Genomic DNA, 57671 nt, shown 5'->3' on the forward strand with positions numbered 1-57671 from the left:
CGAGACTTCTCCACCGTTGGGCGTGTAGCGCAAGGCGTTGTCCATCAGGTTGGCGATCAGTTCGCGCAGCAGTGTAGGGTCGCCGACGATGGAGACCGGTTCGCGCGCGATGCCGAGGTCTATCGAGCGTGCATCGGCTTTCTCCAGCCATTCCTCGACCATGTCGTCGATCAGGTGGGCGAAATCGACCGTCGATGCATTGACCATCAACTGCGCACCGGCCTCCGCGCGCGCCAGCGCGAGCAACTGGTTGGCAAGGCGCGTCACGCGCTGAACGGAGTGTTTCAGTCGCGCCAGTGCGGCGGCGTCCGCCGGGTGCGACTCAAGCAACTCGATCTGCATCTGCAGCCCGGCGAGCGGGGTGCGCAGTTGATGAGCGGCGTCCTGCAGAAACTGTCGCTGCCCGGTATTCACCGCGCGCAGGCGATCGAACAGGGCGTTGAGTGCGCGGACGACTTCGCGAATCTCGAGCGGCACGCTCTCGGGCGACAGGGGCGAAAGATCGGCACCGGTGCGCCCGCGCAGTTCATCTTCGAGCCGCTTCAATGGGGCCAGGCTGGACGGAATGCCGAGGCGCACGGCCAGCGTCGCCGCAGCCAGCAGCATGACTGCAGCCGATCCGAAGCCAAGCAGCAGGCGCTCCAGTGCCTGCTGGCGCTTGTTCAGCGTCTCGCCAACGGTAATGTAGATGGTGTGGTGACCAAGGGTCTGCTGCAGGCGGACTGCACGAATCGGCGTGTCGCGATAGTGGCTGTCGAAGAACTGCGGCGCGGCCAGGTGGTGAGCGGGCAGGCTCTCGACGTTCGGCTGCAGCTCCGCGGCTCCTGTGCCGTTGCGTGAGCGCTCACTTCCGAGTGAGGGCAGGTCCGCATCACCACCCAGGATGCTTCCCGTTCCGGTTCTGACGCGAAAGTAGATGTCGTCGATGGTGTCCGTCCGCAGAACCTGCTCGGCGCCGCCCGTGAGGTCGAGCGCGATCTGCCCATCCCGCAGCAGGACATGGTTTGCCGCCCCATGTGCGAGGTTGATCAGGTTCTGGTCGTAGGCGGTACCGACCACGCTCTTTGCGATGCCGTAGCTGATGCCACCGGCCGTGATCAGCAGCAGGAAGGTGGGGCCGGCAAAATTCTGCAGCAGGCGCCGGTAAAGGCTGATCTGCATGGCCTAGTGGCCGGGGCCAAGTTCCAGCCTGTAGCCGAAGCCGCGCACCGTGCGGATCAGCAGGCCCGCAGGCTCAAGGCGGGGGCGCAGGCGCGAGATGTACACCTCGACTGCATTGCCGCTGGCGTCTGCCTGCAGGTGGTCCTTGGGCACGGTGCGCCCGTCGGCTGCCGCAAGCGCTTCAAGCAGCGTCCATTCGCGCGCGGTGAGGTTCAGCGGTTCGCCGTTCAGCGCAGCCAGTCTGCCGTCAAGGTCGAGCGTCAGAGGGCCAAAGGCAATCGACTGCGTCGTCGCATACTTGCCTCGCCGCAGTACAGCCCGCATCCGCGCTGTGAGCTCTGCAAGCTGGAATGGCTTGGCCAGATAGTCGTCGGCACCAAGGTCGAGGCCGTAGATGCGGTCGTCGAGCGCGTCGCGTGCGGTAATCAGCATCACCGGAACCGCCTGCTGGCGGCTGCGAATGCGTCGCACCAGCTCATAGCCGCCAAGCCCGGGAAGGCCGACGTCAACCAGCGCGAAATCAACGGACTCTGCCTGCAGCAGCTGATCCGCACGCATCCCGTCGCTCTCCTGCATGACGGTATCTCCCTGGCCGCGCAGAAAACTGGCGATGCCGTCTGACAGCTCGGGGTCGTCTTCGACCAGTAGTACGCGCATGATTGTCTCAAGATGAGTCGGTCACGGTCTAACGCAGCACCAGCACGCTGTGCTGACACGGCGCGCAGGCCTCTGGAGAAGGAACAAGTGAATTTGAATGCGATTTTGCATTGACGCCGGAAAATCTTCCGCTATAATGCGCTCCTCGTTGGCCAGTTAGCTCAGTTGGTAGAGCAGCGGATTGAAAATCCGCGTGTCCGTGGTTCGATTCCGCGACTGGCCACCAAAGCATTGCAAGCAAGAACGCCGATCCACTGGGTCGGCGTTCTTGCGTTCACGACTGGGAAGTCCGCGTGGCAGTTTCTTGAACGGCAGCGTCTCGCTCCGGAATCCAGCACTTCGACATTCACAGCTTCTCAAGCCCATCCCTCACCAACGCCGCACGTTGGTGGATAGCGTCGCGTGCCACCTCATCGAACTTCCCCAACTGCCGATAAACCATCCCCAGCCGATGATTGGTCTCGAGCACTGCCCGATTTCGCTCAAAAAAGTCCCAATACAAGACGTTGAACGGGCAGGCCCTCTCTCCGCTTCGTGCGCTGCGGTCGTAGGCGCAGCCTTTGCAGTAGTCGCTCATGCGGTCGATATAGGCGGCACTTGATACATACGGTTTCGTCGCAAGGCCACCGCCGTCTGCGTACTGGCTCATGCCCAGGGTGTTGGGCAGTTCCACCCACTCGAAGGCGTCGATGTAGATGCCGAGGTACCAGCGGTGCACGGCCACCGGATCGAGGCCGGCGAGGAGGGCGAAGTTGCCGATTACCATCAGGCGCTGGATGTGGTGGGCGTAGGCGTGTTCCAGCGACTGGTTGATGCTGTGGGCGAGGCAGCGCATTCGCGTCTCGCCGGTCCAGAACCACGATGGAAGCGGGCGGTCGTGTCCGAAAAAGTTATGGCTGACGTAGTCAGGCATGTTCGCCCAATACACGCCGCGCACGTATTCGCGCCAGCCGAGGATCTGGCGAATGAAGCCTTCTGCCGCAGGCAGTGGCACTTTGCCTTCGAGGTGGGCGGTTTCGGCGCGCTGCACGACCTCGCGCGGGTTGAGCATCTTGGTGTTGAGTGCGAATGAGAGCAAAGAGTGGAACAGACGCCACGCGCGGTAGGTAAGCGCATCCTGGAAGTCGCCAAAGTGGGGCAGGCCGTCGCGGATGAAATCATCCAGTTGCTGCAGGGCTTCCGCACTGTTCAGCGGCCAGGTGAAACGGTCTGCCGAGGGGTTTCCGAAGTGGCCGACGCCCGCATCGACGATGGTCTGCCACAGGGCGGTGTGATCGTGGCGTGGCCGGCGGTCGGTCGGTTCTGCAGGGTAGCCGGGCCAGGGTTTGCGGTTGTCCTGGTCGAAGTTCCACTTGCCACCGAGCGGCTTGTTGCCGGTCATCAACACCTGGTGCCGGCTGCGCATCTGGCGGTAGAAATGCTCCATCAGCCACTGCTTGCGCTGTGCAAAGATGTCTGCGGCCTCGTTGCGGGCGGTGTAGAAGTGTTCGCTATCGACCATGCCGCCCTTGAGTGCAGACTGCTTCAGGTAGTCGGCGAGTTGGCGGTCGAGACGCCATTCGTCAGGCGCCTGATATTCGAAGCGGTTGATGCCATGCTCTTTGACCAGCATGTCGAGATTGGCGCGTAATGACTGAAGGTTGCCAGGGGTGTCGATGGCCAGATAGACGACCCGGTGTCCTGCCTCGGACAAGGTGCTGGCGAAGTCTCGCATGGCAGCAAAGATGCCGATGATCTTCTGCGCATGGTGCAGGACGTAGTCGGTTTCCTGACGGATTTCCATCAGGACGTAGACCACATCGGGAGCGGTGGTGGCGAACCAGCTGTGCCCAGGGTTGAGCTGGTCGCCGAGAATGAGGCGCAGCGTTGTCATGGTGCACTCCAGCGTGCGCGGTAGTTCCCGTCGGGATCGTGTTCCGCAGCCTGTTTGTCGGGGTTGAAGCGGCGCCCCCCGCGCGGGTCGGTGCCGTAGCCAGCGATATACAGCCAGTTGCCCTGGTTGCTGCAGATGTCGAAGTCGATGAGGCAGGATTCGAACCAGGCGGCACCTGCGCGCCAGTCACAGCCGAGTTCATGGATGAGATAGCTGGCGACGATCTGGCGCATGCGATTCGAGATATAGCCCGTTGCTGCAAGCTCCCGCATTCCGGCGTCGATCAGGGCGTGACCTGTCTGGCCGCAGCGCCAGCGTTCGAAGGCGCTTGTGTCATGCGGCGGGGACGCATTCCCCTTGAGCCCGCTGGCGCGGAACAGACGGCGGCCGTATTTGCGCTGAAGCAGGCGAAAGTAGTCGCGCCACAGCAGTTCGAACCACAGCCAGTAGCTGCTCTCGCTCGCACCGTGTTTGGCTTCGAAAGTCACGAGATGCGCATGGATCTGCGGTGCGGAGAGCGCGCCGACTGCCAGCCACGGAGAGAACTTGCTGGAGTCGTCGATGCCGGCAAGCTTGTTGCGGGTCGACTTGTAGCTGTGCGGCAACCGACGTGCCATGTAGCTTCGAAGATGCGCGATGGCTGCGGACTCGCTGCCGTGAAATTCCGGGCGGGTGCAGGGAAAGGCGGAGCGTGGATCTGGCGTCACTGACCGGATGCTTGTGTTCGACCGGTAGGGCATCAAACCCGTTGGCAAGGGTGGGAGTCGATCGCGTCCCGGCAGGGGGCGCCGAGGTCTGATAGCCGCTTTTTCGACCGCACGCCTGAATTCGGTGAACACATCGGGCAGGTCCTTGCGCACGAAGGGCAGCGTGCCGGGCTCGAGCAGGGTGGATTGCCAGGCCTCATCGACCATGATGTCTGACTGGCGCAAGGCTGCGACCTCGTCCTCTTCTTCGGGCGCTGCGATGGTTTCGCAGACGATTCTTTCTGCACCGAGCGATCGCGCCAGCGCTGGCAGGGCTTCAGCGCAAGGGCCGGTCAGTTCGATCAGGTGGCTCCCCGCCGCAGTGATTGCCTCTGAGAGGCCGGCAACGGCTGTGGAGACGAAGTGGCGCCGGTGCAGGCCAATTCGCGGGAAACCCCAGCGCGTCGTCTGCTCGGTCGCATGGCAGTAGACCGGAACGAGTTCGCAGCGGCTCTGCTCAGCGAGACAGCACGCCTTTTCGAACGCGGGGTTGTCATGCAGTCGCAGATCGTTTCGGAACCAGTAGATGATGGCAGTCATGCGTCAGCCTTGCGCTGCCTGCTGCTGCAGCGGACGGAGCAGTACTTGACCTCTTCCCAGCAGCGCGCCCACTTCTTGCGCCAGGTGAAGGGACGACCGCAGCACGCGCAGATCCTGGTCGGTAAATCGGATTTCTTGAGCATGGATTGCAACAGCAAGGATGGCGTCGAACTCGGTCAGCCGGTGTGTGCGCAGAGCGACGATTATCCTTGTTTGTCCTGGACAAAACTTATTGATGTTCATAGTATCAGAACGCCTGAGCTGAAATTATGATTGATGTTCAATATTTGTCGTGGACGTATGTCAGCGGCCGAGTGTGAGCTTCAAGCCCTGTTGTGGAGAGCGTCTGATGAATTTGCTTCCTGATTCCCGGCCGCATGCGGTTGCATGGCTGGGTTATGGCGGCCTGTTGCCATTCGTGATGCTGACGGCGCTGCTTGCTGTCGATGTTGATGGGGGCGCGTTCTTCCGTGAAGCCCTGATTGGGTACGGCGCGGTGATCCTCAGCTTTGTCGGCGCCTTGCATTGGGGCTTCGCAATGGTCCTGCCAACGCTTACCGCTCCGCAACGCACGGAGGCTTTTGTCTGGAGCACGGTGCCCGCGCTGCTGGCGTGGCCGGCAACCTGGCTGGCCGGCAGCGTTGCCGTACCCGTCCTGGTTTGCGGATTCATCGCCCATTACGTGCAGGATCTTCGCCTTGCACGGCGCGCGGAGTTGCCGGCCTGGTATCTGCCTTTGCGTCTGCAGCTGAGTGTCGTGGCGTGTGCGTGTCCTTCCGTCAGCCTGCTGCTTGGTCAGGTGGAACGCTGACGGCAGCCCCGCGCCAGAATTCTGGCGCGGGGCTGTGCGCTGTTAGGCCAGGTTGCGCAACTCCCTCAGTGTGACCGACAGCATCGGCATGTCGATGACGGTCGAGCTCTTGATGTCGGCAAAGAGCAGACGGCTGCGTTCGATCTGGGTGCAGCGCTGGTTCTCCCATGCGGCGACCAGGGCCTCCGGGTCGTCCAGATCGGGCGACAGGCGCAAGACGTTTCCGGCGAGGTGTCTCGCCTGCGCGGAGAGGTCGTCCCGCAGTGCGGTTCGCGCCAAGCCTTGCCAGTGCGTCTCGGCGGGCAGGGCGGAAATCTGTTTGCCCAGCCAGTGCAGGTCGAAGCGACCGCCGAGCGCGAAGTACACGCTGGCGACGATCTGCTGAGCGCGCCCGGTTTCTGCTGCCACTTCCACCAGATCGAGTGCCGAGTAGAGCTCGCCGAGCCCCGCAACCCGTTGCGCGAGTGACTCGGGTACGCCTTGTTCGATGTAACTGCCGGCCATCTGGTCAAGCTCTGCGCGGTAAGCGGGGGTGACGACCTCGTGCAGGGTGTGGGCGAGTTCGGTCGCGCCGGGGCGGAAGCGCTCGAGCGTGACCGAGAGGTCGCGGGTGAGTTCGGGATGGCGCAGGAACCACAGCGTGCCGCGCAGTACGAGACGGCTGGAGTCGATGATCATGGCCGTCTGCACCGCGTCCGCCACCTGGTTGTCGAGCGCTTCGATTTCCTCCCACAGCGAGACCAGGTGGAACACCTCCCGCGTTGCCAGATAGGCGCGAACAATGTCAGGGGCGGTCGCGCCGGTTTCTTCCTGCAGGCGGCTTACGAATGTGGCGCCGACGCGGTTGATCATGCTGTTGATGACGTGCGTGGCAATGATCTCGCGCTGCAGCGGGTGACGCTGAATGTGATCGGCGTAGCGCTCACACAGTGCTTTCGGGAAGTAGCGCATCAGCGCCTGCGAGATGAAGGGGTCCTCCGGCAGATCCGACGCAAGCACCGCGTCGTAGAGCTCGATCTTGCTGTAGGCCAGCAGCACTGCGAGCTCGGGTGAGGTCAGGCCGGTATGCGCAATCTTGCGTTCGGCAATTTCCTCGTCGAAGGGCAGGAACTCCAGTTTGCGGTTGAGGCGGCCAGCGTTGCCCAGCTTGCGCATGTAACGCGCCTGCTCGTCGAGCAGCTCGACGCCGCGGGTTCTTGCGACAGACAGGTTCTGCGTCTGGAAATAGTTGTCGCGCAGGACCAGTTCGGCCACTTCATCGGTCATCTCGAGCAGCAGCTTGTTGCGCTGCTTCTCGGTGAGCTCGCCTTCGGCCATCACTGCGTTGAGCAGGATCTTGATATTGACCTCATGGTCCGAGCAATCTACGCCACCCGAGTTGTCGATGGCGTCGGTGCAGATTCGGCCACCTTTCAGTGCGAATTCGATACGGCCGAGCTGGGTGGCCCCCAGATTGCCGCCTTCGCCGACGACCTTGCACTGCAGTTCGTTGCCATTGACGCGGATTGCATCGTTGGCACGGTCACCTACCGAGGCGTCGGTTTCGCTGCTGGCCTTGATGTAGGTGCCAATGCCGCCGTTGTAGAGCAGGTCGGCCGGCGCCTTGAGGATGCAACGCATCAGTTCGGAGGGCGGCAGGAACTCGGCGTCGGTGCCGAGGATTTCGCGCATCTGCGGGGTCAGGGCAATCGACTTTACGCTCCGGGGCCAGATTCCGCCGCCTGCGGAGATCAGTTTGGCGTCGTAGTCCTCCCACGATGAACGCGGCAGGGCGAAGAGGCGGGCGCGTTCGTTCCAGCTGGTCTCCGGATCGGGGTTCGGGTCGATGAAGATATGGCGGTGGTCGAAGGCGGCAAGCAGCTTGATCTGTTTCGACAGCAGCATGCCGTTGCCGAACACGTCGCCCGACATGTCGCCGACACCCACCACCGTGAACGCTTCCTCCTGGGTGTTGATGCCCATCTCGCGGAAGTGGCGCTTGACCGATTCCCAGGCACCGCGGGCGGTGATGCCCATCTTCTTGTGGTCATAGCCGACCGATCCGCCTGAGGCGAAGGCGTCACCGAGCCAGAAGCCATACTCGTTCGCGACGCCATTGGCGATGTCGGAGAAGGTTGCGGTGCCCTTGTCGGCTGCGACCACCAGGTAGGGGTCGTCCTCGTCATGGCGGACCACGTTCTCGGGCGGTACCACCTTGCCCTGCACGAGGTTGTCGGTGAGATCGAGCAAGCCGGACAGGAAGATGCGATAGCAGGCGATGCCTTCGGCCTGCAAGGCTTCGCGACCACCGCTCGTGGGCGCGTTCTTGACGACGAAGCCGCCTTTGGATCCCACGGGCACGATCACCGCATTCTTGACGATCTGCGCTTTCACCAGACCGAGGATCTCGGTACGGAAGTCTTCCATCCGGTCAGACCAGCGCAGCCCGCCACGTGCGACCTTGCCGCCGCGCAGGTGCACCCCCTCGACCCGCGGCGAGTAGACGAAAATCTCGAACATCGGCTTGGGCTGAGGCAGGTTGGGGATCTGCGAGGGGTCGAGCTTGAATGAAAGGTAGGGCTTGGGCGCGCCGTCCTTGCCGGGCTGGTAGAAGTTGGTGCGCAGCGTGGCCTGGATCATGGCCAGGAACTGGCGCAGGATGCGGTCCTCGTCGAGGTTGGCAACGCTGTCGAGCGTGGCGTTGATCTCCTCCACGATGCGCTCGCAGCGGGCGCTGCGTTCGCGCTCACCGGCGGGGTCGAAGCGCGCGCGGAACAGGCTGGCCAGTTGCGCGGTGAGCGCCGGGTAGTTGGCCAGGGTCTGCTCCATGTAGGTCTGGCTGAAAGTGAAGGCCGCCTGTTTCATGTGCTTGGCGTAGGCGCGCAACATGCTGATTTCGCGCCAGTCGAGGCCAGCCAGCAGGGTCAGGCGGTTGAAGTCGTCGTTCTCGATCGCACCCTGCCAGGCGCGCCGGAACACGGCGTGAAACAGCGGTCGCAGTTGTTCCAGATTCAGTTTGTCGACGCCGGCAAAGGTCATGCCGAAGTCGTGCATCCACACCAGAGAGCCGTCCTGCCGCTCGATGCGGTAGGGGCGCTCTTCGACCACCTTGACCCCGGTGCGCTCAAGCATCGGCAGGCTCAGCGAGAGCGGGACCGGCGTATCTGCGTAGAACAGCTTGAAGTGGAGGCGGCCCGCAGGCGCCTCAAGCGGCACGTAAAGATTCATGGCCAGGCCGTCGCTGGCCTCGATCGACTCCATGAGTTCGATGTCGTGCACCGCGTTGCGCGCAGCGTAGTCCTCGCGGTAGCCGGCGGGGAATGCGTTGAGGTAGCGCCGGCACAGCGACATGCCGTGCTCTTCACCGTGATGTTCGAGCAAGGCCTGCTGCAGACCGTCTTCCCAGCGCCGCGCCACACTGACCAGGCGGGCTTCGACTTCGCGTACGTCAAACGGCGGAATCGTCGAGTCCTTGGTGCGGACGGTAATCAGCACGCGGGCCAGGGCGGATTCGGAGAAGTGCACCTCGAATTCGGATGCAACGCCGCCAAAGGACTCCATGAGCACCGCCTGCATGCGCTTGCGCTGCTCGGTGTTGTAGTTTTCCCGCGGGACGTAGATCAGGCAGGAAACGAAGCGGGCAAAGGCATCGCAGCGCACGAACAGGCGGATGCGCTGACGTTCGCCGAGACGGAGAATGCCGGTCGCGGTGTTGAACAACTCGTCGGTCGAACTCTGAAACAGCTCATCGCGCGGATACTGCTCGAGAATTGTTGCCAGCGCCTTGCCGGCGTGGCTGCCGGGCAGCAGGCCCGCCTGCGCGATCACCGTCTGCAGTTTGCGCCGCAGCAGCGGGATGCGTTTGGGGTTGGTGTTGTAGGCGGTGGAGGTGAGCAGGCCGATGATGCGGCGCTCGCCGGTGACGTGTCCCTCGGCATCGAAAGTCTTGACGCTGACGTGGTCGAGATAGCCCTGACGGTGGATGGTCGAGCGTGTATTCGACTTGGTGATGGTCAGCAGGGTGGGGAGGTGGGCCTGCGCCTTGAGCTGCGGCGGCAGGGCCGCGAATGACTGGGATTGCAGGTTGTCGCCCGATTCACGCAGCAGACCGATGCCGGAGCCGCTGCGAATGCGCAACTCGTTGTCACCGCCCTCGCTGATCAGATCGTAGTCGCGACAGCCGAGCAGCACGAAGTTGTCGTCCGCCATCCACTCCAGAAAGGCCCGGGCTTCGGCGATGTCTTCCGGGGTTTCCGGGGCGGTGGTGGTGGCCGTTTCGGCAATCACGTCATCGAGACGCTGCTTCATGGCCGGCCAGTCGGCAACCGCAGCGTTCACATCCTGCAAAACGCGGGTGATGCCGGTCCGGATCGCGTCAAGCTCGTCCGGGTTGGTGCGGCGATCGACTTCGACATGGATGATCGACTCGTAGTGCGCGCCGTCCTCATCGGCGGCATCCGCAACCTTGACGAGCAGCCCCTGTGCATCGCGAATCACCGGAATGACCGGGTGAATGATCAGGTGCAGGGTGAGTCCCTGCCGATTGACCTCGATGCCGATCGAATCGACGAGGAAAGGCATGTCCTTGCCGACCATTTCGATGACGGTGTGGGTGGACTCCCATCCGTGCTCGTCGATGCGGGGGTTGTACACCCGCAGTTTCAGGCCGTCGTCGTGCTGGCGCGCAAACTGCCAGTGGCTCAGTACCGCGCCGTACAGATCGGCGACGTCGCGCTCGGCGAGGTCATCGATATCGACCTGGCTGAAGTACTTGCGAACGAATGGTTCCGCTGCTTCTGCCTGCTCTGCGGGCAGTTTCGCGTGGATCATTGCCACCACGTCTTCGATCTGGCTGTTGCTGGCTGCATCGGTGGGTGCGGGCATCACGACGGTCTCCTCGTTGTTTTGACATGCCTGGATGGCCTCCGGCGTGGTGCAGTCAGCGTGCACCTGATGTTCTTTTCGTGGCCGGCAGGCTCATTTATTCAATGAGCCTACCCCACTCTGGCGAGGGGGGGAAGTTGGTGTTTGCGCTATAATCGGCCGTACAGAGCACGGCTGGCGCTGCGCGTCGGTGAGTGTGATTTCGCTTGAGGCTGGAATGAGCGGGCCACCATGGGTGCTGGCCCGTTTTCTTTTGGCGTTACCGGAAGCGCTTGATTTAGCGCATTCTTGGCTGCATTTTCGGTTTGATATAATTTGCCCTGACGCTTGGCCCCACTTCCTGAATGCAACTCTACGCTCTCGGCCTGAATCACCATACCGCACCGCTCGCGATCCGTGAGCGCGTGGCGTTTCAGCCTGAGCGGCTCGATCAGGCGCTGCATGACCTGACGCAGGGGTCGGCAGTGCGCGAGGCGGCGATTCTGTCCACCTGCAATCGCACCGAGTTGTATTTTGCCGCCGAGCAACCGCAGCACGCTGCCGACTGGCTTGCCGATTTCCATCGGCTGCCGCTTACCGAGGTTGCCCCCTATCTGTATTCGCACCCCGAGCGCGATGCCATCAGGCATGTATTCAGGGTGGCGAGCGGGCTCGATTCCATGGTGATCGGCGAGCCCCAGATCCTGGGACAGGTCAAGGACGCCGTCCGGCGCGCAGAGCAGGCCGGCACCATGGGCACCTTGCTCCACAAGCTGTTCCAGAGCACCTTCGCCGTCGCCAAGGAAGTGCGCTCGACGACGGCAATCGGGGCCAACACGGTGTCGATGGCCGCCGCGGCGGTCAACCTCACCGAACGCATTTTCGGTCAGGTCTCCGATCAGCACGTGCTGTTCATTGGTGCGGGCGAGATGGTCGAACTCTGTGCGGCCCACTTTGCCGGCGCAAACCCCAAGTCGATGACGGTTGCCAATCGCACCGAAGAGCGCGCACTTGCGGTCGCGGGGCGGTTCGGCGCGGACACCATGCGTATCGACCGGATCGGCGAGATGCTGCCGCGCTTCGACGTCGTTGTGTCCTGTACGGCCTCGCCCTTGCCGATCGTCGGTCTGGGCATGGCCGAACGTGCGGTCAAGGCGCGCCGTCATCGCCCGATGGTGATGGTCGATCTTGCCGTGCCGCGCGACATCGAGCCGGAGATCGCCGGGCTGGATGATGTCTTCCTCTACACGGTCGATGACCTTGCGCAAGTGGTTGACGCCGGCATGGAGTCGCGGCAGCAGGCCGTGATCGAGGCCGAGGGCATCATCGATACGCGTGTCGATGGATTTCTGCACTGGATGCAGGTCCGCGATGCAGTACCGACCATTCGTGCCTTGCGTCAGCACGCGGAGGGTGTTCGCGAAGCCGAGGTCGAGCGCGCACTCCGTCTGCTCGCTCGCGGCGACGACCCGCAGCAGGTGCTTGAGGCGCTGTCGCATGGTCTCACCAACAAGTTGATGCACGGCCCCACGCGCTTCCTGAATCAGTCGGAAGGCGAGCAGCATGTCGAGGCCGGGCGCATCGTGCAGCGACTCTTCAATCTTCCGTCTCACCACTAGCCGAAGGTCGGCCGCCACGGACGCCGAGGCGTCCGGGTGCATCTCGTTGATTCAATGAAGCAGAGCATTCGCGACAAGCTGGAACATCTCACCGGGCGTCTGGAAGAGCTCGATCGCGAGCTCTCGTCGGAGGAGGGCGCGCGCGACATGAACGCGTTCCGTGATCTGTCGCGGGAGCGTGCCGAGATCGAACCGGTGGTGGCGCTGTACCATTCCTGGCGCCAGGCCGAAGCCGACTGCGAAACCGCGCGTGAGATGCTCGACGACCCCGAGATGCGTGAGCTGGGCCGAATGGAGCTGGAGTCCGGCGAGACGCGGATTGCCGAACTCGAGGATGCGCTCCAGCTTGCGCTGCTGCCGCGCGACCCGAACGACGAGCGCAACCTCTTTCTGGAGATCCGCGCCGGTACGGGCGGCGACGAGGCCGCACTGTTTGCCGGCGATCTGCTGCGCATGTACACCCGCTTCGCCGAGCGCCAGCGCTGGAAGGTCGAGATCGTGTCGGCGAACGAATCAGATCTCGGTGGCTACCGCGAGGTCATTGCGCGGGTGGTGGGCAGCGGTGCCTACTCGAAGCTGAAGTTCGAGTCGGGCGGGCACCGGGTGCAGCGTATCCCGGTCACCGAGACCCAGGGCCGCATTCACACCTCGGCGTGTACGGTGGCGGTCATGCCGGAGGCGGACGAACTCGACGCCATCGAGATCAATCCTGCCGATCTGCGCATCGACACCTTCCGTGCCTCCGGCGCGGGCGGCCAGCACATCAACAAGACCGACTCCGCCGTGCGCATTACCCACGTACCCACCGGGCTGGTCGTGGAGTGTCAGGACGACCGGTCGCAGCACCGCAACAAGGCGCAGGCCATGGCGGTGCTGGCGGCGCGGCTCAATGATGCCCAGTTGCGCGCCCGCCAGGCCTCCGAGGCGGCAACCCGGAAAAGTCTGGTTGGCAGCGGTGACCGTTCGGAGCGCATCCGCACCTACAACTTTCCGCAGGGCAGGGTGACCGATCATCGCATCAACCTGACGCTCTACCGGCTCGATGCCGTCATGGAGGGCGATCTGGACGAACTGATCGACGCGCTGGTGCTCGAGCATCAGGCGGACCTGCTTGCTGCGCTGGCGGACGATTGAACATGAGCGCGATGGCCGACATCGCAGGAGCCCTCGGCTGGGCAAAGCAGCGCATCGACCTGATGGAGGCGCGCGTGCTGTTGCGCCACGTGCTGCAGTGCCCGGCGTCGCGCCTGATCGCGTGGCCCGAAACCACGCTTGAGTCCGCAGACTGGGCCCGTTACCGCGAGCTGGTCGAGCGCCGCGTAGCCGGCGAGCCCGTGGCCTACCTTACCGGCGAGCGCGAATTCTACGGGCGCGAATTCATGGTCACCCCTGCCGTGCTGATTCCGCGCCCGGATACCGAACTGCTGGTCGAACTGGCCGTGGCGCACGTTTCGGGCATGCAGCGTGCGCGCTTGCTCGATCTGGGTACGGGGTCGGGCGCACTTGCCGTCACGCTTGCGCTCGAACTCGAAGGCGCGGATGTCACCGCAATCGACCGCTCGCGCGAGGCGCTGTGGGTGGCGATGGCCAATGCCGCACGTCTGGGGGCGAGCGTGTCCTTCGTGCAGAGCGACTGGTTTGCCGGGCTGGGCGAGGAGCGCTTTCAGCTCATCGTCGCCAATCCACCCTATATCGCATCGGCCGATGAGCATCTGGAGCAGGGCGACCTGCGTTTCGAGCCCCGCACCGCGCTTGCCGCCGGGCCTGCGGGTCTCGATGATCTGGCAGAAATCGTCGCCCGCGCACCGGCTCATCTGGAGGCAGAGGGCTGGCTCTTCCTTGAGCACGGCTACGATCAGGCGTCGGCCGTGCGCGGTCTGCTGGCCGATGCGGGTTTTGCCGCGATTGCCTCGTGGAAGGATCTTGCAGGTATCGAACGGGTATCAGGCGGGCGCTGGCTTGGCCGCGTCTGACGTCGTTGTTGTCTGAGTCATTGACGGTCGGCAGACGCAGGCCTAAAATTTACCCGACTATTTAACTCAACTTTTACAGGTACGAAAAATGGACACTCAGGACGTCATCCGCGAACAGGTCACCACCAACCCCGTCGTGCTCTACATGAAGGGTACGCCGCAGTTCCCGCAGTGCGGTTTTTCGTCGACCGCGGTGCAGATTCTCAGCGCCTGTGGCGTGAAGAACCTCCATACGGTGAACGTGCTCGCAGACGAAGCCATCCGCCAGGGCATCAAGCAGTTCGCCAACTGGCCGACCATTCCGCAGCTTTACGTTAACGGCGAGTTCGTCGGCGGATCGGACATCATGCGCGAGATGTACCAGAGCGGCGAGATGCAGCAGATGCTGAAGGATGCCGGGATCGTCTAAGGCTGAACCTGAGCGTCTTCAGCAGCGGAGTGTGCGCGGATTGCCCTGTCAGCCATGCCCTTCGCTGCTGTTGCCCATCATTCGCATGATCGCCTTGCGGCTCAGGTGGTAGGTCAGAAGGTGGGGCGGCATGCGCAGCCAGTGCGACCGCACGAACAGCAACCACAGCGCAAATCCTGAATTCGTATTCTGGGCGCGGGGATGATGAGCACGCAGTGCGCGCTCGTAGAGACTGTCCAGCAACCGCAGCCTGGCTTGCGAGGGGGCGCAGTTCTTTCGAAGCAGTTCCAGGGCTCGCGTTGCGACCGAAGTGCCAAAGACCCGTTGGTTGTATCGGAGCGCGAGATAAAGCGGCCAGGCAAGATCAAGTTCTCTGGCGCGCTCGGCGAGTCCCGATTCGTCGAGTCCGGTTTCAATCGCTGTTTCAAGAAGAAGGTGGAAGTCGTGAAGGTCACGAAGGCCTTTTTCGAACTCGCCTTCGTGAAACAGATGTGTGGCGCAATGTATGAGCGAGTCGGCCTCGCTCAAAACGAATGCGTTGCTTAGTCCCTCAAGAGGCCTAGCGTGACTGAACAGCTTCCCGGCGTTCAGTTGTGAGCGAGAAGTGGGCGGCAGAATTGTGTGGTGCACGTCGAGTACGACGCCACGGGTCCGGTGGATCATCGCGGGAAGCTCGTGCATCCACTGGCGATAGTAGCGCTGATCGTACTGCGAATGATGTGCGTTGCTCCAGCCGCCAAGCTTCAGCATCAGTTCGACATCAGCGATGTGCTTGCGGGGAACCATGATGTCGATGTCCCCGAGCAAGCGTCCATGCCTGACGGGCTGGCCGGACAGGACGTAAGCGCTGCCTTTCAGGAAAACGACCGGGCAGTCTGTCTTTGCCACCGCTCGAAGAACTTCGTGAGCTTCCAGGTGAACGGCTTCATGCTGCGCGTCTGCAAGTGCCTCGTGGGCGAGCAGGAAGTCGGATATCACCTCGGGGAGTGCAGGTCCAAGTTCGTGTGTCCGCATGAGCCAAGCCAGGCGCGCGAGCAATTGCGCAGAGCGGGCGCTGGCAATGAGTTGGTCCCATTCCGTGAGACTCAGCTTGAGGCTGCGTGAGGGCTCCAGTAGAACTTCTTCAAGCATTCTGCTCATTGTCCGACCGGATAAGTGATCCAAGATGGCTGATGGCTTGGTCAAGGTCCGAGTACTCCAGATCGGCCGCTTGGCAAAATTTGAACAAGCGGTCCATTACGCCGAAATGTTTGCGTGGGAGTTCGGTGAAGTTGACCACGTGCTCAGAGAGTCTTGCCAAGGCGCGTGCTCTTGGAATTGCCTCGAAACTCAGGTCTTTTCCGGAAGCGTACTTCGGAAAAATCACGCTCGTTGCCGAAGCGGTGCGCTTCATCGAATGCACGCTTTCAGTCGGTGGTCGGAATAGTGACACCGAACCCTTGCTTGTATCGAGGACGGGAGGGGAGCTCCAGGCGTCCGGCCAGCGGGCGCGAATAATGTCGATCGAGGCGTTCTTGAGACTGATCGGGCGCGGAATGGGATGGATCTGTAGCGTATCGGGGTGAATCAGCGCGAATTCATCGGAAAGAAGGCGCCAGCCTGCTGCGACAAGCGCGGCACAGAGGGTGCTCTTCCCTGCGCCCGGGATTCCGGGCAGCACGATTGCCCGATCGTCCAGTGCGATAACGGCAGCGTGGACGATCAGGAAGTTTGGGACCCTGGTCGCGATCGTCCAGTTCATGCCCCACTCAATGAGCGGAAGTGCGTGCGCTTCGGGTAGGGGGACAAATGGCTCGTGGCCATCGCTGATGAAGCGGGCTTGCGGTTTGAACAGGCTTGTCGGCCATGGTCTGCGGCCGACTTCTACATCGAGGTGAGCAAAGCCATCTTCGAGGGTGGAGGGGAATTCACCGTAGAGGCTTAGCAGTTGCCGGGCAACCTGACGGTTACGCACGCGAACTCTCGCGAGCAAGGGGCCAAGGTCGAGAATCAGACCTGGTCCGCCAAGCGCTGCGATGGTTCTCGATTCGTCGATATTAGCGAGTTTGTCGAACGGTGTCGGGGTGCTCAATGAAACCTGCCCTTGCTAGATCTTCATATAGCAGCAGCTCGGGTGCGTTTGCACTGTTCTGCATGCGACAGTATTCCATTTCGTCAACGACGATGATCTTGCCTGTACCCAAGTCAAGCAGCGCACGTTCGCCGTCGTGCACCGCCGATGAAACAACTGACGACTTCAAGGTGACTCGGGTGGGCGGAGCGCACCTGTCATGCTGGAGGGGGGGCACTTTGCCTACCGTTCTATTTCAACCGGCCTCATAGGTCGATTCAAGGTAGTCCTTGATGTCCTCTCCGTCAAAGCCCGGTGTCCCGATCTTGGAAAACAATACCGTCAGGTCGGCTGTGGTAAGCGGATAACCCGAGAAAAAGCGCGTATTGAAATAGGCTGCACAGAACGCGCGATCGACGTTGATGCCACTTCCGAAGTTCTGTCCCTCATTCTTGAGGATGTGCCCGAAGGTCTGGCTGCTGCCACCCGCGAAAACCGTGGAAAACGATGCGTTGTATACGGCCTTGACCGCGTCGCACATGCCTGAAAAGTTGTTGTTCAAGGCAGTGGAGCAGCTTCCATTGGCCTTGACTGAATTCTTCCAGAAGCCGGGCGATCTCCCCAGCGCACAAGTGAAGGTATCCGGCCTGCCAGGGCTTCCACTATTGAGCTTTCCAGACATCCAGTTTGAATATTTCTGGCAGCTGATGGACGCAAGTGCGCTTCCCGACGCGAGGGAACTCATGATGATGCCTGCCCCTGCCGCGCGTTTTAGTGCCGAACGACGGCTCAAGCTGCCGGGCTGCTCAGGTGAGTCTTCAGAGTGCAGATCAGGTTCGTTATTCATGGCGTGCTCCGGAATTTTTCTGCTGCGCATGACGCATTTTAACAGGCGGTGCTGCGCGCTGTTTGCGGCAAAATGCACGTTTCCACGATTAGAAGCAAATTTGATGCCTTGATGCTGTGCGGTTTTGATTCAAAATGCGCCGACGCGCATTGGCATGGCGCCATGCCAGTCTTCGTTCGCGTACAACGCCCTGTATTCCTTGACCTTTCCCACGATGAATTGCAGCGCCGGGTTTGAGCGGGAAAAGCGAATCTCCATTGCACCCCGAGCCGGGCCAAGCGTGGAGGATGTATCTCTTAGGCGATAGTGTAAAAAACACCGACAGATTCGAACTGATGGAAGGCGCTGCTGGCCAGCGGCATCCACGGATTCAAAGGTTCGCAATCCTCGCACTCATCAGCGACAGCCGTGTAGACAGCACTTCCAGAAATGCCTTGTAGAAATGCATGCGGCAGGTGTCGGATGCGCGCTGCAGTGCGCGCGCGCGCATGGTGATGACTTCGACCTCGGTGGCGGCTTCGATTGACGCCGAGCGGATGCCGCCGCCAGCCGAGAACAGTGCCATCTCGCCGAAGCACTCGCCGGCGCTGAGTACATTCAGCAATTTGCCCCGTTTCTTGACTCGTGCTTCGCCTTCGGCAAGAAAGCAGAAGTGATCGCCCGCTTCACCTTCCTTCATGATCATGGTGCCGGGTTGCAGGTGGCTCCATTGCGTCAGCGTGATGATCTCCCACAGTTCCGCATCGGCGAACTCGCGAAAGAAGGCAATGCTGCGCAAGGTCTGGAATTTTTCGGCTTCGGGGAGCGTCTTCCGGTCCAGCGCGATACTGCGGTTGCGAAACGCCAGTGCCAGATCGTGCGAGAACTCGGCCCAGGTCTGGTAGCGGCGGTCGAGTTCCTTTTCCATCGCGCGACGCACGATGGCGTCGAGTGCCTCGGGGATCTCGGGTCGCAGTTCGATCGGAGGCTGTGGGGTGTCGTTGGCGATGCGGTAGATCAGGCTGTAGTTGTTGTCGGCCTCGAAAGGCAGGCGGCCGGTCAGCATCTGGTACATCACCACGCCGAGCGAATAGATGTCGGTGCGATGATCCAGCGGCATCTCGCGCACCTGCTGCGGCGACATGTAGGCCGGCGAGCCGATGCCCGCGATCTGGGTGGTCTCGCTTGCCTTTTGCAGGGCCGCGCCGAAGTCCGAGATGCGGATGTCGCTGCCGTCGGGCTTGCACAGCAGGATGTTGGCGGGCTTGATGTCGCGATGGGTGACGCCCTGGTGGAAGGCGTAATCGAGCGCCCGGCTGCACTTGAAGATGATCTCGATCAGGCGCTCGAATGGCGGCAGGCTGTCGGGGCGCACCAGCGCCTCGAGCGTTCCGCCCGGCACGAACTCCATCACCACATAGGCGTCGTTATCGTCGATGACTGCATCGTAGATCTGGGCGATGTGCGGGTGGGTGAGTTTGCCGGCGAGGGCCGCCTCGTTGAGCATGAGCTGACGATAGAGGCGGCCGCGGTCGCGGTCGCTGACGAGCTCCGGATACAGCTGCTTGAGTGCGACTTCACGCTGGTGGAAGGCGTCCCATGCCAGATAGACGGCACTGGTCGCCCCTTCGCCAAGAAGGCTGCGAATCTCGTACTTTCCGATCCGCTCCACCTGCATGATCCCTCAGCCCAGCTGCTTGCGCGCGCGCAAAATGGCTGCCCGAACCTGATCGGGTGCGGTGCCGCCCACGTGATTGCGGGATGCGAGTGAGCCTTCGATGGTGAGTACCGCGAAGATTTCCGGGCCTGCGCGCTCGGCCGCACCGGGCACTTCGGCCATGGCTGCGCGCAACTCGTCCAGGGTGAACTGGGGCAGGTCGCAGCCGCGTTGCTCGGCAGCGCGTACCGCCAGCGCAACGGCTTCATGCGCGTCGCGGAAGGGCAGGCCCTGCTTGACGAGATAGTCGGCGAGGTCGGTCGCGGTGGCAAAGCCCTGCGACAGTGCGCCGCGCATGTTGTCTGCCTTCACCTTGATGCCGGTGATCATGTCGGCGTAGATGCGCAGCGTGTCGATGACGGTGTCGGCGGTGTCGTACAGCGGCTCCTTGTCTTCCTGATTGTCCTTGTTGTAGGCCAGCGGCTGGCCTTTCATCAGGGTCAGCAGTGCAATCAGGTTGCCGTTGGTGCGGCCGGTCTTGCCGCGCACGAGTTCGGGGACGTCGGGGTTTTTCTTCTGCGGCATGATGCTCGAGCCGGTGCAGAAGCGGTCGGCGAGGTCGATGAAGCCGACGCGCGGGCTCATCCACAGAATGAGTTCTTCGGACAGGCGCGACAGATGCGTCATCAGCAGTGCGGCTGCGGCACAGAACTCGATGGCGAAGTCGCGATCGCTGACGGCGTCGAGCGAGTTGTAGCAGACCTCGTCGAAGCCGAGTTCGGCGGCCACGAATTCGCGGTCGATCGGGTAGCTGGTGCCGGCCAGCGCGGCCGAGCCCAGCGGCAGGCGGTTGACGCGTTTGCGGCAGTCGGCGAAGCGCTCGGCGTCGCGCCGGCTCATCTCGTAATAGGCCATCAGGTGATGACCGAAGGTAACCGGCTGCGCCACCTGCAGGTGAGTGAAGCCGGGCATCGGCGTATCCGCGTGCTGTTCGGCGATGTCGAGCAGGTTGCGCTGGAAGTCGCCGATCAGTTCAAGCGTCTGGTCGATTGCATCGCGCAACCACAGGCGGATGTCGGTCGCGACCTGGTCGTTGCGGCTGCGGCCGGTGTGCAGGCGCTTGCCAGCGTCGCCGACGAGCGCGGTGAGGCGCTTCTCGATGTTCAGGTGGACGTCTTCGTCGTCAAGGCTCCAGACGAACTCGCCGCGCTCGATTTCGCCCGCAATCTGGGCCATGCCGCGCTCGATGTCCGCAAAATCGCTGGCACCGATAATGCCTTGGCGGGCGAGCATCTTCGCGTGGGCGAGCGAGCCGCGGATGTCCTGCGCGGCCATGCGCTGGTCGAAAGTAACCGATGCGGTGTAGCGCTTGACCAGGTCCGATACCGGTTCGGAAAAGCGACCCGACCATGCTTTGGCGGGCTGAGATGAGGTAGCGTCTGTCATGATGTCTGATACTTTGAGAGTGCGGGCTGAGGTGCGGTCGGCGTCGTTCGCGGTGGGCGATCGTTTTCGCCGGCCTGTGCTAGACCGACAGTATAGAGGAACGGAGCACGCTGTTTCGTCCCCAGGGTGCGGCGCTAAGGGCGTAACGACGCCTGCAGGCGCGATAACTGCCTCCGGCTGACGGGAACGGGTTCGCCCACTTCGTCCATCTCGAGCCAGTGGTGTCCGACCGCATCGCGCTCGATCGAGCGCACGGCTGCACGGGAGATCAGCCAGGCACGGTGAGCGCGCAGGAAACCTGCGGGCTCGAAGCGGGTTTCGAGTTCCTTCAGGCTGTCATCGACGAAGAACCGGCCCTGACGGGTGAACGCGGTCACGCCCTTGTCTTCAGCCCGGAAGGCCAGGATTTCGTCCGCAGGGACCAGGCGCGAGCGTCGTCCTGCAAGAACTGAAAGCATGGGCAAAGGTGCGCCCTGGTTTGTGGTCTGGGTGGCGCGCGTAGGGCGTTGCACCGTATGCAGCACATCGATCAATTGCGCTGCGCTGACGGGCTTGAGCAGGTATCCCGCGGCCCGTGCAGAGAACGCATCGAGCGCGAATTCGCGGTGCGCGGTGAGGAAGATCACTGCCGGCGGATTGGCGAGTTCCGCCAGCCAGTGCCCCAGCGAGATGCCATCTTCGCCCTGCATTTCGATGTCGAGGATGACAACATGAGGCACGTGCTTGCGGATGTGCTCGCGCAGGCTCTCCGCGCCATCGGCCTCGCCGGTGATTCGGATGTCGGCTTGATTCGCCAGGAGCCGCCGCAGTCGTGCGCGCGCCAGTCGTTCGTCGTCGACGATCAGGACTTCAAGTGTCTTCATGATCTCCGTTCCGCGATGGGCAGGGTGAGGCGGGCAAAGAAGCGCCCATCCTGGCTCCCGGTCTGCAGCGATGCACGCGTGCCATATAACGCATCGATCCGCGTCCGGGTGCTGTTGAGCCCGATCCCGTTCCCCTCCGCGAGGTGAGCGCCTGGCGCAGCAGATGCAACATCGTTGCCGATGGCGACGACGAGGGTGTCAGCGCCGGTCTCAATGGAAATGCTGATGTCGCCGCCCTCAGCGCGCTGGCACACGCCGTGGCGGACAGCATTCTCGACCAGGGTCTGCAGGCAGAGTGCGGGTACTTCGATCTCGGGAAGATGCTCAGGCAGCGTCCAGGTCACGCGCAGGCGCTCGTCCAGGCGCATGGACTCGAGTGCGAGGTAATCGCGAACCACCTCAAGCTCTCGATCGATGGGTACTGAGGCACCGGTTTCGAGGCTGGCTCGCAGCATCCGCGCGAGGGCTTCGATCATTTCCTCCGCGCGCGATGCATCGGTTGCAACGAGTTCGGTGATGCCGTTGAGGCTGTTGAACAGGAAGTGAGGGCGCATTCGCGCGCTCCATGCTTCCAGTTCGGCGGCGGACGACCGCGTTCGCCAGTGGCGAAGACGGGATGCCTGCCAGCTCACCAGCCCGAGCGAAAGCGTGAGAATTCCCCCGATCATTCCGACATCCTGCAGGAAGGCCCACTGGCTTTCCTCCACGATGTCCAGCGGCCGCATCAGAGCATGGGTGACACTTCCGACCACCAGCGACCATACAAACAGCATGGCCAGGGCGGCGGCAGCCTTGAAGCGGGCTTTGAGCTGCAAAGGGCGCAAAAACGCACATACAAGGAAGTACCAGGGGAGTACGATCCACAGGCCGAAAAAACCAAAGAGACCAAAGCGTTCCCAGCGATTGCCCGGCGCGCCCGGCGCGACGGCGAGCAGTGCGGCGACGGCCATGCCCAAGGCAATGCAGACGAGCAGTCCCTCCACGCGGCAACCGGCCTGCCAGGCGCCTGCATCCCGCTTATCCTGAAAAAACGACCGTCCGTCCATCAGTGCTTGTCTCCGCCGTTCGGCATGCGCTAACGTAAATTCACGCGTAATGGTAAGTCCAAGTGCAATGCCAGAAAATTCAAACTTGATGTCAGGGCAGTATCTTCTTCGCCGGCTCCGCCGCGCGAAGGGATTTTCGTTGATCGAACTGATGGTCACGCTCGCTGTGCTCGCGATCCTGATCGGTGTCGGTGTGCCAAGCTTCCAGGGCATGATCGCCAACAGCCGCATCGCGGCTGCGTCCAGCGACGTCGTATCGGGCATGTATGCCGCCAAGAACGAAGCCATCAAGCGGAATGCGTCCATTCGCTTCTGTATCAATCCCACAACGGGCGCATGGCGGGTGGCGGACCTCGCCGGAACGGACCTCAGGGTCGGCGAGCTTCACACCGCCGTTGGTATCAACACGACTGGACTCGATACTTCTTCCGTTGCGAACAATGCTTGTGTGCGTTTCAAGGCAGACGGTTTGTCGTATGGCGTAACGAATCTGATCACTGCGGGCACGGTCACGCTTAGCCTGGCGGGGACTGCCAACAAGGTCGTCAATGTTCGAGTGGGGGTGATTCATGCCGGCTGACAGGCGTAACCGCCAGATATTCAAGAATGCTCAGGGGGGATTCACCCTGATCGAGGTGCTCGTTTCCGTTCTCGTGTTGTCGATCGGCCTGCTCGGCATGGCGGCGCTGCAGATCAACGCGATGAAGAACAACCAGAGCAGCTTCCAGCGTACCCAGGCAATCATGCTCAGCTACTTCATGCTCGATTCGATGAGGACCAACCGCACGGATGCGCTCAACGGCAACTACAACATGGCGAAGACCTGCGCAGTGCCAGCCGTCGGCGGATCCCTGGTGTCCAACGATCGTCACTTCTGGGTACAGGCGCTCAAGGACAACATCGCGAACGACAATGGCACCTGTGGTGAGATCGCCTGTGCCGGCACCACCTGCACCGTGCGCATCTACTGGGACGACGGTCGCGGTACAGGCGGCTCTTCGACGCAAATGTTCCAAACCTCAACGCGGCTGTGATGACGATGTCGAGAAATCTACCCAACTCCCAGGCCGGTCTGACGCTGGTCGAGCTGATGATTGCAATGACGCTCGGCCTGTTCTTGCTGCTTGGCCTGACCAATGTGTTCCTGGCGCAGCGGCAGTCGTTCAGAGTCAATGAGAACCTCTCCCAGATGCAGAACAACACCCGGGTGGCGTTCGAACTGATGGCACGGGAGATTCGCGAGGCCGGTGGGAATCCCTGCGGTACAACGCAGGTGGCCAATGTCGTGAACGGCGCCAGCACCTCGTCCTGGCTTGACTGGGATACCGGCGGAATTCTGGGTTACGAAAGCAACGTTGCGCTTCCCGGCAAGGCGTTCGGTACGACAACCGGAGCAAGGGTTGCGGGGACCGATGCCGTTACGATCCGTACCGGGTCGATGAACAACAACATTGTCATTACCGAACACGATACGGCCTCGGCACAGTTCAAGGTCAATACGACAGCGCATGGCATCGCCGATGGTGACATGCTGATGGTGTGTGACTACAAGCAGGCCGCCATTTTTCAGGTGACAAGTGCCTCTGCGACGAACGTGACCATCGTGCACAACACCGGGACCGGAGTACCGGGAAACTGCAGCAAAGGGCTGGGCTTCCCGACCGATTGCAGTTCGGTGACAGGGAATCAGTACGATTTTTCCAATAATGGCTTTCTGACAAAGTTCAGGTCGACTGCCTGGTATGTTGGCAACAATGCCCAGGGGGGGCGTTCGCTGTTCCGCATCGTCAATGGCGCAACGGGGGCGCCTGAGGAGATCGCTCAAGGGGTCACGGACATGCAGTTGCAGTATCTGACAAGGACGGGCACGAATCCGGCCGGTTCCTATGTCGATGCATCTGCCGTGACATCGTGGGACAACCCCCCCGCGGCGACTCAGGTTGTTGCGGTGAGAGTCGTTCTCGATCTCGAGTCCCGTGATGCGGTGGGTACCGATGCGGCCACGCTCAAGCGGCAAATGATGCATGTGGTCAGCCTTAGACATCGGGAGATCGTGGAATGAAAACGGCAATGACGCAGAGGGTTCAGCGCGGAGCCGCGCTGATCGTTTCCCTCATCCTGCTGATTGTGCTGACCTTGCTCGGCTTGTCCAGTATTCGGACGGTTGCTCAGGAAGAGCGCATGACGGCCAATACCTTTGATCGCAGTCTCGGTTTCCAGGGCGCTGAGGCTGCTCTGCGTGTCGGTGAGGCGGTTGCTCAGTTGCAGGCGGATGCTGCGCCGGCCAACCCGGGATTCGACAGCGCCGGTTTGTACTCGGACAGCGACAGCTCCTGTGGCGTGTCCCCGTGTCAGGGGGGGCTGTGCTCGCAGCCGGACAAGGATTGTGGTGTCCGCTGGCTCGACAGTGCGTTTGCGGGCTGGGTCAACGCAGGCGGGCTCAGTCTGGGCGCGCTTGCCGAAACGCCACAGTATTTCGTCGAATATCTTGGTGGCAACTTCCCCTGCAATATCGATGATCCGACCAGTGGTGCGCAGAACTGCAAGCGTTACCGCGTGACTGCTCGCAGCAATAGTGGCGGCGATCGCGCAAACGTCATCCTGCAGTCGATCTATGCGGCCGAATGAGAGGTGCACAATGAAAACCAATGCTGACAACCGTTCGACCCCGGCGCTGCGCATGCGCAGCGTCCTGGCTGCCGCAATGCTGGCTGGCGGTCTTGGCGTCTCGCTGACTGGTGCTGCGGCGCCAACAATTCCGGAGACGCCGCTGGTCGCGACCCAATCGGCGGTGCCATTGAGCATGATGGTCGTCGGCCGGGACCACACGCTGTTCTACGAAGCCTATAACGACGCCAGCGACATTGACAGTGACGGCACGCTGGATACCCGGTTCAAGCCAATCATCACGTATTACGGCTTGTTTGACTCGACGCTGTGCTACTCGCATTCGAGCGGCGCCACCAACTCCGACCTCTTTACCCCCGCAGCGACGGCCGGCACTTTGGGGAAATGCTCCGGTGGGAAGTGGTCGGGCAACTGGCTGAACTATGCCACGACCAGCCGTATCGATGCCTTGCGCAAGGTTTTCTACGGCGGCTATCGCGATGTCGATACCACTGCAAAAACCGTGCTGCGTCGGGCCTATGTGCCGCAGGATGCGCACTCGTGGGCCAAGGAATATACGAGCTCAAGTGTTGACGGCTACGATATCAGCGACTACACGCCACTCTCCAAACCGAGCAGCGGCAAGCGTCATTTCTTTGGCAACCTGACCGCGACGGCGGGAGTGAATTGCGCGACGCTTTCCAATTGCAGTGACAAGCCGCCCTTGCTCCGAGTCGTGCAGAACAGTACTCGCAGGGTCTGGGAGTGGGCGTCTACCGAGCGTCCGGTGTTGAGAGACAACGATCACGGTGGCGCCTCGCGCACCGACTATACGGTGCGGGTCGAGGTCTGTACTTCGACCTATAACAGTGGGTGCAAGTCCTATCCGAATGGGAGTCTGAAGCCGATCGGCCTGCTGCATGAGTATGGCGAGAACGAGGCCATGCTCTTCGGCCTGATTTCCGGCAGCTACAACAAGAGCATGTCGGGCGGGGTGCTGCGCAAGGTGGTGTCGTCATTCAAGAACGAGGTCGATACCTCCACCGGCCAATTCACGACATCGGCAACAATCGTCAATGCGCTCAACAGTCTGCGCATTCGGGATTTCAACAACAGCCGTACCGACAATGCCTACCGTGGTGGCTGGGTGACGACCCGGGCGATGAAGGAGGGCGAGTTCGTCGACTGGGGTAATCCGACCGGTGAGATGATGTATGAAGCCTTGCGGTATTTTGCCGGGAAGAAATCGGCCACCTCGGATTTCTCGACTTCCGGCAGTTATGACGCTGATATTGGTCTGTCTGCTGCCACTTGGGATGACCCCTACCAGAGCAGCAGTGCTGCAGCTGCGCAGTGGTGTGCGCGTCCGAACATGCTCGTGGTTTCGGGTATCAACCCCTCTTTTGACTCCGATCAGTTGCCGGGGACCAGTTTTGGCTCGTTTTCGGGTGACATGAGCGGAATGAACGTGTCGGATATCGCCAATTCGATCACCGCGGGCGAGTCGGGAATTGCCGGTAGCCGCTACATCGGCCAGGTCGGCACGAATTATGATGGTGCGCCGACTGCGAAGACCGTCACGACGCTGGGCAATATCCGTGGCCTGGCACCCGAGGAGCCGACCAAGCAGGGCAGCTTCTATTCTGCCTCGGTTGCCCATTTCGGCAAGGTCAACAGTGTGCGCAGTGACCTCAAGGGTACCCAGACGGTAGATACCTATGCCGTAGTGCTGAGCTCGCCCTTGCCGCGCATCGAAGCGAAAACATCTTCAGGCAGCAGGATCACCGTTGTTCCCTTCGCAAAGTCCGTGGGCGGATCAAGCATCTCCAACAGCAAGGGCAGCTTTCAGCCGACGAACCAGATTGTCGACTTTTACGTCGATACCATTGCGAACTCGTCGGGGGCATCGGGTGCCGATTACGACGCGTCCATCAATAGTGGCCGCTATTACGCAAAGTTCCGCATCAACTTCGAAGACGTCGAGCAGGGCGCAGACCATGACATGGATGCGATTGTCGTCTACGAGATTTCGGCGGAGGCCAACGGTGAGTTGAGGGTCAAGTTGACTCCCGAGTATCAGGCCGGCGGCATACAGCACAGCATGGGCTATGTCATTTCGGGGACAAGCAAGGACGGTGTTTACCTTGTCGTCCAGGATGAAAACACTAACCGCTATTACCACCTGAACGTACCGCCGGGGATGGACCCGGGCGACTGTGATGTTACCAATCCGCCTGCCGCTTGCAACAAGCTTCCCTACACCGGCAACGGCACCAGCGACCGCACTTTCACGCCGGGGTCTTCAAGCGCGAGTCTGCTGAAGGATCCGCTGTGGTACGCGGCGAAGTGGGGCGGTTTTGTCGACAGTAACAACAACAAGAAGCCTGATCTGACTCAGGAGTGGGATGCAGACGGCAACGGCGTTCCCGATACCTATTTCCTGGTGCAGAACCCGCTCAAGCTCAAGGAGTCGTTGAAGAAGAGCTTCGACACCATCGTCGATCGCAGTGCAAGTGCGGGCAACATCACCTCGAACGGCCAGCAGTTGCAGACCGACAGCAAGGTGTTCCAGACCCAGTTCAACAGCAAGACCTGGGAAGGAGAGTTGTTTGCCTACTCCATTACATCGTCGGGGGTGAGTACGTCGCCAACTTGGAGAGGGTCGAGTGGTGTTCCGGCGGCAGGGTCTAGGACGCTGATTTCCTGGGATACCAGCGCAGCGTTAGGGGTCGAGTTCGAGTGGGCGAAATTGTCGAGTTCGCAGAAGACCGCACTTGGTTCGGAAGACGTGTTCGACTACCTCAGAGGCGTCCAGTCGAAGGAGGTCCAGAACGCAGGGGTGTACCGGACACGCAGCAAGTTGCTCGGTGATATCGTTCATTCGTCGCCGTATTACGTCAAGGACAGCAACACGGTATTTGTCGGCGGCAACGACGGCATGTTGCACGCGTTTTCGGGTACAACCGGGGCCGAGTTGTTTGGCTATGTACCCGGCCTCACCTTCAACAAGCTCGCAACGCTGGCCACGACCACCTATAGCCACACCTTCTTTGCCGACGGTGATATTGCCGTATCGACGCTGACGCAGACTCCCGGAAAAAACATCCTGGTCGCGTCAACAGGGCGGGGAGCGAAAGGCTTGTTCGGTCTCAATGTCACCACGCCGGCTTCGTTCACGAAATCGAATGCATTGTGGGAATACAGCGGGGCTTCTGACAACGACTTGGGCTACGTGCTAGGTCGCCCCCAGATTGGAACGCTCGAGAGCGGTGATACCGTCGCGGTGGTGGGGAACGGGCATAACAGCGTCAATGGTTATGCGATGCTGTATATCTTCAACCTTGAAACAGGCGTCTTGCTGAAGAAGATCGACACCAAGGTTGGCAGCGACAATGGAATGTCGACGCCAACCCTGCTCGACTCCGACGGCAACGGCAAGATCGACAAGATCTACGCGGGCGACCTGAAAGGCAACGTCTGGCGTTTTGATGTGAGCGGGAATAGTTCGGGGAACTGGAAGTCCTACTTCCTCTCCGGAAGTACGCCGCAGCCGCTGTTTACTGCGAAGGATTCGAGCGGGGTGGTGCAGCCGATCAATGCGCAATTGACTGTTTCGGTCAATTCAGTGAAGAGCGACGTGAACTACGGCAAGACCTTCGTGCTCTTCGGAACCGGCAGTTATGTGTATGGCAGCGATCCCAACGACAAGCAGGTGCAGTCCTGGTACGGCGTAATCGACGAGGACACAAAGGTGGCCTCGCGATCGGACCTTGTGCAGCGCACGATCCAGACCACCGGTTCCGTTAGTGGTTATGGCGTACGTGTGTTTTCGGAAGCCAGCAGCAAGGACATGAGCGGCAAGAAGGGCTGGTACATTGATCTGAAGGATCCAACCGCAAGGGGCGAGCGCATCGTGACACGCTCGATTGTCTACGGATTCCTTGAGCCAGTGCTGCTTGCCAGCAGCATCATCCCTGACCCGGATCCGTGTGAGGCGGGGGGTAGCGGCTATGTGAATGCAATCAACCCCTACACCGGTGCTCGGCTTGAGTACTCTCCCTTCGATCTCGATGACGACGGCAAGTTTGATGGCAACGACAAGCTGTCTGGCGCCGTGGTTGGTTCCTTCGATCCGAAAATCGGTATGCCGGGAGAGGCGACGATCGTTGGTGACCAACTCATCGTCTCTGGTTCGAGTGGCGGTATTGCCGATATGCGGATCAACCTTGGGCTGAAGCGGACCGGGCGTATCTCCTGGCGCGAAATTGTGAGGGACTGAGTAATGAAGGGCCAGAAAGGTTTCACCTTGGTTGAAGTGATGATCGTGGTTGCGATCGTCGGCATTCTTGCAGCAGTGGCCTACCCGAGTTACCAGCAGCATGTGCTGAAGACCCGGCGGGCTGCTGCAGCCGGATGTCTGCTTGGGCATGCACAGTTCATGGAGCGTTACTACACAACGAACATGACCTACGTTGGAGCGGTGCTTCCTGCCGTATCCTGCACGGCGGAATTGAGTGGCTTCTATAACTTTGGATTCAATGCGGGAACGCCTGTGTCGGCAACAACCTATTTGATCGAGGCGACGCCACAAGGCACGCAGACCTCAGACACACGATGTGGGACGCTTGGTATCAATCAGGTGGGAACCAAGACCGAATCGGGGACGGGGACTCCTTCAGACTGCTGGTGAAATGCGGGTAGCAGATCCCTGTGCCTGAAACGAAATGCCCGCTGACATGAATAGTGTCAGCGGGCATTTCTATTGGCTTGCCGGCGGCTATTGAGCGCTCCTCATCGACGGGGGTCGCGTTTGCGGTCCCCGAGTTATCCTGCCGATGAAGTGTGGTGCGCCGCGGCCTTGGCAGCATTGGGCATGACTACCCGCTGTTGCGCAAGCCTGCGGCGACGCCGTTGATGGAGATGTGAATGCCAAGGCGGATGCGCTCGTCTCCCGACTGCTCGCGGTGGCGTCTGAGCAGCTCGACCTGCACGTGATTGAGCGGGTCGAGGTAAGGGAAGCGGTTGCGGATCGAGCGCTTCAGCAGCGGGTTGGCCGCAAGCAGTTCGTCCTGGCCGGTGATCGCCAGCAGGACTTCGACCGTGTCCTTCCATTCGGCGCGGATGCGGTCGAAGATGCTCGTGCGCAGGTCGGCGTCCTTTACAAGTGCCGCATAGCGCGAGGCGATCGCGAGGTCGGTCTTTGCCAGCACCATGTCCATGTTCGACAGCAGGCTGGCGAAGAAGGACCAGTCGCGGTACATCGTCTGCAGTCTGGCGAGGCCATCATCGGGATTGGCGTTCAGCCAGGCCTTGACCGCCGAGCCGAAGCCGAACCAGCCCGGCAGCATCAGCCGGCACTGCGACCACGAGAAGACCCAGGGAATTGCACGCAGGTCCTCGATATGCGTGCCTTTCTTGCGCGACGCCGGACGTGAGCCGATGTTGAGGCCGGCGATCTCCGAGATGACCGTCGACTCCCAGAAGTACTGTTCGAAGCCCGGTGTTTCGTAAACCAGGCCGCGATAGGCCTTGAACGCCGTGTCCGACAAGGCCTGCATTGCCTCGAGGAAGGCGGCCGGGGTGGTGTCGGCGCCCGCCGGGCGCAAGCTGCTCTCGACGGTGGCGGCAACCAGGACTTCAAGGTTGCGCCGTCCTACCTCCGGGTGGCCGTACTTGGCGGCGATCACTTCGCCCTGTTCGGTGAGTCGGATCTGTCCCTGCACTGCGCCTTCGGGCTGGGCCAGGATGGCCTGGTAGCTCGGGCCGCCACCGCGGCCAACCGAGCCGCCGCGGCCGTGGAACAGGCACAGGCGGACTCCGTGGCGCGCGAAGGTTTCGACCAGTTCGCCTTCGGCCTTGTATAGCGCCCAGCCCGAGGTCAGGAAGCCGCCGTCCTTGTTGCTGTCGGAATAGCCCAGCATCACTTCCTGAGTGTCCTGGCGCGCGTCGCTCAGCAGTTTGCGGTAGCCCGGGATCGAGAACATGCGATCCATGATGATGGAGGCGTTCTCCAGGTCGTCGATGGTCTCGAACAGCGGCACGAGGTTTACGTCCAGCGCGTTCTCCAGCGGTCGCAGCAGGCCGGCCTCCTTGAGCAGTACGGCGAGCTCGAGAAGATCGGACACGCTGTCGGTCTTGGAGATGATGCAGTTGCGGATCGCGGCCTTGCCGTAGCGCAGGTGCGCAGCACGTGCCGCGCGGAAAATGGCGAGTTCCGATTCCGAGTCGTCCGAGTACTGAACGTGCGGCGACGCGAGCGGGCGGGCGGTGGCGAGTTCTTCGAGGAGCAGCGCACAGCGGCCTTCCTCATCCTGCTCCAGATAGGCTGTGCCCGGGCGGGCGACTTCGAGCAGCTCTGCGATGACTCTTTCGTGGACGTCGGAGTTCTGCCGCAGGTCGATCGGCGCAAGGTGGAAGCCGAAGACCCGCAGTGCCCGGCGCAGGTGGCGCAGACGCCCGCGTGCAAGCGCAGCGCTGCCATTCGCCTGCAGCGAGCGGTGGAGGATGTCGAGATCATCCGAAAAGGCTTCGACGTTAAGGTAGGGCTCGGCATCGGCCACGGCATGGCGTATCGGGTCGCTACCGAGGAGCGTACGGTGTGTTGCCGAGAGGCGGGCGTAGATGCCGGAAATGGCACGCCGGTAAGGTTCGTCGCTGCGGTGTGGAGAGCTGTCGTGCGAGCGCTCGGCGAGGGCCAGCAGCGCGTCCGACGCGCTGACGAGGCCATGTGCCAGCGACAGTTGCGAGCCCAGCGTGTGCAATTCGTCGAGGTAGTATCCCAGCGCAGCGGCAGCCTGCATCTTCAGGGCCTGTTCGAGCACTTCGGCGGTGACGAAGGGGTTGCCGTCGCGGTCGCCGCCGATCCAGCTCCCCACCTGCAGGAATGGGGGCAGTTCGAGTGCGCCCAAGGCTGGATCAGCCTTGCTCAGACGGTCTTCCAGGCTGGCGTAGAGTCGGGGAAGCTCGCGCAGGAAGGTGCTTTCGAAGTAGGACACGCCGTTGCTGACCTCGTCGATCACCGACAGCCGGGTCGGACGCAGCATGCGGGTCTGCCACAGCGTGAGTACCGCGCGGCGCAGGGCTTCGAGGTTGTTTTCGGCTTCTTCCGGCGTCAGCTGCATGCGGTCGCGCTCGTCGAGCAGCCTGGCGACCACGGTCTGGCAGTTGAGGATGCTCTTGCGCTGGACTTCGGTGGGGTGTGCCGTCAGCACCGGCGAGATCAGCGCGGTGTCGAAGAAGGCTGCGAGCTCGGCAGGGCAGGCAATGTCCTGATCGATGGCGTGGCCGATCGCGTGCGCCAGACTGCCTTCGCGGGGGGCTGAGCCGGCCAGCAGGTGAGCGCGGGAGCGGCGGATGTGGTGCTGATCCTCGGCGATGTTGGCAAGGTGCGAGAAATAGCTGAATGCACGCACGACCTGGATGGTCTGCTCGCGTGACAGGGCGTCCAGAATGCCCTCGAGTTCGCGGCGTGCGGCAAGGTCGTCGTCGCGCCTGAAGCGCACCGAGGTCTGGCGGATGCGCTCGATGAGATCGAAGCTCGATTCGCCCTGCTGGTCACGAACCGTGTCACCGAGCAGGCGGCCTAGCAGCCGGATGTCTTCGCGCAGGGGCGCGTCCTTGTCTTGAGTCATGGGCGGTCTGAAGAGGGTCGGGTTGAAGGGGGTTTCAGCGTGTTCTCGAGTTCAGCGTAGTGCGCGCAGCATCAACCGCGTTGCTGAGGTATTGCCCGTAAAAGTCGGGCAGCCTCATGCCGACAATGGCCTCGCCGATTCTGGCGCCATCCGGCCCATAGACCACGACGGTCGGGGTCAGGCGCACCTTTCTGACGCGTGCAAACTCGCGATGCGTCGTGCGGGTGCCCTCGAAGTCGACAAGCGCGGCATCGGAGTCGATATCAACCTGCCGGTAAAGTGCGTGATCCCGGGTTTCGGCAGCCGACGACATTGGCACCAGATAGCGACGGGCTTCTTCACACCAGGTGCAACCGGCCTGACTGTAGAGCACCACCATCGGCAGCGCCTCGGCGCGCATCCGTCTTGCATCCTGTGCCAGGTTCTCCGCTGCGGGCAGTCCCTGCGCTGCACTCAGGGTCATTGGTACGCATGCTAGAATTGCGAGCAGCCTGCGCGCCATTGGTGCGAACCCTGATGCTGCGTTGCCGCAAAAATGTGCCTTCAGCAGCATGACAATCGTTCTCCCAGCATGAGTCCTCCTAACGTGAGCCTTTCCGCCCCTGCATCTTCTTCGATCTCCGCCCCCGAACGCATCGTCATTGCGACCCGTGAGAGCCGCCTTGCCCTCTGGCAGGCGGAGCATGTGAAGGCGCGACTCGAGGCATTGTATCCCGCCTGTCGGGTCGTGCTTCTGGGCATGACCACGCGCGGTGACCAGATCCTCGATCGTCCGCTTGCCAAGGTTGGTGGCAAGGGTCTTTTTGTCAAGGAACTCGAGACGGCGCTGCTTGACGGGACGGCCGATATTGCCGTGCATTCAATGAAGGACGTGCCCATGACGCTTGGCGATGAATTCACGCTGGGCTGCATTTCGGCGCGCGAGATTCCACTCGATGCCTTCGTCTCGAACCGCTATGAATCGCTGGCCGACATGCCGCCGGGCACGGTGGTGGGGACCTCGTCGCTGCGTCGCGAGTCGCAGTTGCATGCACAGTACCCGTTTCTTGCAGTCACCAGCCTGCGCGGCAATCTCGACACGCGGCTGCGCAAGCTCGATGAGGGGCAGTACGATGCGATCATCCTCGCTGCCGCCGGCCTGAAGCGCCTTGGCCTCGGCGAGCGCATCCGTTCCACCTTGCCCGCCGAGATTTCGTTGCCGTCGGCAGGTCAGGGCGCGCTCGGCATCGAATGCCTGGCCAATCGCAGCGACATCGTCGAGTGCCTGCAGCCGCTCAATGACGTGGACACCTCTGCCTGCGTTCGTGCGGAGCGTGCCGTCGCACGTGCGCTTGCCGGCAGTTGCGAGGTGCCTCTCGGCGCCTACGCGGAAGTCCGCGCTGGCGCGCTGTGGTTGCGCGGTTTCGTGGCGCTGCCGGACGGCAGCCGCATCCTGCGTTCCGAGCGTGAGGGCGCCGTTGAGGATGCCGAAAAGATTGGTCGTGAGCTGGCCGAGGATCTTCGCGCCCAGGGCGCGGAGGAGATTCTGGCCGAGCTGGGCTGAAACGGGCGAGCCGCGGTCGTGGAGGCGGTTGAGTGGATATCGGATGCGCTGAACGGGCGCACGATCGTCGTCACCCGGCCGCAGGAACAGGCGGAAAGCCTGTGCAGGGCGATCGAGCAGCGCGGTGGCACTGCCTTGCGCTTTCCCGTGATCGGGATCGGTCCGCTTGCGGATCGCTCGGAGATTGAGCGGGTTGCCGGTCGGCTCGACACCTTCGACCTTGCTTTTTTTGTCAGTCCGAACGCGGTGAGGTATGCGCTCGATGGCTTGCTGGTGGCGCGCGACTGGCCTGCATCGCTGCGAGTGGCAACAGTCGGCAAGGGGAGTGAGCGCGCGCTGGCGGCGCGTGGCTTCCGCAGGGTGATCGCGCCTGAGTCCGGGTTTGATTCGGAGTCGGTCCTCGCGCTGCCGGCGTTTGCGCCCGCAGCCGTGCGCGGACGCCGGATTCTGGTCCTGCGCGGAGATGGTGGCCGCGACCTCTTGGGTGAAACCCTTGTTGCGCGAGGCGCCGAGGTCGAGTATCTAAGCTGTTACAGACGTTTTTGTCCGGACGTCGAGCCTGATCGCCTGCTCGAACCGGTGAAGCGGCGTGAGGTTGATGGGGTGCTGCTCAGTAGCAGCGAGGGCGCGCGGAATCTGGCGGATATCGTCGGGGCGGCGGGGATGGTGCTGCTTTCGGATGTGCCCGTTTTTGCATCGCATCCGCGCATAGCAGCGCAATGTCGTGAGCTCGGATTTGCCCGGGTTATCGAAGCCGGGGCAGGTGACGACGGCGCATTGCGCACGATAATTTCCTATTTTGGTTAAACTCTCGGCATGAAAGAAGAAACGCCTGCGCTCATTCAGCCGCCTCCAGAGGCGACTCAGTCCTCCGCTCCGAAAGCCGAAGCGGCCCCTGAACATGCGCCGGAGACGTCCGGTCGGGACGAAACACCAAACACCGAGCAGCCTGCGCACAAGAGCGGTGTGGCCGGCTGGGCCTTGCTGCTGGCCATCATTGCCATTGGCGGCGCGGGCTTTGCCGTGTGGCAGTCGTGGGAGTTCCGCGGGCAGGCCTCAGACCTGCGCGAAGAGCTCGCAAGCAGGCTGACGCAGGGTGACACTGTCGCAACCGAGGCACGCGCCATTGCGCGCCAGCAGCAGGAGCTGATCTCGAGCCTGCAGGGCAAGCTGGGTGCGCTTGAGTCCAAGGTCGAGGAGACCGAGGGCCAGGCCGCGGCGCTGGAAACCCTGTATCAGCAGTTCTCCCGCTCGCGCGAAGACGGCGTGATGGCCGAAATCGAACAGGCGGTGTCCATTGCCGCGCAGCAGCTGCAGCTGGCCGGCAACCTCGAGGCCGCTCTGATTGCCTTGCAGGGCGCAGAGACCCGGCTGGCGATGCATGATCGCGGGCAGCTCGCGCCGCTGCGCAGGGCGCTTGTCAGTGACATCGAACAGCTCAAGCAGACGCCCGTGGTTGATGTGCCCGGAATGGCGCTGCGTCTGGAACGACTGCTGGTAGGTGCCGATGCATTGCCGCTCGCCTTTGTCGGTGGGCCGCAGGGCACGGAGGGCGAGCCTGAAAAGGTGGAGCAGAGCAGCGGCATTCCTGCGCTGGACTTCGCCAAACAGCTCGCACTGGATGTCTGGCACGATCTGCGCGGCCTCGTGCGTGTCGAGCGCCTTGATCCGGCTGCCGAGCCTGTTCTGCTGGCGCCGGCTCAAAGTACCTTCCTGCGCGAGAACCTCAAGATTCGCCTGCTGACCGCACGTCTGGCCTTGTTGGCCCACGATGGGCGGACGTATGCCGCCGATCTCGCACAGGCGCGAAGCTGGGTTGAGCGTTTTTTCGATGTGCGCGACGATCGCGTGAATTTCGTGCTCGAGGAGTTGCGCACGCTTGAGGCGATGCCGGTGAGCATTGAGCGCAAGGGGTTGACCAACAGCTTTGCCGCGTTGCGTCTGCTGCAGTCGCGCGGCGGTGAGGCCCCGGCACGTGCCGCACCTGCGCCTGCTGCGAAGCCTGCGGCGGTGCCTCCGGCTGCTGCTGCGGAGCCTGCGCTGTCGACTCCGGCGACTCCGCCCGTCACGCCAGCGCCTGCGAATCCGGCTCCGGATGCCGTCCCCGCTCAACCCGCTCCGGCTGGCGACAAGCCCGCTGCGGCGCCACAGTCCTGAGGGCCGGAACATGCGAGCCCTGCTCTGGCTGATCGCCATATTCGCACTTGCCGCTGGGGCGGCCATGCTGGCCGGCGCCAATGACGGCTACGTGCTTGTCGTGTTCCCGCCCTGGCGGGCGCAGTTGTCACTCAACCTCTTGCTGGTCCTGCTCGTGCTGGGCTTCATGCTCGGCTACTTCGTGATCCGCCTGGTTCGGCGCACCCTGGCCTTGCCATCGGTCGTCGGTCAGTGGCGCGAGCGCCGTCGCAGGGAGAAAGCTGGGCAGGCCCTGCGCGATGCGCTGCGGACCCTGTTCGAGGGGCGTTTCACGCAGTCGCTCAAGTTCGCTTCGTCGGCGTTTTCTTCCGGCGAGAGTCCGGCGATGGCTGCACTGGTGGCCGCTCGTGCGGCGCACGCCCTGCATGACGATACCCGCTACCGGATCTGGCTTGGACGTGCGGCGGACCAGGGCGAGGACGCCCGGGTTGCACGCTTGATGACCGAGGCTGAGCTCGCGATCGAGCAGAGGCGATTCGTCGAGGCGGCCGAAACGCTGGAAACGCTGAAGCTTGCGGGGCACCGGCATATTGCCGCCCTGCGGCTGTCGCTGCGTGTTGCGTCGGCGCTCAAGCGGTGGGAAGAGGCATTGAAGCTGACCCGCCAGTTGCGCAAGCACAAGGCCTTGTCGGCAGAGCAGGCGCTGCCTCTGCTGCGACGGGCGCACATCGAGCGCCTGCAGGAATGTGCGGGTGACGGTGCGGCACTTGCCCATCTGTGGTCCGAAATTCCTGCGGACGAACTGGCCGACCGCCGCCTGGTCGAGCGCGCCGTGCCCCTGCTGGCTGCAGCGGGTCAGGGGGCGCTGGCGCGTCGCACGCTTGAGCGCCTGCTCGATGCCGAGTGGGACGACGGACTTGCGCGTCTGTATGCGGGATGCGGTGAGGGCGAGGGGGACGAGGTGGCCTGTCTCGCGAAAGCCGAGGGCTGGCTCAAGTCACACCCGCGCGATGCCGGGTTGCTGTTTGCGCTGGGCCGCCTGTGCATTGCTTCGCAACTGTGGGGCAAGGCGCAGAGTTACCTCGAAGCCTCGCTCAATCTCCAGCCGACGGTTGAAACCCATCTTGCGCTGGCGCGCCTGCTGGAACAGCTTGAGCGGCCGCAGGACGCTCAGCGCCATTACCGCGCCGCGGCCGAGCGGGTTTCGGTATAGGCCTGCCTCCGTCAGGAGGCTTCAGGCATAAGCGATTTCGGGTCCGGCGCCACGAATGCGCTGGGCCCGGATCAGGGCTTCGGTAATGTTCGATGTGACATTGTCGTCGCCGAGCTGGTCGAGAAACCCGGAACGGAAAACCAGAGAACCCGGCTGCGAATTCAGTCCGCACAGAATCAGTGTCGCCCCCCGCTTTTGCAGATTCCGGTGCAGCGTCTGCAGGATGTCCAGGCCTGTGGTGTCGATGTTGATGACCTTGTCGGTATCCAGGATGACGACATCGGGATGGCCGTCCTGCATCAGCAGCAGGTTCTCGAGCTTGTTGGCGGCGCCGAAGAACAGGCTGCCGAACATGCGGTAGGCCAGAATCCGGGGCGTGCCGTCTGCCCGCCTCACCCCCGCCACGCCGTAATGCTCCTCAAGCGGAATGCGTTCGATACGGGTCAGGTCTGACATCCGGTAGATGAAGAACAGGCTGGCCATGACCATGCCCAGCTCCACTGCGAGTGTCAGGTCGAAGATCACGGTGATGAAGAAGGTGCCCAGCAGGATGGTGCGATAGGCCAGGGTGTAGCGCGCCAGCTGGTTCGGCGAAAAGGCGTGCCACTCGCCCATGTTGATCGAGACCACGACGACGATGGCCGAAAGGGTTGCGAGCGGAATGTAGCTTGCGAACGGGGCCAGCACGAGGACGATGGCCAGCAGCACCAAGGCGTGAATGATGCCTGCAACGGGCGTCCGGCCGCCGGTCCGGATGTTGGTGGCGGTGCGGGCAATCGCGCCGGTCGCGGCAAAGCCGCCGAACAGTGGGGCGACCACGTTGGCGATACCTTGCGCCATCAATTCCTGGTTGGGGTCATGACGGTCGTCAATCTGGCTGTCGGCGACACGTGCCGACAACAGGGATTCGATTGCGCCCAGCAGCGCGATGGTGAGCGCAGGTGCGATCAGTTTGCCGAGGCTGCCGAGCGAGAGTTCGGGCAGTCCGACCTCGGGCAGTTCCTGCGGGATGCCGCCAAAGCGGCTGCCAATGGTGTCGACCGGCAGACTGAAGATCGCATTCACCAGGGTGCCAATGATCAGCACGGCAAGCGGGCCCGGAAGGCGTTTCATCCATGGCACACGCGCCGCCCGCCTGTTCCACAGAACCAGCACGGCAAGCGAGGCACATGCGACTGCAATTGTGGGCAGATGCAATGTGGGGAGTGCCGCGTAGAGTGCTTCGAGCTTGGCGAAGAACTCGCCTGGCAGGTTGTCGATCTTGAGGCCGAGGAAGTCCTTGATCTGCGACATGAAGATCACGACCGCAATACCGTTGGTAAAGCCAATGACCACCGACAGCGGAATGAAGCGGATCATGCTGCCGAGGCGAAAAGCGCCCATCGCCAGCAGCATGACGCCCGACATCATGGTTGCGATCAGCAGGTTCTGCACGCCGTGATCGACCACGATCGCGTAGATGATCGGAATGAATGCACCCGTAGGGCCGCCGATCTGGACCCGCGATCCACCCAGCAGCGAGATCAGCAGGCCGGCGACGATGGCGGTCCAGATGCCCGCAGTCGGTGACATCCCGGACGCAATGGCAAAGGCCATTGCCAGCGGCAGGGCAAGGACGCCTACGGTAATGCCGGACGACAAGTCCTGGGTGAAGCCAACGCGTTCGTAGCCGTGCAGCGTGTCGAGCAGTTTGGGGCGAAACCTGATGTTCATGATGTCTCCGTAATGCGGTCTTGCGACATGGCACTGTTGCTGATGCTTACGGAGACAGACGCCCTCGGCCGGCGCGTTGCAGCGCGATCCAGCGTTTCGAGGGCGTCAGCGGCATGGGCTTACTTCACCCGCATGCCGGGTGCTGCACCGCCGTCGGGCGACAGGATGTAAAGCCCGCCGGTCTTGCCTTCGGGGTCGGATGCGGCAAGCACCATGCCTTCACTCATGCCGAATTTCATCTTGCGTGGCGCGAGGTTGGCCACCATTACAGTCATTCGCCCGACGAGCGTTGCCGGGTCATAGGCTGACTTGATGCCTGCAAAGACCTGGCGCGGACGTTCCTCGCCGATATCGAGTTGCAGCCGGATCAGTTTGTCTGCACCTTCGACATGGCTGGCGGCGACGATCTTCGCAATCCTCAGGTCCACCTTGGTGAAATCATCGATCGAAATATGACCTGACGTGGCTTCGGACGCAGGCGCTGCGTGTTGCTGCTTTTCTGCATGGCGCTGTTGCGAAGACGCGGTCTTGGCATCCTTCGCCGGCGCGGCGGCAGCCGGTGCAAGCGATTCGCGATTGGCCTCGAGCAGTGCGTCGATCTGCTTGCGATCGATGCGGGTCATCAGGTGCGCGTAGGCATTGATGGTGTGACCGGCGGGGAGCGGTTCCCAGGTGCCGGTCCAGTTCATTTCGGGAACGGACAGGAAGGCTTCGACCTGTCCTGCGAGCGCGGGCAGCACCGGCTTGAGGTAGCGGGTGAGGTCGCGGAACATGGTCAGCGCAGTCGAGCACACTTCATGCAAGCGCGCTTCCTGGCCTTCCTGCTTGGCCAGCTCCCACGGTTTGTGTTCGTTGACGTACTGGTTTGCGAGGTCGGCCAGATGCATGATCTCGCGCAGGGCACGACTGTAGTCGCGCTCTTCAAAACAGTTTGCGATCGAACCCGAATTCCATGCAGCAGCGAACTCGGCGATTGCTGCAGCGTCCGGCGCAGCAAGGCGGGCATCGAAGCGCTTGGTGATGAAGCCTGCGCAGCGGCTGGCGATGTTCACGAACTTGCCCACGAGGTCGGAATTGACCTTCGCGATCATGTCGTCGAGGTTGAGGTCGACGTCTTCCATGGTGCCGTTGGACTTGCCCGCAAAGTAGTAGCGCAGCCACTCGGGGTTGAGCTTCTGCTCCACGTAGGAGCGCGCGGTGATGAAGGTGCCGCGGCTCTTGGACATCTTGGCACCGTCTACGGTCAGGAAACCGTTGACACACAACTGGCTCGGGGTGCGGTAGCCGGCGAACTTCAGCATGGCAGGCCAGAACAGGGCGTGGAAGTAGAGAATGTCCTTGCCGATGAAGTGGACCATCTCGGTGCCGCTGGCTTCTGCCCGCGCAGCGTCGGTGAAATCCTCGACGCTGATGTCGCCACGCTTCTGTGCCAGCTTGTTGAAGCTGGCCAGGTAGCCGATCGGCGCGTCGAGCCAGACATAGAAGTACTTGCCCGGTGCGCCGGGGATCTCGAAGCCGAAGTAGGGCGCATCGCGCGAAATGTCCCAGTCCGAGAGCTTGTTCTCGCCCTCTTCGCCCAGCCATTCCTTCATCTTGTTGGCAGCCTCGGCCTGCAGGCGGCGCGTGCCGGCCGCATTGCTGCCGCGTGTCCATTCGCGCAGGAAGGCCACGGCACGCTCGTCAGACAGGCGGAAGAAGTAGTGCTCGGAGGTCTTGAGTACCGGCTTTGCACCTGACACTGCCGAGTACGGATTCTTCAGTTCGGTCGGTGCGTAAGCGGCGCCACACACCTCGCAGTTGTCGCCGTACTGGTCGGCTGCGCCACACTTCGGGCACTCGCCCTTGATGAAGCGGTCGGGCAGGAACATTTCCTTGACCGGATCGTAATACTGTTCGATGGAGCGGGTGTCGATCAGCGCGGCCGTATTGAGCTTGCCGTAGATGTCTTCGGCGTAGGCGCGGTTCTCAGGGCTGTGCGTCGAGTGGTAGTGGTCGAATGCAACGCCAAAGTCGGTGAAATCGCGCAGATGTTCGCCATGCACGCGGTTGATCAGCGCCTCGGGGGTGATGCCTTCTTTTTCGGCGCGCAGCATGACGGGCGTGCCGTGGGTGTCATCGGCGCAGACGTAGTGCACCGTATTGCCCCGCATGCGCTGGTAGCGCACCCAGATATCGCACTGGATGTATCCGACCAGGTGGCCGAGATGGATGTCGCCATTGGCGTAGGGCAGTGCGTTGGTGACGAGGATCTTGCGGGACATGATGGCTTTGCTTGAATCGAAAGATGAGAGTTTAGCAAAGCCGGCCGCCTATCCCGTCACCGGATGAGGTCGGCCGTACAAAGAATCGACGCGTCCCGGGGCGCGTCGCAGGGCTCATTCGAGCGGGCGCAGGAAAAACTCCACTCTGCGGTTGCGCGCACGTCCGGCTTCACGACTGTTGTCGGCGATCGATTCGGCCTCGCCCTTGCCGTCGGCCGACATGCGATCGAGCGCAATGCCGCGGGTACGCAGGTATTCCATGACGGCTTCGCTGCGCCGGATCGAAAGCTGCAGGTTGTACATCTCGCTGCCAACGCTATCGGTATGGCCAACGATATGGATCGCGACGTCGGGGTAGGCGTTCAGGGTGGGAATGAGCGTGTCGAGTGCGCGGGCCAGCGGTGCGCGAAGTTCGACGCTGTCCGAACTGAATCCGTCGGACACCGGAATGCGGAGATGCAGGCTGCTGTCGGTCGGTGCGCCGACTTCGGCGCCGGCAACATTGCCAAGTGCCTTGTCGAGGCCTTGCCGCAGTCCCGGCCAGTCGATGCGGGGGACTGGTCTGGCGGCCGGTGCCGTGGTGGATGTCGATGTGGTGCCGCCCGTGGTGCCCTGGCTTGCGCAGGCCGACAGCAACGCTGCTCCAAGGCAGAGTGGCAGCAGAAGGTGTTTGCGAAGGCGGGCGGAGGTGGTGTTGAGCATGATTTGTCGCGTGATTATGAAAAATGAATATTATCGGCCGAATTCGGGTAATCGGAAACCCTGATGTCGGAGAGGGTGAGTGAAAGTCCGGTGTCCGGTATGATTTCGCCCGACCCCGCCGTTTGGCGGATGCACCGATCTTGAAGGAAGCTGACATGAGTCTGACCCAGGAAGCCGTTACCGAAGCACTGAAATCCGTCATCGATCCGAATACCGGAAAGGATCTTGTTTCGACACGCTGCATTCGAAACCTGGCTGTCAATGGCGCCGACGTGCGCTTTGAGGTCGAACTCGGTTACCCGGCAAAGAGTCAGCACGAGCCGATCCGCCAGATGCTGCGTGACGCCTTGTCCGGCCTGGCCGGGATGGGGCGCGTGGAAATCGAGGTGTCCAGCAAGGTGGTGGCGCATTCGGTTCAACAGGGCGTCAAGTTGCTGCCGGGAGTGAAGAACATCATTGCCGTGGCTTCGGGCAAGGGCGGGGTGGGAAAGAGTACCACTGCCGCCAACCTGGCGCTGGCCCTTGCCGCGGAAGGCGCACGCGTCGGCATGCTCGATGCAGACATTTACGGTCCGTCGCAGCCGCAGATGCTGGGGATTGGCGATCGTCGGCCGGAGTCACTCGACGGCAAGACCATGGAACCGATCGAGGCTTACGGTCTGCAGGCGATGTCCATCGGCTTCCTGATCGACATCGACACGCCGATGGTCTGGCGCGGACCGATGGCGACGCAGGCGCTCAACCAGATGCTGAAGGAAACACACTGGAAGGATCTCGATTACCTGGTGATCGACATGCCGCCCGGCACCGGTGACATCCAGCTCACCCTGTCGCAGAGCGTACCGGTCACCGGCGCCGTGATCGTGACCACACCGCAGGACATTGCCTTGCTTGATGCCCGCAAGGGCCTGAAGATGTTCGAAAAGGTTGGCGTGCCCATTCTGGGAGTGGTGGAGAACATGAGCATCCACATCTGTTCCAAGTGCGGCCACGAGGAGCATATCTTCGGTGCCGGCGGCGGACAGTCGATGTGCGACGACTACGGCATCCCGTTTCTCGGTGCCTTGCCGCTCGACATGCAGATCCGGCAGGAGGCCGACGAGGGGGCGCCGACGGTCGTTTCCGATCCGGACGGGCGCATCGCTGCGACGTACAAGTCGATCGCGCGCAAAGTGGCCGTCAGCATCGCCGAAAAGTCCAAGGACATGACGCACAAGTTCCCCAATATCGTGATCCAGAACACCTGACACAACTTTGCGCCGCCGCTTGCTTTCGCATCGGCGGCGCTTGCCCTAAACTACGCGGATTTTTCGACGCCGGATTCTCCGGCTGGCCGCACAGGAAATTTGCCTCATGTCCATCAAGTCCGATAAGTGGATCCGCCGTATGGCCGAACAGCAAGGCATGATCGAGCCTTTCGCGCCGGATCTGGTGCGGGTCAATGACGGCGGCAAGATTGTGTCCTACGGCACCTCAAGCTACGGCTACGATGTCCGCTGTGCCAACGAGTTCAAGATCTTCACCAACATCAATTCGACGATCGTCGATCCCAAGGATTTCGACGAGCGCAACTTCGTCGATTTCACCGGTGACGTCTGCATCATTCCGCCGAACTCCTTCGCGCTGGCGCGCACCGTCGAGTACTTCCGGATTCCGCGCAGTGTGCTGACGGTGTGCCTGGGCAAGAGCACCTATGCGCGTTGCGGCATCATCGTGAACGTCACGCCGCTCGAACCCGAGTGGGAGGGGCACGTCACCCTCGAGTTCTCCAACACCACGCCGCTGCCCGCCAAGATCTACGCCAATGAAGGGATTGCACAGATGCTGTTCTTCGAATCCGACGAGGTTTGCGACACCTCGTACAAGGATCGTGGTGGCAAGTACTTTGGTCAGACGGGCGTGACCTTGCCCAAGATCTGAGTCTGGTTTTGAGTGAATGCAACGAACAGGGCCGGCTGACGGCCCTTTTGTCTTTTCCGGACATGTCCGGTAACGAGCGGGAAACGAATGGCGGAGTACCATCGCCGTTTGCCCGCACATGCGCCGCGTTGGAGACCTGAAGGATGCGATTCCATTTTCCGATCATCATCATTGATGAGGATTTCCGTTCCGAGAACACGTCGGGCCTGGGTATCCGGGCGCTTGCGAAAGCCATCGAGGGTGAAGGGGTCGAAGTGCTGGGCGTCACCAGTTACGGTGACCTGACTTCGTTTGCGCAGCAGCAGAGCAGAGGCTCCGCCTTCATCCTCTCGATCGACGACGAGGAGTTCTCTTCTGCCGAAGCCTCGACCCTGGCGATCTCGGGCTTGCGTGCCTTTGTAGAGGAAATCCGCTTCCGCAACGCAGACATTCCAATCTTCCTGCATGGCGAGACCCGCACGGCGCGGCACATCCCGAATGATGTTCTGCGCGAAATGCACGGCTTCATCCACATGTTCGAGGACACGCCCGAGTTCATCGCCCGCTATGTGGTGCGGGAAGCGCGCAACTACCTCGAGTCGCTGTCGCCCCCGTTCTTCCGTGCGCTGGTCCATTACGCCGCGGACAGCTCCTATTCGTGGCACTGTCCGGGTCACTCGGGTGGCGTGGCCTTCCTGAAAAGCCCGGTGGGTCAGATGTTCCACCAGTTCTTTGGCGAGAACATGCTGCGTGCGGACGTATGCAACGCAGTGGATGAGCTCGGCCAGCTGCTCGACCATACCGGACCGGTGGCGGCCTCGGAGCGCAACGCGGCACGCATCTTCAATTGCGACCACCTGTATTTCGTCACCAACGGCACGTCGACGTCGAACAAGATGGTCTGGCACACAACGGTAGCGCCGGGTGACATCGTGGTGGTCGACCGCAACTGCCACAAGTCCATTCTGCACTCGATCATCATGACGGGCGCGGTGCCGGTATTCCTGACGCCGACGCGGAACCACTACGGGATCATCGGCCCGATCTCGCTGAACGAGTTCTCGATGGAGACCATTCAGCGCAAGATCGAAGCCAACCCGTTCGCACGCGAAGCCAAGAACAAGAAGCCTCGCATCCTGACCATCACCCAGTCGACCTACGACGGTGTGGTGTACAACGTCGAAACCATCAAGGAGATGCTTGACGGTCAGATCGACACGCTGCACTTCGACGAAGCCTGGCTGCCGCATGCCGCGTTCCACGACTTCTACGGCGATTACCATGCCATCGGCGAAGGCCGCCCACGGTGTCAGGAGTCGATGGTGTTCTCCACCCAGTCCACGCACAAGCTGCTCGCGGGGCTGTCCCAGGCGTCGCAGATCCTGGTGCAGGACTCGGAGACCCGGAAGCTCGACCGCGATGTCTTCAACGAGGCCTATCTGATGCACACCTCGACGTCGCCGCAGTACGCGATCATCGCGTCGTGCGACGTTGCGGCAGCAATGATGGAGTCGCCGGGAGGTCCCGCACTGGTCAACGAATCGCTGTCCGAGGCGGTCGAGTTCCGTCGCGCGATGCGCAAGGTGGACGCCGAGTTCGGCGACTCCGACTGGTGGTTCAAGGTCTGGGGGCCGGAGTACCTTGCCGAGGAAGGCCTGGGTGAGCGTGAGGACTGGATGCTGAATGCCGGCGATCGCTGGCACGGTTTCGGCGATCTGGCACCGGGCTTCAACATGCTCGACCCGATCAAGGCGACGATCATCACGCCGGGACTGGACATGGAGGGCGACTTCTCCGATCACACGGGGATTCCTGCCGCAATCGTGACCAAGTATCTGGCCGAGCACGGCATCATCGTGGAGAAGACCGGACTGTACTCGTTCTTCATCATGTTCACGATCGGTATCACCAAGGGCCGGTGGAACACCATGGTGACCGAGTTGCAGCAGTTCAAGGACGATTACGATCGCAATCAGCCGCTGTGGCGCGTGATGCCCGAGTTCATCGCCAAGCACCCGCGTTACGAGCGTGTCGGACTGAAGGATCTTTGCAACGAGATCCATTCCTTCTACAAGGCGAACGACGTTGCGCGACTGACGACCGAGATGTACCTGTCGGACATGGTGCCGGCAATGAAGCCGACCGATGCCTTCGCCAAGATGGCGCACCGCGAGATTGATCGTGTGCTGATCGAGGAGCTTGAGGGGCGTGTGACGGCCATACTGCTTACGCCGTATCCGCCGGGCATCCCGCTGCTGATTCCGGGCGAGCGCTTCAACGCCACCATCGTGCGCTATCTACGTTTTGCGCGTGACTTCAACGGTCGCTTCCCCGGCTTCGAGACCGATATCCACGGTCTGGTGAAGGGTGAGGATGGCCGCTACTGTGTGGATTGCGTGCGCCTGGACTGAGTGGTTCCGGTATTTCAGCGCAATGAAAAGGGGCCGTGTCTGCGGCCCCTTTTCTGTCTACGCGCCCGGGTTCAATCCTTTCGCCGGTACTCCACGAAATCGTAGTCGTGTTCATTGTCAGCGTCTGCCTTGCACGACCTGCGGCTGAGTTCGGTGAAGTGCTCACGGTCAAACGCGGGGAAGCGTGCGTCGCCCGGCACGTCGGCAGCGACCTCCGTCAGCAGCAGCGTGTTGGCCATGGGCAGCATCTGCCTGTAGATCTCTGCGCCGCCGATCACGAACACCCGCGGCAGGTCAGCGAGCGCCCGCAGCGCACTCTCCGGATCCGGATGGATCTCAGCGCCTGCAGCAACGTAATCAGCGTTGCGGGTGATGACCATGTTGCGTCGCCCGGGCAGCGGGCGGCCGAGCGACTCCCAGGTCTTTCTGCCCATGAGCACGGGGTGTCCGGTCGTGGCGGCCTTGAAGTGCGCAAGATCACCCTTCAGTCGCCATGGCAGTGCATTTTCGTTGCCGATCACGCCGTTGCGGGCGACTGCGGCGATCAGGACGATTTCCGGTTCGCTGCTCATATTGCGACCGGTGCCTTGATGTGGGGATGTGGGTCGTAGCCGCTCAGAGTGAAGTCTTCGAAGCGGAAAGCGAACAGGTCCTTCACCTCGGGGTTGATCGAGAGTGTCGGCAGGGGGCGGGGCGTGCGGGACAACTGCTCTTTTGTCTGCTCAAGGTGATTGAGGTAGAGGTGGCAGTCTCCGCCTGTCCAGATGAAGTCTCCCGGGACGAGATCGCAGACCTGCGCCACCATGAGCGTCAGCAGTGCGTAGGACGCAATGTTGAAGGGCACGCCCAGGAAGATGTCGGCGCTGCGCTGATACAGTTGGCATGAAAGCTTGCCGTTCGCAACGTAGAACTGGAACAGCGCGTGACATGGCGGCAGCGCCATCTTGTCCACTTCGCCAGGGTTCCAGGCCGACACCAGGTGACGGCGCGAGTCGGGATTGCGCTTGATCGCCTCGACCACTTGCGAGATCTGATCAATGCTGCGGCCGTCTGCGGTTTCCCATCGGCGCCACTGTTTTCCGTAAACCGGTCCGAGTTCGCCTGCTTCATCAGCCCATTCGTCCCAGATCGAGACGCCGTTTTCCTTCAGGTAGCGAATATTCGTGTCGCCTTGCAGGAACCAGAGCAATTCGTGGATGATCGAGCGCGTATGAAGTTTCTTGGTCGTGAGCAGCGGAAAGCCCTGGCTGAGCGGGAAGCGCATCTGCCATCCGAATACGGACAGGGTGCCTGTGCCGGTCCGGTCGGTCTTGCGATCGCCATGCTCGAGCACGTGCCGCATCAGGTCGAGGTATTGGTTCATGGCTGTTTCCGGGTAAAGTTCCGGATTCTACCCGCTGACGGACGGCTTGTCGGTAGCGAGGTATTGCACAGTTTGTGACAAATGGGTATGTATGCGAGTCAGGATATTGCTCGCACGGTGCGTGCCGCCGATGGGCGGGTCGCGCGCCGAAATACACGCTTGCCGATGGCGCTGGAGGAAAGGCAGTGAAAAGCAGGGGCGACATCTTCGATTTTACCTTGGGAAGGAGGCATGCCCCGACCCGCGATCCTGTTGCTGCCGTCGAGGAGGCTGCGCAGATACTGTGTGTGCAGTTGCGCCCGGAGCATCTGCCGGCCGACGCTTCGGCTGAAATCTCTGCCTTCATTGACGATTTCTTCGGGGCCATCAATGAGAGTGTCCCGCTTGGCGTGCTCCAGAACGACGGCCACAGCCCGGATGTGGACTGGGGTGTATGGATCTGCGCCGTGCGTGAGTCTGTCGGCGAGGTATTTTCGGCTTATCAGGCGTTCGTTGCGGGGCAGGGCGAAAAGCTGCCGCCGGCCGTAGCGCTGGGATTTGCGCGCATTGCCGCACAGTTCGTGCGCTGGGAACTCGTCGATCGCCACGTACCTGATCCTGATGTCTGGGCGCTGCTGGGGCAGCTGTTCGTCGACTCCGCTGATGCCGACAGCGTTCAGGCAAGCGCGGATGATGGCGGCGTGGTTCGCGAATATTTGCGGGCCCTTGCCTATCAGTCTGCAGCGCTCGATCAGTTGCAGCAGGTGGGGGCCGTGGGGGTTTGCCGCCTGGTGGACCTTGTGCTGCCCTTTCTTTCGGTGCGACGCGGTGACGCGCATGGCGCCCTGTACGTCGTGAATCCGCCCACCTCACCGACGCCGGTGCGCTTGTCGCGTTCCTTTGCAGCGCCGGGCTGGTACTTTCATCCGGCGGGCGCAGCCGAATTTCTCGCCGAGCTCCATGGTCAGTTGATCAGAGGGGTGCTGCCTCCCGTTCTTGCCGGTCACGATCCGCGCCTGTTGCGCGACGCGGCTCTGCATCTGCGCCGCCATTGGTCGGCACGCCCGCCTGTCAGGCGCTTCAGGCGTCACCTCGTCGACGGCCAGTTGCTTGTCGTGAGGGGATACGTCAACGTCAAAGGCCTTTTTGAGGCCAGGGGCGAGGTCGCTAACCGCGCGTGGCTCATTACCGATCTGAGTCGTGGCGGCGTTGGTGCCCTTATCTACAAGGAAGAGACTCAGCCAGTGCCGGAGGCCGGCGAACTCCTTGCGTTCCGTCCCAAGGATGGGGTGAGCTGGCACCTTGGTGTCGTGCGCCGCGTCCGCTTTGCTAAGGGCGACGCCGAGGTCGGGATCGAAACCTTGTCCGTGCGCCCCGAGCTGGTGCGGGTCGATGATGGACGCGTCCCGGTCGAGCTCTTCTTCTGCGACCCGTTACAAAGGGGCGAGGCGGTCAGGGTCATCGCACCTGTGGGCGTATTGCGTGAAGGAGCGCCGCTCTTCGTGAATGCTGAAGGGCGAGTTTCCAAGCTCAAGCAACTGGAAGGATCGATGGCCGGACAGGGCTTCGAGCTTCGCGCCTATCAGGTGCTCTGATCGGTTCCTGTCCTATCATTAGACCACGTTGAATATATTTTCATTTTCTTCTTGCATTAGTTCATGGGGTGTCTATAATGCGCACCTCTTCACCGCGAAACGCGATTGGCGAAACGGGGTGATGGCAGGAAAGCGGTTGTTTTTGCAGGTATTTTTGAAGCGGATTTCTGTTTTAGTTGTTTCGGTGGTTTTGAAATAAAACGAAAACAGGGGTTGACGAGATAAGTTAAGTTGATCATAATCTCGCTTCTCTGCTGCAGGAACTGCAGCGGTTCTTTAAAAAATTGAACAATCGATAAGTGTGGGTGCTTGATCGCTGTGGCCATGAAACTGCTTAGGCAGTTTTGAGTTTCACAAAGATTAGGTGCTCATATGTCAGTAAAATGATTTTGAGTACTTTGTAGGATTAAACTTAAGAGTTTGATCCTGGCTCAGATTGAACGCTGGCGGCATGCTTTACACATGCAAGTCGAACGGCAGCGGGGGTGCTTGCACCTGCCGGCGAGTGGCGAACGGGTGAGTAATGCATCGGAACATGCCCAGTCATGGGGGATAACTACGCGAAAGCGTAGCTAATACCGCATACGCCCTGAGGGGGAAAGTGGGGGATCTTAGGACCTCACGTGATTGGAGTGGCCGATGTCAGATTAGCTAGTTGGTGAGGTAAAGGCTCACCAAGGCGACGATCTGTAGCGGGTCTGAGAGGATGATCCGCCACACTGGGACTGAGACACGGCCCAGACTCCTACGGGAGGCAGCAGTGGGGAATTTTGGACAATGGGCGCAAGCCTGATCCAGCCATGCCGCGTGAGTGAAGAAGGCCTTCGGGTTGTAAAGCTCTTTCGCAAGGGAAGAAAACGGCAAGGCTAATATCTTTGTCGGATGACGGTACCTTGACAAGAAGCACCGGCTAACTACGTGCCAGCAGCCGCGGTAATACGTAGGGTGCGAGCGTTAATCGGAATTACTGGGCGTAAAGCGTGCGCAGGCGGTTTTGTAAGACAGATGTGAAATCCCCGGGCTTAACCTGGGAACTGCGTTTGTGACTGCAAGGCTAGAGTACGGCAGAGGGGGGTGGAATTCCACGTGTAGCAGTGAAATGCGTAGATATGTGGAGGAACACCGATGGCGAAGGCAGCCCCCTGGGCCTGTACTGACGCTCATGCACGAAAGCGTGGGGAGCAAACAGGATTAGATACCCTGGTAGTCCACGCCCTAAACGATGTCAACTAGTTGTTCGGAGAGGTAACTTTCTGAGTAACGCAGCTAACGCGTGAAGTTGACCGCCTGGGGAGTACGGCCGCAAGGTTAAAACTCAAAGGAATTGACGGGGACCCGCACAAGCGGTGGATGATGTGGATTAATTCGATGCAACGCGAAAAACCTTACCTACCCTTGACATGTCTGGAACTTGTGAGAGATCACTTGGTGCCTTCGGGAGCCAGAACACAGGTGCTGCATGGCTGTCGTCAGCTCGTGTCGTGAGATGTTGGGTTAAGTCCCGCAACGAGCGCAACCCTTGTCATTAGTTGCCATCATTTAGTTGGGCACTCTAATGAGACTGCCGGTGACAAACCGGAGGAAGGTGGGGATGACGTCAAGTCCTCATGGCCCTTATGGGTAGGGCTTCACACGTCATACAATGGTCGGTACAGAGGGTTGCCAAGCCGCGAGGTGGAGCTAATCTCTTAAAGCCGATCGTAGTCCGGATCGTAGTCTGCAACTCGACTACGTGAAGTCGGAATCGCTAGTAATCGCAGATCAGCATGCTGCGGTGAATACGTTCCCGGGTCTTGTACACACCGCCCGTCACACCATGGGAGTGGGTTTCACCAGAAGTAGGTAGCTTAACCTTCGGGGGGGCGCTTACCACGGTGAGATTCATGACTGGGGTGAAGTCGTAACAAGGTAGCCGTATCGGAAGGTGCGGCTGGATCACCTCCTTTCAAGAGAAAGGTCGCAGTGGTCAAGTATCCACAACTTATCGGTTGTTCAAGCGAAGAGCCTCGAGTGTGAGGGTCTGTAGCTCAGCTGGTTAGAGCACCGTCTTGATAAGGCGGGGGTCGTTGGTTCGAACCCAACCAGACCCACCAAACTATCGAAGGTGCGTTGGTCAGAATGGGGCTTTAGCTCAGCTGGGAGAGCGGCGGCTTTGCAAGCCGTAGGTCGTCGGTTCGATCCCGACAAGCTCCACCAGTATCTGATGCAAACCAGACGCTGGTCAGACAGTGGTCAGACACACAACGAGGTTCGAGAAGTCAGTCATGCATGGCCAGGAAAGCTTCTGGTGTTTATGCCTGACTTCTCGGGAAGGTCAAACTTCTCGATTGGCTCGCTCTTTAACAAAGTGGAAGAAGTATATATATGTGCAGCGTATCAGTAGATGCGTTGCACGGGTAGCGTGATTGCATTGAATCTCGCGTGCTGTGTCAGCGGCGCGACGAGGTTCGCACAAACGAGTTCGACCTGTGACCGGATCTTTGGGTAACCGAGGATCTAAGGTTATAGGATCAAGCGACTAAGTGCATGTGGTGGATGCCTTGGCGATCACAGGCGATGAAGGACGTGCAAGCCTGCGAAAAGCGGGGGGGAGCTGGCAATGGAGCTTTGATCCCCCGATATCCGAATGGGGAAACCCACTCCGCAAGGAGTATCCCGTACTGAATACATAGGTACGTGGAGGCGAACGCAGCGAACTGAAACATCTAAGTAGCTGCAGGAACAGAAATCAACCGAGATTCCGTAAGTAGTGGCGAGCGAACACGGATGAGCCTGCACGACTAAACCATCTAATTAGCAGAACGGTCTGGAAAGTCCGGCAACACAGGGTGATAGCCCCGTATGTGAAAATTAGGTGGCGGGTCTGAGCGTGCGACAAGTAGGGCGGGACACGAGAAATCCTGTCTGAAGATGGGGGGACCATCCTCCAAGGCTAAATACTCGTGATCGACCGATAGTGAACTAGTACCGTGAGGGAAAGGCGAAAAGAACCCCGGGAGGGGAGTGAAATAGATCCTGAAACCGCATGCATACAAACAGTGGGAGCCTCCTTGTGGGGTGACTGCGTACCTTTTGTATAATGGGTCAGCGACTTACGTTCAGTGGCGAGCTTAACCGAATAGGGGAGGCGTAGCGAAAGCGAGTCTGATAAGGGCGACATAGTCTCTGGGCGTAGACCCGAAACCGGATGATCTATCCATGGCCAGGATGAAGGTGCGGTAACACGCACTGGAGGTCCGAACCCACTAATGTTGAAAAATTAGGGGATGAGCTGTGGATAGGGGTGAAAGGCTAAACAAATCCGGAAATAGCTGGTTCTCCCCGAAAACTATTTAGGTAGTGCGTCGTACGGACACTTGCGGGGGTAGAGCACTGTAATCGTTGGGGGGGTCAATGCGATCTACCCCGCGATAGCAAACTCCGAATACCGCAAAGTGATATACGGCAGACAGACAGCGGGTGCTAACGTCCGTTGTCAAGAGGGAAACAACCCAGACCGCCAGCTAAGGTCCCAAATGCATGGCTAAGTGGCAAACGAAGTGGGAAGGCATAGACAGCTAGGAGGTTGGCTTAGAAGCAGCCACCCTTTAAAGAAAGCGTAATAGCTCACTAGTCGAGTCGTCCTGCGCGGAAGATGTAACGGGGCTCAAGCCATGAACCGAAGCTGCGGATGTGTCTTATGACACGTGGTAGGGGAGCGTTCCGTAAGCCTGCGAAGGTGTCTCGAGAGGGATGCTGGAGGTATCGGAAGTGCGAATGCTGACATGAGTAGCGATAAAGGGTGTGAAAAGCACCCTCGCCGAAAGCCCAAGGTTTCCTGCGCAACGTTCATCGGCGCAGGGTGAGTCGGCCCCTAAGGCGAGGCAGAAATGCGTAGTCGATGGGAAACAGGTCAATATTCCTGTACCGGTTCTAGATGCGATGGGGGGACGGAGAAGGTTAGGCCAGCCGGGTGTTGGAAGTCCTGGTTTAAGCGTGTAGGAGTACCCCGTAGGCAAATCCGCGGGGATTATCTGAGGCGTGATGACGAGTCTCCTTGTGAGACGAAGTGGTTGATACCCTGCTTCCAGGAAAAGCCTCTAAGCTTCAGTCTAGAATCGACCGTACCGCAAACCGACACAGGTGGGCAGGTTGAAAATACCAAGGCGCTTGAGAGAACTCAGGAGAAGGAACTCGGCAAATTGATACCGTAACTTCGGGAGAAGGTATGCCCCGGTAGCTTGTAGGAGTACATCCGAAGGGCGAAGGGGCCGCAGAGAATCGGTGGCTGCGACTGTTTATTAAAAACACAGCACTCTGCAAACACGAAAGTGGACGTATAGGGTGTGACGCCTGCCCGGTGCCGGAAGGTTAAGTGATGGGGTGCAAGCTCTTGATCGAAGCCCCGGTAAACGGCGGCCGTAACTATAACGGTCCTAAGGTAGCGAAATTCCTTGTCGGGTAAGTTCCGACCTGCACGAATGGCGTAACGATGGCCACACTGTCTCCTCCTGAGACTCAGCGAAGTTGAAATGTTTGTGAAGATGCAATCTACCCGCGGCTAGACGGAAAGACCCCATGAACCTTTACTGTAGCTTTGCATTGGACTTTGACGGGACTTGTGTAGGATAGGTGGGAGGCTTTGAAGCGGGGACGCTAGTTCTCGTGGAGCCAACCTTGAAATACCACCCTGGTGTCGTTGAGGTTCTAACCCAGGCCCGTGAATCCGGGTCGGGAACAGTGCATGGTGGGCAGTTTGACTGGGGCGGTCTCCTCCCAAAAGGTAACGGAGGAGTTCGAAGGTCTCCTAGGTACGGTCGGACATCGTACTGATAGTGCAATGGCAAAAGGAGGCTTGACTGCGAGACCGACAAGTCGAGCAGGTGCGAAAGCAGGACATAGTGATCCGGTGGTTCTGTATGGAAGGGCCATCGCTCAACGGATAAAAGGTACTCTGGGGATAACAGGCTGATTCCGCCCAAGAGTTCACATCGACGGCGGAGTTTGGCACCTCGATGTCGGCTCATCACATCCTGGGGCTGTAGCCGGTCCCAAGGGTATGGCTGTTCGCCATTTAAAGTGGTACGTGAGCTGGGTTTAAAACGTCGTGAGACAGTTTGGTCCCTATCTGCCGTGGGCGCTGGAAGTTTGAGTGGACCTGCTCCTAGTACGAGAGGACCGGAGTGGACGCACCTCTGGTGTACCGGTTGTGACGCCAGTCGCATCGCCGGGTAGCTAAGTGCGGAAGAGATAACCGCTGAAAGCATCTAAGCGGGAAACTCGCCTCAAGATGAGACTTCCCTGGGGCCTAGAGCCCCCTGAAGGGTCGTGGAAGACCACCACGTTGATAGGTCGGGTGTGGAAGCGCAGTAATGCGTTAAGCTAACCGATACTAATTGCCCGTGAGGCTTGATCCTATAACCTTACAAAACAGTCGATACTCGTTGTTGGACGAAAAAACTTCGCCCAACCATCGACGCAATCACAACACCCATATACTTCTTCCCGCTTTGGCCTGCAACGCGCAGGTGACAAGTCATAGTCTGACGACCATAGCGTCTTGGTCCCACCCCTTCCCATCCCGAACAGGACCGTGAAACAAGATCGCGCCGATGATAGTGAGATTCGTTCTCGTGAAAGTAGGTCATCGTCAGACTAACCCTACGCTTAACCCCGCTGAGGAAAACCTCAGCGGGGTTTTTGACGTCTACGGCACGCAGCGCTACAACGCGGGAGGCGAATCCCTTGGATTGAGTGAACTTCTGGCTGCGATGCCAGCACCCTCCGTACGTTACATACGCAGGCGCTTTAGCGAGCCGGGCTGTGCCAGTCGCGATTTTCGCTCAGCGTCCGGGTGCAATGCCTGAGGTGAGGCGTCAAAGGTGTGGTTTTGACCGGGAACGCCACGCAAGCCCTGCCCGCGGTCAGTCGAGACACTGCGGCTCTGGATGCTGGCATGCCTCTGGCCAGCAGCTTCGGTGCGAGTCAGCCGGGTTCGGTGATTCAAGAACATGAGCTCGTGTGCATGCGCTTCGCTTACCGGGCTTTGCTGATCCTGAATGCGTGGCATGGAAAACGGGGCACCATTATTGGTGCCCCGAATTGGCGGGGGTGTGATCAGAGGCGCCTGCGTCAGACGGGGCCGCGCCCTCCACGCTTCACTTCGATGGTACTTTCCAGCGCCGCTTCGAGCGTGAGTTCGGCGCCTTTAAATGCGTGGGACTTGAATGCTGTGTGGACCGTTGCGACCTTTTCACCGGCCGACTGTCCCTTCAGTTCGCTCTTTTCAATGCCGAGTTCATCGAGCAATTCGTTCCACACCATGCCGTCTTCAAGCGGGATCAGGGCGAATTCAATCCCTTCCAGTTTGAGCTTTATCGGCTTGGCGATATTCGACACGAAGAAGACTGCGTGCATTTCCGGTGAGAGGTCAGCGCCATAGCGTTTGACGAACACAGGAAGGCGTGCAATGTCGTCGAAGAGACCGGCTGCGAGGAGCAGCTTGTCACCTTGCGCGAGCAGGACGGATTGTCTGATGGTCGCCGTTGGTGGTTTGCGGCGGCCCGATGCGTCCGCAACGTCGCCCTCGACCAGCACGAGGTCTCCACGGTAGGCAAACGTGTCTGCCTGGCCTGCCGGTTCGGTGAAATTGCTGTTGAACAGCAGGCCTTTCTCTTCGTAAGTTTTCAGAAGCATGTCGTGCTCTTTTTCAGTTGAATAAACCTTGTTTGTACGGTGGCCTGAGGCGGGTGAGGTCGCGCCATCCTGCCACGCTGCGTCGTGTTGCAGCTAACCGGCGGCTGGTGTCCTGGTCTTCTTGAGCAGGTCCGCCAGCCAGCGTTTGGCATCCTTGCTGGCGCGCTCTTCGGTCAGACGCTGACGTAGCGTTTCGGCGACCTCAGCGTAGGGAACGGTGCCTTCGGGATGGATTGCGTCGCAGCGCACGATGTGAAATCCCATCTCGGAGCGAAGAATGTCGGAGAGTTGGCCTGCCGCGAGACGGAACAGGGCTTCATCGAGTTCGGGATAGAGCTGCCCGCGGCGGATTTCTCCAAGCTGGCCACCATTGAGTGCCGTTGGGCATTCCGAGTGCTTGATGGCCTGCTCCTCGAAGCGGCCGGGTTTGGCTTTCAGGCGACCTGCGATCTCGCTCAGGCGTTGTTCTGCGCGGTCGCTCGTGTTTTCCGGGAAGTTCTCGTTTACGGTGATCAGGATGTGACGGGCCGTTCTGCGCTCCGGGGTATGGAAGCGATCGAGGTGGGTGTAGTAGAAGATCTCGGCTTCGGTTGCACCAACCTGTCCGGCGGCGGCTCCGACTTTTGCCATGACTGCATCCACCAGAAGGTCACGGCGCAAGGCGTCGGCGAGCAGACTTTCAGTCAGGCCTGCGTGCGCGAGGGTGGCCGCAAAGCTGTCTGCATCCTGATGACGATCCCGAAGTTCGCCGAGCGCTTTCTTTACCGCGCCTGGCGAGAGGCAGACGCCGCTGGCCTCGTCGCTCGATAGCACGACCGTCTCGATTGAAGCGTACTGGCGTGCAACGTTCTGCGCGCGAACGCGCTCGTCGTCGGTCAGCGCACTGCAGTCCCGTCCGAACAGGGCGAGGGCGGCCTTGAGCTCATAGTAGGCGTCGGGCGTCACGGTGCGGGCTCCTCTTCTGCTGTATCGGCGTGCATGCGACGTCGTGATACGGGCTGGGGCAGGGGCTCGACTGAGCTCTCGGGAATGCACAGCATGTAGCCGGGGAAGTTGATGTGGTAATGGACGCCTTCCGGCATGTCACGCACGACACGGATGATCTCGCCGATCGCGCCTTTCTCCACGACGACCTCTCCACGCACGGAGAAGGCTTTTCCCGCGAGCACCTTGTCCCGCGACTCGAAGCGGCTTGGCGCCCATGGCGCATCGGCTGCGATGACCTCCTCGGCACGGCAACCGACGATGCGGTCAATCTCGAGAAAGTGCACGGTGTAGATGATCTGGTCCTGAAGGAAGGTGCCCACACCAATCACTGTGCCGGTGGAGCCCCGTCGTACCAGCAGATCACCCACGGCCATGCCCGGATAGGTGCCATCGTCACGCACGTTTCGGGTGACGCGAACGGCATCGCCATAATCGAA

The 57671-nt window shown here is 61.0% G+C and carries 43 protein-coding genes, 3 tRNA genes and 3 rRNA genes (2 of these 49 cut by a window edge); 25 read left to right on the top strand and 24 right to left on the bottom strand.

The features are described from left to right. Positions 1–1161: the 5' portion of a sensor histidine kinase gene (locus CEW83_RS19310; protein WP_108950811.1), read on the bottom strand. It extends 252 nt beyond the left edge of the window; only the first 1161 of its 1413 coding nucleotides appear in the window; it begins with the start codon at positions 1159–1161; the stop codon falls past the left edge of the window. 3 nt (positions 1162–1164) lie between these two features. Continuing rightward, on the bottom strand, positions 1165–1818 hold the full coding sequence (locus tag CEW83_RS19315; RefSeq protein ID WP_108950812.1) for a response regulator transcription factor: 654 nt from the start codon (positions 1816–1818) through the stop codon (positions 1165–1167). A gap of 150 nt (positions 1819–1968) precedes the next feature. Between CEW83_RS19315 and CEW83_RS19320 the strand changes: the two genes are divergently transcribed. Then, positions 1969–2044: transfer RNA gene (locus CEW83_RS19320), tRNA-Phe, on the top strand. A gap of 120 nt (positions 2045–2164) precedes the next feature. On the opposite strand, the gene CEW83_RS19325 is transcribed toward CEW83_RS19320, so the two are convergent. The 3 genes from CEW83_RS19325 to CEW83_RS21790 are packed head-to-tail and all read right to left on the bottom strand — an operon-like array spanning position 2165 to position 5120. Beyond that, on the bottom strand, positions 2165–3691 hold the full coding sequence (locus CEW83_RS19325) for a cryptochrome/photolyase family protein (RefSeq protein WP_108950813.1): 1527 nt from the start codon (positions 3689–3691) through the stop codon (positions 2165–2167). Continuing rightward, entirely contained in the window at positions 3688–4977 is a 1290-nt protein-coding gene (locus CEW83_RS19330; protein ID WP_108950814.1) for a DASH family cryptochrome, read from the bottom strand. Before CEW83_RS19330 ends, CEW83_RS19325 begins: the two co-directional genes overlap by 4 nt. After that, a complete protein-coding gene (locus CEW83_RS21790; protein ID WP_108950815.1) occupies positions 4974–5120 on the bottom strand; it encodes a DUF2256 domain-containing protein in 147 nt (48 codons plus the stop codon). The genes CEW83_RS19330 and CEW83_RS21790 overlap by 4 nt, the downstream gene beginning before the upstream one ends. Positions 5121–5326: 206 nt before the next feature. Here CEW83_RS21790 and CEW83_RS19340 point away from each other — a divergent pair, with 206 nt between their 5' ends. Beyond that, entirely contained in the window at positions 5327–5788 is a 462-nt protein-coding gene (locus CEW83_RS19340; protein WP_108950816.1) for a DUF3429 domain-containing protein, read from the top strand. Between the two features lie 42 nt (positions 5789–5830). Here CEW83_RS19340 and CEW83_RS19345 read toward each other — a convergent pair whose 3' ends face one another. Beyond that, positions 5831–10651 carry an NAD-glutamate dehydrogenase gene (locus CEW83_RS19345; RefSeq protein ID WP_108951533.1) on the bottom strand — a complete coding sequence of 1607 codons (4821 nt, stop codon included), beginning with the start codon at positions 10649–10651 and terminating at the stop codon, positions 5831–5833. Positions 10652–10995: 344 nt separating this feature from the next. Between CEW83_RS19345 and hemA the strand changes: the two genes are divergently transcribed. From hemA to grxD, 4 genes are all read left to right on the top strand, one after another. Then, entirely contained in the window at positions 10996–12249 is a 1254-nt protein-coding gene (hemA, locus tag CEW83_RS19350; RefSeq protein ID WP_108950817.1) for a glutamyl-tRNA reductase, read from the top strand. Between the two features lie 54 nt (positions 12250–12303). Then, positions 12304–13383, top strand: coding sequence for a peptide chain release factor 1 (gene prfA, locus CEW83_RS19355; RefSeq protein ID WP_108950818.1), 1080 nt, complete (start codon positions 12304–12306; stop codon positions 13381–13383). 2 nt (positions 13384–13385) lie between these two features. After that, the gene (gene prmC / locus CEW83_RS19360) at positions 13386–14222 is read left to right on the top strand and encodes a peptide chain release factor N(5)-glutamine methyltransferase (protein WP_108950819.1); all 837 of its coding nucleotides are present in this window, start codon (positions 13386–13388) and stop codon (positions 14220–14222) included. A gap of 88 nt (positions 14223–14310) precedes the next feature. Continuing rightward, entirely contained in the window at positions 14311–14631 is a 321-nt protein-coding gene (gene grxD, locus CEW83_RS19365) for a Grx4 family monothiol glutaredoxin (RefSeq protein ID WP_108950820.1), read from the top strand. Positions 14632–14679: 48 nt separating this feature from the next. On the opposite strand, the gene CEW83_RS19370 is transcribed toward grxD, so the two are convergent. From CEW83_RS19370 to CEW83_RS19405, 7 genes are all read right to left on the bottom strand, one after another. Beyond that, on the bottom strand, positions 14680–15762 hold the full coding sequence (locus tag CEW83_RS19370) for a nucleotidyltransferase family protein (RefSeq protein WP_234418913.1): 1083 nt from the start codon (positions 15760–15762) through the stop codon (positions 14680–14682). Continuing rightward, positions 15755–16702, bottom strand: coding sequence for an HprK-related kinase A (locus tag CEW83_RS19375; protein WP_108950822.1), 948 nt, complete (start codon positions 16700–16702; stop codon positions 15755–15757). Before CEW83_RS19375 ends, CEW83_RS19370 begins: the two co-directional genes overlap by 8 nt. A 235-nt stretch (positions 16703–16937) precedes the next feature. Beyond that, positions 16938–17528: a hypothetical protein gene (locus tag CEW83_RS21155; RefSeq protein ID WP_159099505.1), complete on the bottom strand. Its 591-nt coding sequence runs from the start codon at positions 17526–17528 to the stop codon at positions 16938–16940. 370 nt (positions 17529–17898) lie between these two features. Beyond that, a complete protein-coding gene (locus CEW83_RS19390; RefSeq protein ID WP_108950825.1) occupies positions 17899–19185 on the bottom strand; it encodes a serine/threonine-protein kinase in 1287 nt (428 codons plus the stop codon). Positions 19186–19191: 6 nt separating this feature from the next. Further along, positions 19192–20610: an argininosuccinate lyase gene (gene argH, locus CEW83_RS19395; RefSeq protein ID WP_108950826.1), complete on the bottom strand. Its 1419-nt coding sequence runs from the start codon at positions 20608–20610 to the stop codon at positions 19192–19194. Between the two features lie 134 nt (positions 20611–20744). Further along, positions 20745–21473 carry a LytR/AlgR family response regulator transcription factor gene (locus CEW83_RS19400; RefSeq protein WP_108950827.1) on the bottom strand — a complete coding sequence of 243 codons (729 nt, stop codon included), beginning with the start codon at positions 21471–21473 and terminating at the stop codon, positions 20745–20747. Further along, complete coding sequence (locus CEW83_RS19405) at positions 21470–22678, bottom strand: sensor histidine kinase (RefSeq protein ID WP_159099506.1); 1209 nt, start codon at positions 22676–22678, stop codon at positions 21470–21472. The genes CEW83_RS19400 and CEW83_RS19405 overlap by 4 nt, the downstream gene beginning before the upstream one ends. On the opposite strand from CEW83_RS19405, the gene CEW83_RS19410 reads away from it, so the two are divergent. Genes CEW83_RS19410 through CEW83_RS19435 form a run of 6 tightly spaced genes read left to right on the top strand, consistent with a single transcriptional unit; the run spans position 22659 to position 29816 of the window. Further along, positions 22659–23099: a GspH/FimT family pseudopilin gene (locus tag CEW83_RS19410; RefSeq protein ID WP_159099507.1), complete on the top strand. Its 441-nt coding sequence runs from the start codon at positions 22659–22661 to the stop codon at positions 23097–23099. The two genes, CEW83_RS19405 and CEW83_RS19410, sit on opposite strands and share 20 nt — an antisense overlap. After that, positions 23089–23553: a type IV pilus modification protein PilV gene (gene pilV / locus CEW83_RS19415; protein ID WP_108950830.1), complete on the top strand. Its 465-nt coding sequence runs from the start codon at positions 23089–23091 to the stop codon at positions 23551–23553. Before CEW83_RS19410 ends, pilV begins: the two co-directional genes overlap by 11 nt. Beyond that, positions 23553–24581 carry a PilW family protein gene (locus CEW83_RS19420; protein WP_234419102.1) on the top strand — a complete coding sequence of 343 codons (1029 nt, stop codon included), beginning with the start codon at positions 23553–23555 and terminating at the stop codon, positions 24579–24581. The genes pilV and CEW83_RS19420 overlap by 1 nt, the downstream gene beginning before the upstream one ends. 8 nt (positions 24582–24589) lie before the next feature. Then, positions 24590–25147 carry a pilus assembly PilX family protein gene (locus tag CEW83_RS19425; protein WP_234418914.1) on the top strand — a complete coding sequence of 186 codons (558 nt, stop codon included), beginning with the start codon at positions 24590–24592 and terminating at the stop codon, positions 25145–25147. 10 nt (positions 25148–25157) lie between these two features. Next, on the top strand, positions 25158–29405 hold the full coding sequence (locus CEW83_RS19430) for a pilus assembly protein (protein ID WP_108950832.1): 4248 nt from the start codon (positions 25158–25160) through the stop codon (positions 29403–29405). 3 nt (positions 29406–29408) lie between these two features. Then, positions 29409–29816 (top strand): type IV pilin protein, encoded by a 408-nt coding sequence (locus tag CEW83_RS19435; RefSeq protein WP_108950833.1) that lies wholly within the window; start codon positions 29409–29411, stop codon positions 29814–29816. Positions 29817–30003: 187 nt separating this feature from the next. On the opposite strand, the gene ppc is transcribed toward CEW83_RS19435, so the two are convergent. Then, positions 30004–32757, bottom strand: a complete 2754-nt coding sequence (gene ppc / locus CEW83_RS19440) for a phosphoenolpyruvate carboxylase (RefSeq protein ID WP_108950834.1) — start codon at positions 32755–32757, stop codon at positions 30004–30006. Positions 32758–32791: 34 nt separating this feature from the next. Next, on the bottom strand, positions 32792–33220 hold the full coding sequence (locus tag CEW83_RS19445) for a thioredoxin fold domain-containing protein (RefSeq protein ID WP_108950835.1): 429 nt from the start codon (positions 33218–33220) through the stop codon (positions 32792–32794). A gap of 123 nt (positions 33221–33343) precedes the next feature. Here CEW83_RS19445 and hemC point away from each other — a divergent pair, with 123 nt between their 5' ends. The 4 genes from hemC to CEW83_RS19465 are packed head-to-tail and all read left to right on the top strand — an operon-like array spanning position 33344 to position 37649. Beyond that, entirely contained in the window at positions 33344–34300 is a 957-nt protein-coding gene (hemC, locus tag CEW83_RS19450; protein ID WP_234418915.1) for a hydroxymethylbilane synthase, read from the top strand. Between the two features lie 18 nt (positions 34301–34318). Further along, complete coding sequence (locus CEW83_RS19455) at positions 34319–35107, top strand: uroporphyrinogen-III synthase (RefSeq protein ID WP_234418916.1); 789 nt, start codon at positions 34319–34321, stop codon at positions 35105–35107. 9 nt (positions 35108–35116) lie between these two features. Beyond that, on the top strand, positions 35117–36457 hold the full coding sequence (locus CEW83_RS19460) for a uroporphyrinogen-III C-methyltransferase (RefSeq protein ID WP_108950837.1): 1341 nt from the start codon (positions 35117–35119) through the stop codon (positions 36455–36457). 10 nt (positions 36458–36467) lie between these two features. Next, a complete protein-coding gene (locus tag CEW83_RS19465) occupies positions 36468–37649 on the top strand; it encodes a heme biosynthesis HemY N-terminal domain-containing protein (protein ID WP_108951536.1) in 1182 nt (393 codons plus the stop codon). 21 nt (positions 37650–37670) lie between these two features. Here the strand turns inward: CEW83_RS19465 and CEW83_RS19470 are convergent, their stop codons facing one another. The 3 genes from CEW83_RS19470 to CEW83_RS19480 all read right to left on the bottom strand — a co-directional run bounded on the left by CEW83_RS19470 (position 37671) and on the right by CEW83_RS19480 (position 42325). Then, the gene (locus CEW83_RS19470) at positions 37671–39362 is read right to left on the bottom strand and encodes a SulP family inorganic anion transporter (protein WP_108950838.1); all 1692 of its coding nucleotides are present in this window, start codon (positions 39360–39362) and stop codon (positions 37671–37673) included. A gap of 119 nt (positions 39363–39481) precedes the next feature. Further along, positions 39482–41623 carry a methionine--tRNA ligase gene (gene metG / locus CEW83_RS19475; protein ID WP_108950839.1) on the bottom strand — a complete coding sequence of 714 codons (2142 nt, stop codon included), beginning with the start codon at positions 41621–41623 and terminating at the stop codon, positions 39482–39484. A 114-nt stretch (positions 41624–41737) separates the two neighbouring features. Next, entirely contained in the window at positions 41738–42325 is a 588-nt protein-coding gene (locus tag CEW83_RS19480; RefSeq protein ID WP_108950840.1) for an OmpA family protein, read from the bottom strand. A 155-nt stretch (positions 42326–42480) separates the two neighbouring features. Between CEW83_RS19480 and apbC the strand changes: the two genes are divergently transcribed. The 3 genes from apbC (at position 42481) to CEW83_RS19495 (ending at position 46635) form a co-directional block, all read left to right on the top strand. Further along, complete coding sequence (apbC, locus tag CEW83_RS19485) at positions 42481–43572, top strand: iron-sulfur cluster carrier protein ApbC (RefSeq protein ID WP_108951537.1); 1092 nt, start codon at positions 42481–42483, stop codon at positions 43570–43572. A 106-nt stretch (positions 43573–43678) separates the two neighbouring features. Then, complete coding sequence (gene dcd, locus CEW83_RS19490) at positions 43679–44245, top strand: dCTP deaminase (protein ID WP_108950841.1); 567 nt, start codon at positions 43679–43681, stop codon at positions 44243–44245. A 143-nt stretch (positions 44246–44388) separates the two neighbouring features. Further along, complete coding sequence (locus CEW83_RS19495; protein ID WP_108950842.1) at positions 44389–46635, top strand: arginine/lysine/ornithine decarboxylase; 2247 nt, start codon at positions 44389–44391, stop codon at positions 46633–46635. A 71-nt stretch (positions 46636–46706) separates the two neighbouring features. Here the strand turns inward: CEW83_RS19495 and CEW83_RS19500 are convergent, their stop codons facing one another. Both CEW83_RS19500 and CEW83_RS19505 read right to left on the bottom strand, forming a co-directional pair. Further along, positions 46707–47207 carry a dihydrofolate reductase gene (locus CEW83_RS19500; protein WP_108950843.1) on the bottom strand — a complete coding sequence of 167 codons (501 nt, stop codon included), beginning with the start codon at positions 47205–47207 and terminating at the stop codon, positions 46707–46709. Continuing rightward, the gene (locus tag CEW83_RS19505) at positions 47204–47998 is read right to left on the bottom strand and encodes a thymidylate synthase (protein ID WP_108950844.1); all 795 of its coding nucleotides are present in this window, start codon (positions 47996–47998) and stop codon (positions 47204–47206) included. Before CEW83_RS19505 ends, CEW83_RS19500 begins: the two co-directional genes overlap by 4 nt. Positions 47999–48183: 185 nt before the next feature. Here CEW83_RS19505 and CEW83_RS19510 point away from each other — a divergent pair, with 185 nt between their 5' ends. Further along, the gene (locus CEW83_RS19510; RefSeq protein ID WP_108950845.1) at positions 48184–49572 is read left to right on the top strand and encodes a hypothetical protein; all 1389 of its coding nucleotides are present in this window, start codon (positions 48184–48186) and stop codon (positions 49570–49572) included. Between the two features lie 89 nt (positions 49573–49661). Here the strand turns inward: CEW83_RS19510 and CEW83_RS21160 are convergent, their stop codons facing one another. After that, positions 49662–49898 (bottom strand): hypothetical protein, encoded by a 237-nt coding sequence (locus CEW83_RS21160; protein WP_159099508.1) that lies wholly within the window; start codon positions 49896–49898, stop codon positions 49662–49664. An 82-nt stretch (positions 49899–49980) separates the two neighbouring features. On the opposite strand from CEW83_RS21160, the gene CEW83_RS19515 reads away from it, so the two are divergent. The 5 genes from CEW83_RS19515 (at position 49981) to rrf (ending at position 55207) form a co-directional block, all read left to right on the top strand. Further along, positions 49981–51518, top strand: a 16S ribosomal RNA gene (locus CEW83_RS19515). A gap of 70 nt (positions 51519–51588) precedes the next feature. Then, positions 51589–51665: transfer RNA gene (locus CEW83_RS19520), tRNA-Ile, on the top strand. Between the two features lie 27 nt (positions 51666–51692). Further along, positions 51693–51768 (top strand) — tRNA-Ala (locus CEW83_RS19525). Positions 51769–52080: 312 nt separating this feature from the next. Then, positions 52081–54968, top strand: a 23S ribosomal RNA gene (locus CEW83_RS19530). Positions 54969–55093: 125 nt separating this feature from the next. Then, positions 55094–55207, top strand: a 5S ribosomal RNA gene (gene rrf / locus CEW83_RS19535). Together the 16S, 23S and 5S rRNA genes with 2 tRNA genes alongside form the textbook arrangement of a ribosomal RNA operon. A 476-nt stretch (positions 55208–55683) precedes the next feature. Here the strand turns inward: rrf and CEW83_RS19540 are convergent. From CEW83_RS19540 to CEW83_RS19550, 3 genes are all read right to left on the bottom strand, one after another. Further along, positions 55684–56247 carry a hypothetical protein gene (locus CEW83_RS19540; protein WP_108950846.1) on the bottom strand — a complete coding sequence of 188 codons (564 nt, stop codon included), beginning with the start codon at positions 56245–56247 and terminating at the stop codon, positions 55684–55686. A gap of 93 nt (positions 56248–56340) precedes the next feature. Then, on the bottom strand, positions 56341–57192 hold the full coding sequence (gene nifM, locus CEW83_RS19545; protein ID WP_159099509.1) for a nitrogen fixation protein NifM: 852 nt from the start codon (positions 57190–57192) through the stop codon (positions 56341–56343). Then, positions 57189–57671: the 3' portion of a nitrogen fixation protein NifZ gene (locus CEW83_RS19550; RefSeq protein ID WP_108950848.1), read on the bottom strand. The gene runs 12 nt beyond the window's last position; the window shows 483 of its 495 coding nt (coding positions 13–495); the start codon falls outside the window, past its right edge; it ends in the stop codon at positions 57189–57191. Before CEW83_RS19550 ends, nifM begins: the two co-directional genes overlap by 4 nt.

The sequence above is a fragment of the Parazoarcus communis genome (assembly GCF_003111645.1).
GTDB classification, from domain to species: domain Bacteria; phylum Pseudomonadota; class Gammaproteobacteria; order Burkholderiales; family Rhodocyclaceae; genus Parazoarcus; species Parazoarcus communis_A.

Coding starts and splice junctions, on each gene's coding strand:
- CEW83_RS19315 (WP_108950812.1), bottom strand. CDS start 1,818: ATGCGCGTACTACTGGTCGAAGACGACCCCGAGCTGTCAGACGGCATC.
- CEW83_RS19325 (WP_108950813.1), bottom strand. CDS start 3,691: ATGACAACGCTGCGCCTCATTCTCGGCGACCAGCTCAACCCTGGGCAC.
- CEW83_RS19330 (WP_108950814.1), bottom strand. CDS start 4,977: ATGACTGCCATCATCTACTGGTTCCGAAACGATCTGCGACTGCATGAC.
- CEW83_RS21790 (WP_108950815.1), bottom strand. CDS start 5,120: ATGCTCAAGAAATCCGATTTACCGACCAGGATCTGCGCGTGCTGCGGT.
- CEW83_RS19340 (WP_108950816.1), top strand. CDS start 5,327: ATGAATTTGCTTCCTGATTCCCGGCCGCATGCGGTTGCATGGCTGGGT.
- CEW83_RS19345 (WP_108951533.1), bottom strand. CDS start 10,651: ATGCCCGCACCCACCGATGCAGCCAGCAACAGCCAGATCGAAGACGTG.
- hemA (WP_108950817.1), top strand. CDS start 10,996: ATGCAACTCTACGCTCTCGGCCTGAATCACCATACCGCACCGCTCGCG.
- prfA (WP_108950818.1), top strand. CDS start 12,304: ATGAAGCAGAGCATTCGCGACAAGCTGGAACATCTCACCGGGCGTCTG.
- prmC (WP_108950819.1), top strand. CDS start 13,386: ATGAGCGCGATGGCCGACATCGCAGGAGCCCTCGGCTGGGCAAAGCAG.
- grxD (WP_108950820.1), top strand. CDS start 14,311: ATGGACACTCAGGACGTCATCCGCGAACAGGTCACCACCAACCCCGTC.
- CEW83_RS19370 (WP_234418913.1), bottom strand. CDS start 15,762: ATGCTTGAAGAAGTTCTACTGGAGCCCTCACGCAGCCTCAAGCTGAGT.
- CEW83_RS21155 (WP_159099505.1), bottom strand. CDS start 17,528: ATGAATAACGAACCTGATCTGCACTCTGAAGACTCACCTGAGCAGCCC.
- CEW83_RS19390 (WP_108950825.1), bottom strand. CDS start 19,185: ATGCAGGTGGAGCGGATCGGAAAGTACGAGATTCGCAGCCTTCTTGGC.
- argH (WP_108950826.1), bottom strand. CDS start 20,610: ATGACAGACGCTACCTCATCTCAGCCCGCCAAAGCATGGTCGGGTCGC.
- CEW83_RS19400 (WP_108950827.1), bottom strand. CDS start 21,473: ATGAAGACACTTGAAGTCCTGATCGTCGACGACGAACGACTGGCGCGC.
- pilV (WP_108950830.1), top strand. CDS start 23,089: ATGCCGGCTGACAGGCGTAACCGCCAGATATTCAAGAATGCTCAGGGG.
- CEW83_RS19420 (WP_234419102.1), top strand. CDS start 23,553: ATGACGATGTCGAGAAATCTACCCAACTCCCAGGCCGGTCTGACGCTG.
- CEW83_RS19425 (WP_234418914.1), top strand. CDS start 24,590: ATGACGCAGAGGGTTCAGCGCGGAGCCGCGCTGATCGTTTCCCTCATC.
- CEW83_RS19430 (WP_108950832.1), top strand. CDS start 25,158: ATGAAAACCAATGCTGACAACCGTTCGACCCCGGCGCTGCGCATGCGC.
- CEW83_RS19435 (WP_108950833.1), top strand. CDS start 29,409: ATGAAGGGCCAGAAAGGTTTCACCTTGGTTGAAGTGATGATCGTGGTT.
- ppc (WP_108950834.1), bottom strand. CDS start 32,757: ATGACTCAAGACAAGGACGCGCCCCTGCGCGAAGACATCCGGCTGCTA.
- CEW83_RS19445 (WP_108950835.1), bottom strand. CDS start 33,220: ATGACCCTGAGTGCAGCGCAGGGACTGCCCGCAGCGGAGAACCTGGCA.
- CEW83_RS19460 (WP_108950837.1), top strand. CDS start 35,117: ATGAAAGAAGAAACGCCTGCGCTCATTCAGCCGCCTCCAGAGGCGACT.
- CEW83_RS19465 (WP_108951536.1), top strand. CDS start 36,468: ATGCGAGCCCTGCTCTGGCTGATCGCCATATTCGCACTTGCCGCTGGG.
- CEW83_RS19470 (WP_108950838.1), bottom strand. CDS start 39,362: ATGAACATCAGGTTTCGCCCCAAACTGCTCGACACGCTGCACGGCTAC.
- metG (WP_108950839.1), bottom strand. CDS start 41,623: ATGTCCCGCAAGATCCTCGTCACCAACGCACTGCCCTACGCCAATGGC.
- CEW83_RS19480 (WP_108950840.1), bottom strand. CDS start 42,325: ATGCTCAACACCACCTCCGCCCGCCTTCGCAAACACCTTCTGCTGCCA.
- apbC (WP_108951537.1), top strand. CDS start 42,481: ATGAGTCTGACCCAGGAAGCCGTTACCGAAGCACTGAAATCCGTCATC.
- dcd (WP_108950841.1), top strand. CDS start 43,679: ATGTCCATCAAGTCCGATAAGTGGATCCGCCGTATGGCCGAACAGCAA.
- CEW83_RS19495 (WP_108950842.1), top strand. CDS start 44,389: ATGCGATTCCATTTTCCGATCATCATCATTGATGAGGATTTCCGTTCC.
- CEW83_RS19500 (WP_108950843.1), bottom strand. CDS start 47,207: ATGAGCAGCGAACCGGAAATCGTCCTGATCGCCGCAGTCGCCCGCAAC.
- CEW83_RS19505 (WP_108950844.1), bottom strand. CDS start 47,998: ATGAACCAATACCTCGACCTGATGCGGCACGTGCTCGAGCATGGCGAT.
- CEW83_RS21160 (WP_159099508.1), bottom strand. CDS start 49,898: ATGGCCACAGCGATCAAGCACCCACACTTATCGATTGTTCAATTTTTT.
- CEW83_RS19540 (WP_108950846.1), bottom strand. CDS start 56,247: ATGCTTCTGAAAACTTACGAAGAGAAAGGCCTGCTGTTCAACAGCAAT.